56 protein-coding genes and 1 pseudogene are annotated in these 56643 nt (G+C 56.0%); 27 read left to right on the plus strand and 30 right to left on the minus strand.

The genetic code is table 11. The features are described 5' to 3' along the window. A partial coding sequence (locus ACR0DX_RS19155) for an ATP-binding protein (RefSeq protein ID WP_480847104.1) occupies positions 1 to 218 on the plus strand: 218 nt, incomplete at its 5' end. 73 nt (positions 219 to 291) lie between these two features. Here ACR0DX_RS19155 and ACR0DX_RS19160 read toward each other — a convergent pair. From ACR0DX_RS19160 to ACR0DX_RS19175, 4 genes are all read right to left on the minus strand, one after another. After that, positions 292 to 912, minus strand: coding sequence for a class I SAM-dependent methyltransferase (locus tag ACR0DX_RS19160; RefSeq protein ID WP_170417923.1), 621 nt, complete (start codon positions 910 to 912; stop codon positions 292 to 294). A 565-nt stretch (positions 913 to 1477) separates the two neighbouring features. After that, positions 1478 to 1819: a copper-binding protein gene (locus ACR0DX_RS19165; RefSeq protein WP_170417920.1), complete on the minus strand. Its 342-nt coding sequence runs from the start codon at positions 1817 to 1819 to the stop codon at positions 1478 to 1480. A gap of 29 nt (positions 1820 to 1848) precedes the next feature. Then, a complete protein-coding gene (locus ACR0DX_RS19170) occupies positions 1849 to 5028 on the minus strand; it encodes an efflux RND transporter permease subunit (protein WP_170417917.1) in 3180 nt (1059 codons plus the stop codon). Beyond that, on the minus strand, positions 5025 to 7247 hold the full coding sequence (locus ACR0DX_RS19175; protein WP_480666902.1) for an efflux RND transporter periplasmic adaptor subunit: 2223 nt from the start codon (positions 7245 to 7247) through the stop codon (positions 5025 to 5027). The genes ACR0DX_RS19170 and ACR0DX_RS19175 overlap by 4 nt, the downstream gene beginning before the upstream one ends. A 96-nt stretch (positions 7248 to 7343) precedes the next feature. On the opposite strand from ACR0DX_RS19175, the gene ACR0DX_RS19180 reads away from it, so the two are divergent. Then, on the plus strand, positions 7344 to 7535 hold the full coding sequence (locus ACR0DX_RS19180) for a hypothetical protein (protein ID WP_170608328.1): 192 nt from the start codon (positions 7344 to 7346) through the stop codon (positions 7533 to 7535). A gap of 302 nt (positions 7536 to 7837) precedes the next feature. Here the strand turns inward: ACR0DX_RS19180 and cueR are convergent, their stop codons facing one another. Further along, a complete protein-coding gene (cueR, locus tag ACR0DX_RS19185) occupies positions 7838 to 8224 on the minus strand; it encodes a Cu(I)-responsive transcriptional regulator (protein WP_152460772.1) in 387 nt (128 codons plus the stop codon). 15 nt (positions 8225 to 8239) lie between these two features. Further along, positions 8240 to 10750, minus strand: coding sequence for a heavy metal translocating P-type ATPase (locus tag ACR0DX_RS19190; protein ID WP_170417908.1), 2511 nt, complete (start codon positions 10748 to 10750; stop codon positions 8240 to 8242). A 173-nt stretch (positions 10751 to 10923) separates the two neighbouring features. Here ACR0DX_RS19190 and ACR0DX_RS19195 point away from each other — a divergent pair, with 173 nt between their 5' ends. Beyond that, on the plus strand, positions 10924 to 11121 hold the full coding sequence (locus ACR0DX_RS19195; protein ID WP_170417905.1) for a heavy-metal-associated domain-containing protein: 198 nt from the start codon (positions 10924 to 10926) through the stop codon (positions 11119 to 11121). Between the two features lie 37 nt (positions 11122 to 11158). Here the strand turns inward: ACR0DX_RS19195 and ACR0DX_RS19200 are convergent, their stop codons facing one another. The 9 genes from ACR0DX_RS19200 to ACR0DX_RS19240 all read right to left on the minus strand — a co-directional run bounded on the left by ACR0DX_RS19200 (position 11159) and on the right by ACR0DX_RS19240 (position 18042). Continuing rightward, complete coding sequence (locus ACR0DX_RS19200; RefSeq protein WP_414478956.1) at positions 11159 to 11887, minus strand: DsbA family protein; 729 nt, start codon at positions 11885 to 11887, stop codon at positions 11159 to 11161. 1 nt (position 11888) lies between these two features. Next, positions 11889 to 12362 carry a c-type cytochrome gene (locus ACR0DX_RS19205; protein ID WP_170418019.1) on the minus strand — a complete coding sequence of 158 codons (474 nt, stop codon included), beginning with the start codon at positions 12360 to 12362 and terminating at the stop codon, positions 11889 to 11891. Further along, complete coding sequence (locus tag ACR0DX_RS19210) at positions 12362 to 13732, minus strand: multicopper oxidase family protein (protein WP_170417903.1); 1371 nt, start codon at positions 13730 to 13732, stop codon at positions 12362 to 12364. The genes ACR0DX_RS19205 and ACR0DX_RS19210 overlap by 1 nt, the downstream gene beginning before the upstream one ends. A gap of 39 nt (positions 13733 to 13771) precedes the next feature. Further along, positions 13772 to 14671, minus strand: a complete 900-nt coding sequence (locus ACR0DX_RS19215) for a c-type cytochrome (RefSeq protein ID WP_170417899.1) — start codon at positions 14669 to 14671, stop codon at positions 13772 to 13774. Between the two features lie 9 nt (positions 14672 to 14680). After that, a complete protein-coding gene (locus ACR0DX_RS19220; protein ID WP_170417895.1) occupies positions 14681 to 15250 on the minus strand; it encodes a c-type cytochrome in 570 nt (189 codons plus the stop codon). A 60-nt stretch (positions 15251 to 15310) separates the two neighbouring features. Further along, a complete protein-coding gene (locus tag ACR0DX_RS19225) occupies positions 15311 to 15463 on the minus strand; it encodes a hypothetical protein (RefSeq protein WP_170746572.1) in 153 nt (50 codons plus the stop codon). A 183-nt stretch (positions 15464 to 15646) separates the two neighbouring features. After that, complete coding sequence (locus ACR0DX_RS19230; protein WP_170417891.1) at positions 15647 to 16096, minus strand: c-type cytochrome; 450 nt, start codon at positions 16094 to 16096, stop codon at positions 15647 to 15649. Between the two features lie 67 nt (positions 16097 to 16163). Continuing rightward, a complete protein-coding gene (locus ACR0DX_RS19235; protein WP_170417888.1) occupies positions 16164 to 16754 on the minus strand; it encodes a L,D-transpeptidase in 591 nt (196 codons plus the stop codon). Positions 16755 to 17388: 634 nt separating this feature from the next. Further along, entirely contained in the window at positions 17389 to 18042 is a 654-nt protein-coding gene (locus tag ACR0DX_RS19240; protein WP_050605720.1) for a L,D-transpeptidase, read from the minus strand. Positions 18043 to 18416: 374 nt separating this feature from the next. Between ACR0DX_RS19240 and ACR0DX_RS19245 the strand changes: the two genes are divergently transcribed. From ACR0DX_RS19245 to ACR0DX_RS19255, 3 genes are all read left to right on the plus strand, one after another. Next, entirely contained in the window at positions 18417 to 18728 is a 312-nt protein-coding gene (locus ACR0DX_RS19245; RefSeq protein WP_255612174.1) for a DUF2933 domain-containing protein, read from the plus strand. Between the two features lie 39 nt (positions 18729 to 18767). Then, the gene (locus ACR0DX_RS19250; protein ID WP_170417885.1) at positions 18768 to 18941 is read left to right on the plus strand and encodes a hypothetical protein; all 174 of its coding nucleotides are present in this window, start codon (positions 18768 to 18770) and stop codon (positions 18939 to 18941) included. A 117-nt stretch (positions 18942 to 19058) separates the two neighbouring features. After that, the gene (locus ACR0DX_RS19255; protein WP_170418009.1) at positions 19059 to 21155 is read left to right on the plus strand and encodes a protein-disulfide reductase DsbD family protein; all 2097 of its coding nucleotides are present in this window, start codon (positions 19059 to 19061) and stop codon (positions 21153 to 21155) included. A 9-nt stretch (positions 21156 to 21164) separates the two neighbouring features. Here the strand turns inward: ACR0DX_RS19255 and ACR0DX_RS19260 are convergent, their stop codons facing one another. From ACR0DX_RS19260 to ACR0DX_RS19280, 5 genes are all read right to left on the minus strand, one after another. Beyond that, positions 21165 to 21623, minus strand: a complete 459-nt coding sequence (locus ACR0DX_RS19260; RefSeq protein WP_170417881.1) for an ATPase — start codon at positions 21621 to 21623, stop codon at positions 21165 to 21167. Between the two features lie 114 nt (positions 21624 to 21737). Further along, positions 21738 to 22886, minus strand: a complete 1149-nt coding sequence (gene ccmI / locus ACR0DX_RS19265) for a c-type cytochrome biogenesis protein CcmI (protein ID WP_170417878.1) — start codon at positions 22884 to 22886, stop codon at positions 21738 to 21740. Further along, a complete protein-coding gene (locus ACR0DX_RS19270; RefSeq protein ID WP_170417876.1) occupies positions 22883 to 23371 on the minus strand; it encodes a cytochrome c-type biogenesis protein in 489 nt (162 codons plus the stop codon). Before ACR0DX_RS19270 ends, ccmI begins: the two co-directional genes overlap by 4 nt. After that, a complete protein-coding gene (locus ACR0DX_RS19275; RefSeq protein ID WP_170417873.1) occupies positions 23368 to 23937 on the minus strand; it encodes a DsbE family thiol:disulfide interchange protein in 570 nt (189 codons plus the stop codon). The genes ACR0DX_RS19270 and ACR0DX_RS19275 overlap by 4 nt, the downstream gene beginning before the upstream one ends. 4 nt (positions 23938 to 23941) lie before the next feature. Next, a complete protein-coding gene (locus ACR0DX_RS19280; protein WP_170417870.1) occupies positions 23942 to 25936 on the minus strand; it encodes a heme lyase CcmF/NrfE family subunit in 1995 nt (664 codons plus the stop codon). 236 nt (positions 25937 to 26172) lie between these two features. On the opposite strand from ACR0DX_RS19280, the gene ACR0DX_RS19285 reads away from it, so the two are divergent. Continuing rightward, complete coding sequence (locus ACR0DX_RS19285) at positions 26173 to 27282, plus strand: transporter (RefSeq protein WP_170417865.1); 1110 nt, start codon at positions 26173 to 26175, stop codon at positions 27280 to 27282. 4 nt (positions 27283 to 27286) lie between these two features. Here ACR0DX_RS19285 and ACR0DX_RS19290 read toward each other — a convergent pair whose 3' ends face one another. Continuing rightward, positions 27287 to 27952: a hypothetical protein gene (locus ACR0DX_RS19290; RefSeq protein ID WP_050605729.1), complete on the minus strand. Its 666-nt coding sequence runs from the start codon at positions 27950 to 27952 to the stop codon at positions 27287 to 27289. A 356-nt stretch (positions 27953 to 28308) separates the two neighbouring features. On the opposite strand from ACR0DX_RS19290, the gene ACR0DX_RS19295 reads away from it, so the two are divergent. Then, positions 28309 to 29238 carry a tyrosine-type recombinase/integrase gene (locus ACR0DX_RS19295; protein ID WP_480847108.1) on the plus strand — a complete coding sequence of 310 codons (930 nt, stop codon included), beginning with the start codon at positions 28309 to 28311 and terminating at the stop codon, positions 29236 to 29238. Positions 29239 to 29292: 54 nt separating this feature from the next. Here the strand turns inward: ACR0DX_RS19295 and ACR0DX_RS19300 are convergent, their stop codons facing one another. Together ACR0DX_RS19300 and ACR0DX_RS19305 are read right to left on the minus strand one after the other, a co-directional pair. Then, positions 29293 to 29637: a type II toxin-antitoxin system RelE/ParE family toxin gene (locus tag ACR0DX_RS19300; protein WP_170417859.1), complete on the minus strand. Its 345-nt coding sequence runs from the start codon at positions 29635 to 29637 to the stop codon at positions 29293 to 29295. Then, the gene (locus tag ACR0DX_RS19305) at positions 29634 to 29891 is read right to left on the minus strand and encodes a type II toxin-antitoxin system ParD family antitoxin (protein WP_170417856.1); all 258 of its coding nucleotides are present in this window, start codon (positions 29889 to 29891) and stop codon (positions 29634 to 29636) included. The genes ACR0DX_RS19300 and ACR0DX_RS19305 overlap by 4 nt, the downstream gene beginning before the upstream one ends. Before the next feature lie 836 nt (positions 29892 to 30727). Between ACR0DX_RS19305 and repA the strand changes: the two genes are divergently transcribed. The 5 genes from repA (at position 30728) to ACR0DX_RS19330 (ending at position 37368) form a co-directional block, all read left to right on the plus strand. Next, complete coding sequence (repA, locus tag ACR0DX_RS19310; RefSeq protein WP_170417853.1) at positions 30728 to 31912, plus strand: plasmid partitioning protein RepA; 1185 nt, start codon at positions 30728 to 30730, stop codon at positions 31910 to 31912. Beyond that, positions 31912 to 32880 (plus strand): plasmid partitioning protein RepB, encoded by a 969-nt coding sequence (repB, locus tag ACR0DX_RS19315; protein WP_170417850.1) that lies wholly within the window; start codon positions 31912 to 31914, stop codon positions 32878 to 32880. The genes repA and repB overlap by 1 nt, the downstream gene beginning before the upstream one ends. A gap of 177 nt (positions 32881 to 33057) precedes the next feature. Next, entirely contained in the window at positions 33058 to 34113 is a 1056-nt protein-coding gene (locus ACR0DX_RS19320) for a helix-turn-helix domain-containing protein (RefSeq protein ID WP_170417847.1), read from the plus strand. A gap of 154 nt (positions 34114 to 34267) precedes the next feature. Continuing rightward, positions 34268 to 35377 (plus strand): Fic family protein, encoded by a 1110-nt coding sequence (locus ACR0DX_RS19325; RefSeq protein ID WP_170417844.1) that lies wholly within the window; start codon positions 34268 to 34270, stop codon positions 35375 to 35377. 329 nt (positions 35378 to 35706) lie between these two features. Further along, positions 35707 to 37368, plus strand: a complete 1662-nt coding sequence (locus ACR0DX_RS19330) for a caspase family protein (protein ID WP_170417841.1) — start codon at positions 35707 to 35709, stop codon at positions 37366 to 37368. A 122-nt stretch (positions 37369 to 37490) separates the two neighbouring features. Here the strand turns inward: ACR0DX_RS19330 and ACR0DX_RS19335 are convergent, their stop codons facing one another. Next, positions 37491 to 38123 carry a tyrosine-type recombinase/integrase gene (locus ACR0DX_RS19335; protein ID WP_093037018.1) on the minus strand — a complete coding sequence of 211 codons (633 nt, stop codon included), beginning with the start codon at positions 38121 to 38123 and terminating at the stop codon, positions 37491 to 37493. Between the two features lie 520 nt (positions 38124 to 38643). Here ACR0DX_RS19335 and ACR0DX_RS19340 point away from each other — a divergent pair. From ACR0DX_RS19340 to ACR0DX_RS19355, 4 genes are read left to right on the plus strand one after another with little or no spacing between them, the layout of a single operon-like run. Then, positions 38644 to 39702 carry an ABC transporter substrate-binding protein gene (locus tag ACR0DX_RS19340; protein ID WP_170417838.1) on the plus strand — a complete coding sequence of 353 codons (1059 nt, stop codon included), beginning with the start codon at positions 38644 to 38646 and terminating at the stop codon, positions 39700 to 39702. 60 nt (positions 39703 to 39762) lie between these two features. Continuing rightward, positions 39763 to 40851: an ABC transporter ATP-binding protein gene (locus ACR0DX_RS19345; protein ID WP_170417835.1), complete on the plus strand. Its 1089-nt coding sequence runs from the start codon at positions 39763 to 39765 to the stop codon at positions 40849 to 40851. Continuing rightward, the gene (locus tag ACR0DX_RS19350; protein ID WP_170417832.1) at positions 40848 to 41750 is read left to right on the plus strand and encodes an ABC transporter permease; all 903 of its coding nucleotides are present in this window, start codon (positions 40848 to 40850) and stop codon (positions 41748 to 41750) included. The genes ACR0DX_RS19345 and ACR0DX_RS19350 overlap by 4 nt, the downstream gene beginning before the upstream one ends. A gap of 10 nt (positions 41751 to 41760) precedes the next feature. Further along, positions 41761 to 42564, plus strand: coding sequence for an ABC transporter permease (locus ACR0DX_RS19355; protein WP_170417829.1), 804 nt, complete (start codon positions 41761 to 41763; stop codon positions 42562 to 42564). Positions 42565 to 42572: 8 nt separating this feature from the next. Here ACR0DX_RS19355 and ACR0DX_RS19360 read toward each other — a convergent pair whose 3' ends face one another. Then, positions 42573 to 43280 carry an IclR family transcriptional regulator gene (locus ACR0DX_RS19360; protein WP_170417827.1) on the minus strand — a complete coding sequence of 236 codons (708 nt, stop codon included), beginning with the start codon at positions 43278 to 43280 and terminating at the stop codon, positions 42573 to 42575. A gap of 178 nt (positions 43281 to 43458) precedes the next feature. Between ACR0DX_RS19360 and ACR0DX_RS19365 the strand changes: the two genes are divergently transcribed. Genes ACR0DX_RS19365 through ACR0DX_RS19400 form a run of 8 tightly spaced genes read left to right on the plus strand, consistent with a single transcriptional unit; the run spans position 43459 to position 50839 of the window. After that, the gene (locus ACR0DX_RS19365; protein WP_170474326.1) at positions 43459 to 44136 is read left to right on the plus strand and encodes an arginase family protein; all 678 of its coding nucleotides are present in this window, start codon (positions 43459 to 43461) and stop codon (positions 44134 to 44136) included. Further along, complete coding sequence (locus ACR0DX_RS19370) at positions 44129 to 44803, plus strand: hypothetical protein (protein WP_170417821.1); 675 nt, start codon at positions 44129 to 44131, stop codon at positions 44801 to 44803. Before ACR0DX_RS19365 ends, ACR0DX_RS19370 begins: the two co-directional genes overlap by 8 nt. Beyond that, entirely contained in the window at positions 44803 to 45678 is an 876-nt protein-coding gene (locus ACR0DX_RS19375) for an arginase family protein (protein ID WP_170417818.1), read from the plus strand. The genes ACR0DX_RS19370 and ACR0DX_RS19375 overlap by 1 nt, the downstream gene beginning before the upstream one ends. Further along, a complete protein-coding gene (locus ACR0DX_RS19380) occupies positions 45675 to 46685 on the plus strand; it encodes an agmatinase family protein (RefSeq protein ID WP_170417815.1) in 1011 nt (336 codons plus the stop codon). Before ACR0DX_RS19375 ends, ACR0DX_RS19380 begins: the two co-directional genes overlap by 4 nt. Continuing rightward, positions 46682 to 47377 carry a hypothetical protein gene (locus ACR0DX_RS19385; RefSeq protein WP_170417812.1) on the plus strand — a complete coding sequence of 232 codons (696 nt, stop codon included), beginning with the start codon at positions 46682 to 46684 and terminating at the stop codon, positions 47375 to 47377. The genes ACR0DX_RS19380 and ACR0DX_RS19385 overlap by 4 nt, the downstream gene beginning before the upstream one ends. Further along, on the plus strand, positions 47374 to 48819 hold the full coding sequence (locus tag ACR0DX_RS19390; protein ID WP_170417809.1) for an aldehyde dehydrogenase family protein: 1446 nt from the start codon (positions 47374 to 47376) through the stop codon (positions 48817 to 48819). Before ACR0DX_RS19385 ends, ACR0DX_RS19390 begins: the two co-directional genes overlap by 4 nt. Then, positions 48819 to 50015, plus strand: coding sequence for a CaiB/BaiF CoA transferase family protein (locus tag ACR0DX_RS19395; RefSeq protein WP_170417806.1), 1197 nt, complete (start codon positions 48819 to 48821; stop codon positions 50013 to 50015). The genes ACR0DX_RS19390 and ACR0DX_RS19395 overlap by 1 nt, the downstream gene beginning before the upstream one ends. After that, entirely contained in the window at positions 50012 to 50839 is an 828-nt protein-coding gene (locus tag ACR0DX_RS19400) for a citryl-CoA lyase (RefSeq protein ID WP_170417803.1), read from the plus strand. Before ACR0DX_RS19395 ends, ACR0DX_RS19400 begins: the two co-directional genes overlap by 4 nt. A gap of 464 nt (positions 50840 to 51303) precedes the next feature. On the opposite strand, the gene ACR0DX_RS19405 is transcribed toward ACR0DX_RS19400, so the two are convergent. Further along, positions 51304 to 52215: a homocysteine S-methyltransferase family protein gene (locus ACR0DX_RS19405; protein ID WP_170417800.1), complete on the minus strand. Its 912-nt coding sequence runs from the start codon at positions 52213 to 52215 to the stop codon at positions 51304 to 51306. Positions 52216 to 52299: 84 nt separating this feature from the next. Between ACR0DX_RS19405 and ACR0DX_RS19410 the strand changes: the two genes are divergently transcribed. Beyond that, on the plus strand, positions 52300 to 52599 hold the full coding sequence (locus ACR0DX_RS19410; protein ID WP_170417797.1) for an MBL fold metallo-hydrolase: 300 nt from the start codon (positions 52300 to 52302) through the stop codon (positions 52597 to 52599). Positions 52600 to 53081: 482 nt separating this feature from the next. On the opposite strand, the gene ACR0DX_RS19415 is transcribed toward ACR0DX_RS19410, so the two are convergent. The 4 genes and pseudogenes from ACR0DX_RS19415 to ACR0DX_RS19430 form a co-directional block, all read right to left on the minus strand. After that, entirely contained in the window at positions 53082 to 54488 is a 1407-nt protein-coding gene (locus ACR0DX_RS19415) for a DUF7986 domain-containing protein (protein WP_174819503.1), read from the minus strand. Positions 54489 to 54603: 115 nt separating this feature from the next. After that, positions 54604 to 54744, minus strand: a pseudogene (locus tag ACR0DX_RS19420) (DUF6429 family protein); the annotation flags it as partial. A gap of 155 nt (positions 54745 to 54899) precedes the next feature. Beyond that, entirely contained in the window at positions 54900 to 55175 is a 276-nt protein-coding gene (locus tag ACR0DX_RS19425) for an SH3 domain-containing protein (protein ID WP_480595487.1), read from the minus strand. 129 nt (positions 55176 to 55304) lie between these two features. Continuing rightward, complete coding sequence (locus tag ACR0DX_RS19430; protein ID WP_152460663.1) at positions 55305 to 55697, minus strand: GFA family protein; 393 nt, start codon at positions 55695 to 55697, stop codon at positions 55305 to 55307. A 251-nt stretch (positions 55698 to 55948) separates the two neighbouring features. On the opposite strand from ACR0DX_RS19430, the gene ACR0DX_RS19435 reads away from it, so the two are divergent. Further along, entirely contained in the window at positions 55949 to 56200 is a 252-nt protein-coding gene (locus tag ACR0DX_RS19435) for a WGR domain-containing protein (RefSeq protein ID WP_170418006.1), read from the plus strand. Positions 56201 to 56643 lie beyond the last annotated feature (443 nt).

The following is a 56643-nucleotide window of genomic DNA, read 5'->3' on the forward strand; positions in this document are numbered from 1 at the left end:
AGGGGCCCGGCATCCCCGAGCATATGCTCGATGCGGTATTCGACCCATTCGTGCGGCTTGAAACATCCCGCTCGCGAGAGACTGGCGGAACCGGCTTGGGGCTGTCGATCGCACGTACGATCATCCAGTCGCACGGTGGCACGATAGAATTGCTAAACGGGGAAACTGGCGGCTTGTGCGCTAAGGTGGTTCTGCCAGTTTTTGAGGGCCAAACGTAACTTGTGAACACAATCGGCATGCCCCGAAAGCTTATTGGAAGCGTACCGCTTTGGGCCAGTTTCAGGTGTGGGCTCAAACGCAGCGGCGGAGAACACTGAACTGGAAAGACTGACTTTCCCCCCAAGAGGTTTGGTGCAGGTGATGGCGATGCGCGACGAGTTCAAAGTGTTCCTCAAAAAGCACGGCGATATCGCTCGGACTATAGCGGGCGACAGGGAGACCACTGCAAGTCTCCGGCCCATCAAGTGCAAACGTAGCAATGATCACATGGCCGCCAATTTTTACCCCTTTCTTCACGCTTTCCAGATAGGCCGCGCGTTGCGATGTATCCACGAGAAAGTGAAAAACCGCCCTATCATGCCAGACGTCATATCTGCGATCGGGGACCCAAGAAGTTATATCTGCAGAAATCCAAGTGACTGTTTCAGCGGCGCGCCCCAACCTTTCCCGGGCCGTGTCCAACGCGACCTGCGATAGATCGAGAACTGTCACGTCATGGAGCCCCTTCGCAAGCAACGCTCCAGCAAGACGAGATGTACCTCCACCAATGTCGATGACGGATGAAGGCTTAGACACTCTGATCAACTCGATGAGTTCAAGCGATATCTCTGGATCATCCTCGTGCCAACTCAATTGGGTGTCAAACTTCTCGCCATAGACATCGTCCCAGTGCTCTCTTGTGTTAGCTGTCATGTCGTATCGTTTTCCCAAGTCGTCGCCCTGGAGATATCCTCATTTTGACCGCTCCGCGCTGCGTTTTCGACTGAAGCAAAAACCAACAAGGCAACGCCCCAGACAATTCGACGCTGGTCCGTTGAATGGCCGCGTGAAGTCATCTCGGCGACAATGTAGTACACACATTCCAATTGTGAAATGTTTTAGGTGGGATTTGCTTGTCGGTCAGATTTCCACTGGGCTGCGCAAGTAGCTCCAGAATTTTGCGCAGTTTAACTGCAGTGGCGCGGGCCGGAGATACCGAAGCGTTGGCAGTTTGTGTACTGCTTGCCTGGATTGCTCTGTTCAATCAGTATAGCCGGAAGATTTTCTGAGCTTTGGAGCTTCAATCAGTCAACGAATTGCTTAAAGCGCCTTTAACCGACAATGGACTGATAACTTATGAGCAGAGCCACAGATCGTTGAAATACGATTTGGTTCTTGAGTGGCTCCTACTCCATTTCTCTTAGTTCATAGAATTTCCTACAGTCGTTGAAACGGCGAACAATCACATCATTGGTGAATAGCTGCCGCATCAACAGACTCAGTTTTTCATGATCGCGCCGATCGCATACATACCATCATCGCTTTTGACCAACATCAGTGTGACTTCGTCACCTGCGCTGATCTCACCCATCATCTGGGCATTCTCAAGAAGCTGCAAATCCATCGTCATCGCGGGCCACCCGATCTCGGGGATCGGATCATGGCTGACGTTAGCGGTTTCGTCGCCAATTGAGTTCACCAAAGCCTTTGCGTGGACCGCACCTTCCATCTGTTCGGAAGACATGGGCATGTTGGAATGGTCCATGCCGTGGTTCGTTTGCGCGATGCCGGATGTTGTAGACACGGCCAATAGGGCCAAAATTGCAGTCAAAGTTTTCATCAGATGCTCCTGTTTCAAGGTTGTGGGTATTATTCTGCCGGAAGCGCAGGGGGCACTTCCTGGATCGTGTGGGAGATCTCTCGGTTCACGCGATTGAGCGCGAGCCGTTTCCAAATCACGAATATTGCGGGAATGACAAAAAGCGTAAGAAGGGTCGCTGTCACCATGCCCCCAATCATCGGCGCAGCGATCCGCTGCATGATTTCAGAGCCTGTACCGGTGCCGTACATGATGGGTATCAGTGCTGCAAAGATCGTGGCTACAGTCATTACCTTCGGCCGAACCCGAAGAACGGCTCCTTCGAACACCGCGTCTTCGATATCGTCACGTGTCAGCTTTCGCTGTTCCGATTGCGCCAGCCCTCGACGTTTCTCCCAAGCAAGATTGAGGTACAACAACATGACAATCGCTGTTTCCACGGCAACTCCCGCCAGCGCGATGAAGCCCACGAGCACAGCAATTGAGATATCGAAGTTAAGATACCATAAGAACCAAACCCCACCTGCCAATGCGACCGGGAGCGCCGCAAGAATTATCCCGACCTCAATCACCCGATTGAACGCCAAGAAAAGCATGAGCGTGATAATTAGCAGGGTTGCAGGAGCAACGATCGTCAACCTGTCCTGCATTCTCTCTATGTACTCATACTGCCCTGACCAAGTCAGCGAGTAACCTGGAGGCAGGTCGACCTTTTCTGTAACCACCTCTTGTGCTTCGGCCACATAGCCGCCCAGGTCGCGCCCCGCGATGTCGATGAACACGAACCCAGTTCGTCGAGCGTTCTCTGATCGTATCATTCCCGGCCCGTCAACTATTCGAATATCGGCGAGAGCGGACAGTGGCACATGAGCACCCGACGGCGTGACGACAGGAAGATTTTCGAGCCGTTCCGGGCTGTCTCGCCATGCCTGAGGGTACCGAAGGTTTATAGGAAACCTCTCCAGCCCCTCCACAGATTCCGACACTTGCATACCGCCAATTGCGGTCTGCACTACGTCCTGAACTTCTCGAACACTCATCATGTATCGGGAGGCGGCATCTCGTTTGACGTCGATTTCGATGAAACGCCCGCCAACAGGTCGCTCTGCGTAGGCGGAAGCCGTTCCATCAATATCAGCGACCGCACGCTCTACTTCGATCCCTATATCTGTAATGACCTCCAAGTCGGTGCCGGATATTTTGACACCGACAGGAGTACGGATACCTGTCGCAAGCATATCGATGCGGTTCTTGATAGGTTGGATCCAAACATTTGTAACGCCCGGAACCTGAACGATACGATCGAGCTCATTCCGGATTTTCTCCATTGTCATGCCGGGGCGCCATTCTTCTTCCGGCTTGAGTTGGATTGTGGTCTCCACCATCGTTAGAGGTGCTGGATCGGTTGCAGTCTCCGCACGCCCAACTTTACCGTGAACAGTTTCGACTTCAGGCACGGTCGCGATCAGGCGGTTGGTCTGCTGCAGTACCTCACGGGCTTTTCCCGTCGAGATCCCGGGGTAGAAGCTCGGCATGTAGAGAAAATCACCTTCGTTCAACTCGGGCATGAATTCAGAGCCAATTCTCTGGTACGGGTACCACATGGACGTCACCAGAACGCCGGCCAACAGTGTTGTTGCCCATGGCCAGGCAATTGCCGCGTCCAGAAATGGGCGGTACACGAACACAACCAAGCGATTTAGCGGATTTTTTCGCTCCGGTAGAATACGCCCCCTTACAAAGTAACCCATCAAGACCGGAACCAGCGTTATCGAAAGGATGGCGGCTGCAGCCATGGCGTAGGTTTTGGTATAAGCGAGTGGCGAGAAGAGCCTACCTTCCTGATTTTCCAGAACGAAAACAGGCAAAAAACTAACCGTGATAATCGCCAGAGAATAAAAAAGGGCTGGTCCCACCTCAGAAGCGCACTCTTGCACAATCCGCCATCGGTTCTCTGCTGTGAGCTTTTCTTTTTCCAACCGCCTGTGCATCGCCTCGATCATCACAATCGATGCGTCGACCATCGCACCAATAGCGATGGCTATGCCGCCGAGCGACATGATGTTTGCGTTTACTCCTTGCGCCTTCATCAGAATAAATGCGGCAAAGATTCCCAGAGGGAGCGACAGAAGAATTACGAGGGATGACCGCAGATGAAGTAGAAAAGCCGCGCACACAAGAACAACGACAATGAATTCCTGCGTCAGTTTCTTCTGGAGGTTATCGATAGCACGCTCGATCACACCAGATCGGTCGTAGGTCGTTATGATTTCGACCCCCTCCGGCAGGTTTGAGCGCAACTCTTCGATGCGCGCCTCCACCGCTTTGATCGTTGCCAACGCATTCCCACCCCATCGCAGAATGACTACTCCACCAACCGCGTCTCCTTGCCCGTCGAGTTCTCCGACACCGCGCCGCATTTCCGGCCCCAGACGGATTTCAGCGACGTCTCCAAGCGTCAGAGCGGCGCCACGGTCGTTGACCATCAACGGCGCGCTTGCAAGGTCTGACAATTCGTCAATGTAGCCCGAGGACCTGACCATGAATTCGGCTTCCCCCATCTCAATGACGCTGCCGCCCGTCTCGCGGTTGGCCGCCTGAATAGCCGTCCTCAATTGTGCAAGTGTTATGTCATAGGCACGTAGTTTGTTTGGGTCGACGACGACCTGGTACTGTTTGACCATTCCGCCGATGGTGGCGACTTCTGAGACGCCTTCCACGGCTTGTAATTCGTATTTCAGAAACCAATCCTGCAGAGTCCTGAGCTGAGCCAGATCATGATTTCCGGTTCTGTCAACCAGCGCATACTGATAAATCCACCCGACCCCAGTCGCATCAGGGCCAAGTTGTGGTGACACGCCCTCAGGTAAGCTGCCGGTAATCTGGCCCAAGTATTCGAGCACACGCGACCGAGCCCAGTAGAGGTCCGTCCCGTCCTCAAAGACAACATATACAAAGCTGTCTCCAAAGAACGAGAACCCGCGAACGTCTTTTGCACCGGGTACGGCCAATAGGGCTGTCGCAAGTGGATATGTGATTTGGTTTTCGACAACTTGAGGCGCTTGCCCGGGATATGGCGTGCGAACAATTACCTGGACATCCGACAGATCCGGGATTGCATCAACCGGCGTCTCACGAATGGCCCAAATACCCGCAACTCCTATCATGAATGCGAGGGCCAAGATGACGAACCTGTTGGCGAGCGAAGAACGAATGATGGCCGTGATCACTGCGTAACACTCCCATCAAGCGCGACCTCTAACAGCGTCATCGAAAAGTCGGGATTGCGGCGAAGGATCAAAGAAACATCAATCCCTACAGGCAAGTTAGAAACCTCAATCCCCTCCGCAACCGGGAAATCCATGGTCATGCCCGGCATGCCGATCTCAGTCATCGGACCGTGTGTTACGTTCGCGGTACGCGCGTTCGGGTCGATACTGTTAATCCGGCCAGAAACCTGAAGTGGCGGTGCAATAGGCGTTGCCGCAGCCAACACCATTGTCATGCCATCTGCACGCGCGAAAGTCAGAGTCATTTCAGAACCGACTTCGAGCATGCTTGTGTCCAATGTAGGTTCTAATGGGAAATCCATGGTCATTCCGGGCATGCCAATCTCAGTCATCGGCCCGTGAGTGATGGTTGCCGTTCCCGCCTCAGCATTAACGAGGTTGATCGTGCCGGTGACTACAATCGGTGGAGCAGAAGGCGTGTCGGTTTCTTCGGGTTCAACGGAATCCGTCGGCGGCGAGCCCTCTTCGCGAATTGCCACAATCGAGAACATCCCCCCTTCTCCCTCAGCCAGATCAAACTCAATTGGCATGTCGATTGGCACGGTAGTGAGATCTACTCCTACAACAGGCAAATCCATTGTCATGGCGGCCCAACCGAGCTCGGGGATCGGTCCGTGCTCAAGCGTCAATTTGCCGTCTGAAGTGACGGCGCGCGCGATTCCGGCACCAGTTCCGGCAATACCATCGTCTGGTGCAAGCTCCATCAGGCTCAGAAGCCCATCCGCACCCCGTGCGATCACGAAAGCGACTGCGTCGCCTGCACTCAAGCTGTCGAGCGAAACACCAGACCTCACCGGAAACTGCGAAGTCATTGCGGGCCAATCGAGGCTTTCGAGAACATCGTGACGAACAGTTGCCATACGATTTTGGGCATCGAGTGAAACCAGGGTGCCTGCCCCGCGTGCTGGTTCGGTATCCGTTGGTGCCATTCGGGTGAAACCGGCGCTCAAAGCACTTTCACTGTCGATTAGAAACTGTGCGGATGCGACAACTTCCTCACCAGGTTCAAGCCCTTGCAGAACTTCTGTTCGACCCCCCTCGCCGAAACTGTCTCGAAGACCTGTAGTCACCAGTCTCGGGCGAAAAGTACCATCGCCTGTTTTTAAGATGACGCGTTCCGCCGAACCGGTACGAATTAACGCCTCTGATGGAACAGTGAGAACATTTCGGCTTTCATCCGGTATAAGGCTAACACTGCCAAACATGCCCGGCCGCAGCACGCCGTCGGTGTTATCGAAACTAAGCCTTACGGGAAGAGTTCGGGTTTGCGGATCAAGCTCAGGGTAAACATAGTCGATGTCGCCTTCGAAGGTGCGACCGGGTAGGTGCTCGAACCTTGCTATCGCGCGCATATCTTCCGACAAACGTGCAATATCTCGTTCAAATACATCAACGATCAGCCATACTTCAGAAAGATCGGTTACCGAAAAAGCAAGCGTGCCTGGCTGCAGGTACATGCCATCGGCGGCATTCAGAGCTATGACGACACCGTTTTGAGGTGCCTCAATTTCCACATTTCGAACCAACTCACCGCCCGCCTCAATCTCAGCAACCTGACGAGCGGACATACCGTGGCTGATCAACTTATTGCGCGCCGCGTCCAAAATCCGCGGGTCACCAGCTTCGACTGCGCGTACAAGATCGCCGGTCGCAGCTGCGATCAGTGGTGAAAAGAGTTCAAATAAAACTTGCCCCTTCTCAACGCGATCACCGACCGCTCGAACTTTCAGTTGCTCAATCCAACCTTCAACACGCGTATGAACGTGATTGGTCAGGTGTTCGTCAAAGCCGACGAAACCCACCGTTTCGATGCGAGGTTCGATATCAGTCATGCGTGCAACCGCAGTTCGCACACCAATTGCGTTGATTTCCGCAGCGCTCAGGGTGACTTCTTCAGGGTCGCCGGTAGGTTCCTGCCCAGAATAAACCGGGATCAAGTCCATACCCATCGGCGATTTTCCAGGTCCAGGCTGCCGAAAATTCGGATCCATCGGTGCTACCCAATAAAGGACCTCTGGTTCGTTCGACTGGCCCTGATCAATTGGATTCAGGTACAGTCTTTCAAGAAAGACACCTCCACCCAGGCCAATCGCCAAGGCAAGTACTGATAGTGCCGCATATCTTCCACGCATAATAATCTCCTGACGGTCGCAGTGCATGCTCGAACCGAAACAACATGAAAACCCGCGCTGACGGGCCTGTGGATGTTAGGAGATTTGTGGAGGACGATCGGGCGTCAGAGGCGCTTGAGAGTTGTGGATGTCGGAATCCATGTTACGGTTTTTCTGGCCAAAAGCTTCAGCCAAAACCGCAAGTCCTACGTGGGTCGGATATTCGCCAACACAACAGATACCGGAATGACATTCTCCGCTGTGATTTACGTGGCTATCCGTGTGGATTTGGCCAGTCGTCGGATGCAAACCGCTATGGTCGTGTTTGAAGTCTGATGACTTTGCAGCCATTGAAACGCCGTGAGGCTCAGAGGTGCTACTGTTTTTGACGTCACTGCTCGCGACCACAACAGTGCCGACGAAGGTCATCGCCAAGCAGACGCATGTCAGAAACGTCATTCGCAACACTGAGAAAAACTTCCACTTCATCCCGTGCAGTTAGGACGAACGTAACGAGTGTTCAAGCCAGTCGGAGGAAAAAACAGGTGAGTTGGTGCGCTGTATCGAAATGAAGCGGATTCCCGCGAATACACGTAACAAACTGCCAAAATAGGAGGCAGTTCATACGATGAGCGCATCTAAGTTTGGCCGAGGTTCTTCAGGATCGGGCAGTCGGGACGGTGGTCTCCGGCACATTCATCGATTAAATGAGACAGTGTAGCATGCATGGCCTTCAGGTCCGCGATCTTGGCATCTATTTCTTTTAGGTTCTGTTTGGCGATATCCTTCACGTCCGCGCTTGCGCGTTCTTTGTCCTCGTACAACGCCAGTAGTGAACGGCAATCCTCAATGGTAAAGCCCAATGAGCGGGCCCGCCCGATGAAGGCCAGTTTGTGCAGTTCCTTTTCGTCGAAATGTCGATACCCGTTCAGACTGCGCCTGGGTTTGATGAATCCGATATCCTCGTAATAACGGATGGTTTTGGCAGGCAGACCCGAACGTTCTGCTACATCTCCGATATTCACAGCGGTTCTCCTATTCTATTCAGCAGGCGCTGATCGCAGCGCCTGCTCTTCATTCTGCGAGATCTGTTCTCGCCCAACTTTGATCGGCTTAACCCAGCGCAACCGCAGCGCGTTGGTCAGGACAAATACACTGGACAGCGCCATGGCACCTGCAGCCAAAACCGGCGACAGCAACGGGCCGCCAAACGGATAGAGCACCCCCGCTGCAACCGGTATGAGCAGCGTGTTGTAGCTGAAAGCCCAGAACAGGTTTTGGCGGATGTTACGCATGGTGCGCTGACTAATATCGAAGGCGTTGACCACGCCTGTCAGGTCGCCTGACATCAGAACGACGTCAGCCGCCTCGATGGCGATGTCAGTGCCTGTCCCGATCGCAATTCCTACGTCAGCCGCCGCCAGAGCGGGGGCATCATTGATGCCATCACCCACAAAGGCCAGTTTTCCGCCATTTGAGCGCAGATCTTGCAACGCGGATACTTTACCCTCTGGCAGAACCTCGGCCACGACATGATCGATGCCAAGCTGCGCCGCGATGGATTTGGCTGTAGCGGTATTGTCGCCGGTAATCATCGCTACTTTCAGCCCCAGTCCGTGCAAAGCTTCAATTGCGTCTGGCGTGGTGGTCTTGATTGGGTCCGCCACGGCGATGACGGCTGCGATAACTCCGTCTACGGAGGCATAAAGTGGAGTCTTTCCGTTGATTGCGAGTTCAGCGCCCCGATCAGACAACGCGCCCATTTCAACCCCTTCGCGACTCATCAGGCGGTCGGCCCCGATCAGGATTGTATGGCCTTCGACTGAGGCGCTTACCCCGTAACCGGTGATCGACGTGAAGTCTTCTGGCTTCGAAAGCTCCAGACCACGGGTTTCAGCCGCGCGCACGATGGCCGTGGCGATCGGATGTTCGGATGTGACCTCAACGGCAGCAACAAGGCGCAGAACCTCATCCTCGGCCAATCCTTCGGCCACAATCAGGTCGGTCAGCTCCGGACGCCCTTCGGTCAAGGTCCCCGTCTTGTCCACCGCAACAACGGTGGTTTCCTGCAGCATTTGCAAGGCGTCGCCCTTTCGAAACAGGACACCCATCTCGGCCGCGCGGCCGGTGCCGACCATGATTGAGGTGGGTGTGGCCAACCCCATGGCGCAGGGGCAAGCAATGATCAGTACCGCAACCCCGGCTACCAACGCCAAGCTGAGCGCAGGATCGGGTCCGAACAACATCCAAACCAGCACAGTCATTACGGCCACAGCGATCACTACCGGCACGAACCACAGCGTGATGCGGTCAACCAAGCCTTGAATCGGAAGCTTGGCACCCTGTGCTTGTTCGACCATTTGAATGATCTGGGCCAACATAGTGTCTGCGCCGATCTTTTCAGCCCGGTACGTCAATGCGCCCGCGCCATTAACTGTTCCGCCGACCACAGTTGCGCCCTCGGTCTTTTCGGCAGGAACCGGCTCGCCGGTGATCATGCTTTCATCGACATATGACGCGCCGGTCACTACGGCACCATCCACCGCGATTTTTTCGCCCGGTCGAACGTGCACAATATCCCCTACAACGATCTGCTCGATCGGTAGCTCGACAACCGATCCGTCGCGCTCAACGCGCGCTGTTTTTGCCTGCAGACCGACCAGTTTTCGGATCGCTTCACCAGTTCGCCCCTTGGCGCGCGCCTCGAGGAACCTCCCCAGCAATATGAGAACCACGATCACCGCTGCGGCCTCGTAGTAGACGTTTGCGGTTCCGGCGGGAAGAACACCCGGCGCAAAGGTGGAAACAAGCGAGAACCCATAAGCCGCCGAAGTGCCCAGAGCCACCAGAGAATTCATGTCCGGCGCGCCTTTGAACAAGGAAGGGAATCCCTTAGTATAGAACTGCAAACCTGGCCCAAAAAGAACGATCGTGGTTAGAAGGAATTGCAGGTAATAGCTGTTCTGGATGCCGATCGTGCTCGCTATCAGGTGGTGCATGCCCGGAATAACATGCGAGCCCATTTCAAGGATAAAGACCGGCAAAGCGAGCAAGGCGGCAAAGCTTGTTCGCCGGGCCAATTGGCGAATCTCTTTGGCTTTGCGGTCTTGTGGTTCGGTCTGCGTCGCGGATCGCAGGCTCGCCGGATAGCCAGCAGATGCCGCAAGCGCCGCGATGGCTTCGGGTGTTGTGACTCCCTCAGCATAACGTACAGTTGCACTTTCGGTGGCCAGATTGACCGACGCGGACAAGACGCCATCATCTGCTTGCAATGCCCGTTCAACGCGCCCCACGCACGATGCGCAGGACATGTTCTGAATATCCAGCGTTACCTCTTCCGTCCGTGCCAGATATCCGGCGCTGTTTAACGCATCAGCAATGGCCGCTTTATCGGCTGGATCGCGGAAATCGACCTGAACGCTTTCGCTGGCGAGATTAACCGAAGCGGCATCTACCCCTGGCACATCTTTCAACGCGCGCTCAACCCGCCCTACGCAGGACGCACAGCTCATACCCTGAACTTGAAACCTTGCATGTGAAATTTCAGTCATATTGTCACCACCAATGTTCTGCTGACGGGAAACATAAGGGTTCCAGCAAGTGGAAGGTCAAGGGATGGGGCTGACTTTCTTTGCCACTAATTTTGACGATCCAATAATCACGACTTGACCTTCCTGTGCTGGAATACTTTAGCCGGGACGACGGAACACAGGAGCAAACATCCATGACGACCCTAAATATCCCGGATATGAGCTGCGGGCACTGCAAGTCAGCTATCGAAAAAGCCGTTGCCACGGTGGATTCCTCCGCACAGTTGGACTTTGACATGGAAAACCGCAGGGTACGTGTCTTAAGCACCAATTCACTTGATCATATCCTTGCAGCGCTGAAGTCCGAGGGATACGAAGCCACGATCGCATGATAAACTTAGGAGCGCACATGCTGTCGCCCCCTTGGTTCTATCTTGCGTCTCTGACTGCCACGATTAACCGGGTCATTTCATCTTCGGTGATCAGACCCGGGGCAAGCGCATCTCCAATCACAAACGAAGGAGTGCCACTGAAGCCAAGCTGTCGGGCCAATTCCATGGAAATCTGAATATGCGCGTCGACTTCCGGCGCTTCCATATCTGCGCGCAATTGATCCTCGTCCAGGCCAAGTTCCCGAACAACTTTCAGTACACTGGCCTCAGTGGCACGACCGTTCAGAGCCATAAGCGCCCAATGAAATTCTTCGTATTTTCCCTGGTTTCGTGAGGCCAGCGCAGCGCGTGCCGCGAAGTCGGAACCTTCTCCAAGTATGGGCCATTCTCGATAAACAATTCGCACATCGGAATCGCCCGCGATTACGTTCTTCACGACCGGGGCAGCGCGTTTGCAATATGGGCAGTTATAGTCGAAAAACTCGACCACGGTTACATCGCCTTCCGGGTTTCCGATTACAGGCGCATTCGGATCCTGTTCCAGCAATTCACGCTGATTTTCCAAGACGCTTCCAATTGCTTCGGCTTTTGCCTGATCCTCGCGCTGTTGAAGCAATTGAATCGCCTGCATGATGATCTCAGGGTTTTCCAAAATGGCTTCGAGAGCCAGCCGTTTTACATCGGAGTCAGACAGCTCGTCGGCGCGTGCCATAGGAATGCCAATCGACATGGCGATAGCGACTAAGCCTGCAAGTATTCGTTTCACATCAGTTTCCTTCCGTTTGTTCTGCTTCGGTGCGTTGCTCTTGCAGCTTGCGTTCCCGATCCGGCCAACTCTCCTTGATGAAGGCGAGGATGTCCCAGATATCCTGATCCGACAGAGTGTCCCCGAAGCCTGGCATGCCGCTTTTGACGTCAGCGACACCCATCTGTTTCAAAGTTTGGTCCCCGCCAAACTTTGTATAGTCGAACAACAGCTTGTCGCCGTGATGCCAGGTATGCCCGGTTCGGTCATGCGGGGGCGCCCGCAAGACGCCATCCGGATCAGGTGTTTGCCAATCCTGCTGACCCTCCAAATTTGCCCCGTGGCATGACGCGCAGTTTTCGGCGTACAAAACTGCACCACGTGCCGAATCCGCTGATGCACTGTTCTGCGCACGCCCACTCAGGCCCCAGCCAGCGACCGCGACAATGATCACTACAGCAGCCAGTGACACCCATTTCGCCGAACTCTTGTTCATCATGCCACGCTCAGCCAGGTCTTCATACCAGCGGCCTGATGCGACAGCATATGGCAATGAAACAGCCAATCCCCCGGGTTATCCGCAACGAACGCAATCTCCCGCTTTTCTATCCGGTCAACCAGGATTGTGTCCCGCAGCGGCCCTAGGTTGCCGTTTGGCAGAACTTCCTGAAAGTGCGTCCCGTGCAAGTGCATAGCGTGCGGAAAGACGGTGTCGTTCTGCATCTGAATCCGGACTATGTCGCCACGCGAAACGGCAGCAAGGGGGTTTTCAGGTAACCCGGCGACACCGTTGAATGTCCAGATCTGCCCTTCCTGAACCAATTCATTGGTGCTCATGACCTGGCCGTTAAAAGTGCCTTGACGCAGTCCGCCCATCGCCCCGCCTTCCATCACTAATGGGATTGTCAAAGCGTCAGAAACATCTTCGAGAAAGGAAACAGGGTTGGGTGGCAGGGCTTCTATTGCACCGCGGTTTGCGGATGCACCGCTTCCCGAAACCGGGATTTCAGCAATGACAAACGATTCATCGCGTTCGTGAAGAGTTATTTGAACGGCTTCGTTCGATTCCGCTGTGACATCAACAATTAAGTCTGCTCGCTGTGCAGGCCCAAAAACAAGGGTTTCAAAATCCTCTGGCTGCCTTACAGGCATGCCATCATAAGCGACCAGTTTCCCGTTTGCGCCACCTACTGAGACATACATGATCCGATCAGTTGCCACGTTGACCATTCGAAGTCGCAAACGCTGGTTTGTCAGAACTTCTGTCATGGGCGATATGTGTGCGTGAACGTAGTTTCCCATTCGGCCTGCATGCGTCCAGTCATGCATCGCGCCGAAATCATCGACGATTTGGGCGTCCTGACCCAACCTCCAGTCATCCAGCAGGATCGTAATGTCATGATCCGTGTCCGGCGGGTCCATTTCGTCGACGATGAACGCGCCGTAAAGGCCCCTGGCCACTTGTTCCGTTGACTGGTTATGAGAGTGGTACCAGAAGGTTCCTGCATCCTTCAGAGGCAAGTCATACTGAAACTCGCCGCTTGTTGGTACAGCCTCCTGTGTAAGACCCGGCACCCCATCCATGTTGTTTGGAACCCGCAGTCCATGCCAATGGATTGCCGTAGGCTGAGGCAGTGAGTTCAGGAGTGTCCGGCGAACCGTTTCGCCCTGCCGGGCACGAATTTCGGGGCCCGGAACACCGCCATCATATCCCCATATCTCGGTTTCAGGATAGCTGTCGGGGGCAACACGTGCCAATCCTGAACGCGCCTCGATTATTCGGGGGGCGGTAGCCGCCCTCCCGATAGTCGGCACTGCGATTAGTGCCGACGTGCCTGCAACGAATTGCCTGCGATTGAGCTTCATGAGGACTTCCCTCCAAAGAAAATTTGATCTCTCACTCGATTACCCCCCGTCGTGCACATCCAGCAGATAGGTCGCCATTGCCTTCCGGTCTTCGTCTGTCAGAAAGCTGGTGCCATAGTTTACGACCTCTCCCATGGCGCCGCCGAAGACATCGCCATCAGGCATGACGCCGGTGCGCAACGCGTAGGCCAAATCATCTACCGTCCAACCACGCTTTTGCAGGGTCTCAAAGTCGATGGCCGGTGCCTTGTCACCGCCCGGCAGAGAGTCACTTCCCTTGAAGTGTTCCGTGTCCGAATTTCTTGCGCCAGCCAGGTTCCTCCCGGTGTGGCAGGCCGCACAATGTGTGGCACCTTCGACCAGTAGCCGGCCCCGGTTCCACACTTCGTCATTGCCCGGCACGGGATCAGTGCGGGGTGGTTCCAGAAAAGCCGCGCGCCACAGCTTCAGGCCCCATCTCTGATTGAAGGGGAACGCCATTTCCTGTTCTTTTGACGGTTCCGCTACCGGTGGAACTGTTTGCCATGCGGCCCAGAGATCGGCGATGTCCTGATCCGTGAAATTGGCATAGAATGGATAAGGAAAGGCCGGGTAATAGGGTTGTCCGCCGGGTGATACGCCTTGACGCACCGCGCGGGCGAACTCCTCGATTGTCCAATCACCGATCCCGTGATCGGGATCTGTGGTCAGGTTCGGCGAAAAGAGCGTGCCGAACGGGGTATCCAACTCCACCCCACCGGCCAAGGCCGCGCCCCCTTTGGCAAAATCTGTGTGGCAAGCGATACAACCACTTGCCCTTGCCAGATACGCCCCGCGGTTAACGTCACCCTGAATGTCGAGAGCTTGTAAGGGCTGGCCAATCGGCCAAGCCATCACAGCAACAAGTCCCGCTGACGCCGCTACGGCGGCAGCAAGGCCCAATCGGAATATCGGTCTCATGACGCATTCCTATTCCGACCGAAATTGCGTGTGACACGCCGAGCATGTCTGGCTCAGCATCATGAACACACCATCTGCCGGCATTTCAGAAAGTTGTGCCTGGTTTGGACTGCCGCCCATCATTCCGGCACCCATCATAGAACCGCCACCCATCATGGATGCGCCGCCCATCATGCCCGAACCATGGCCCGACCCGGACATCATCAACCCGTTGTCCGCCGCAAGCACAAGGCCTTCAGAGTAGGATTCCAACTGCCTGGCTAACTCTGCAAATGAACCCCAATCCTGCCAGATCTCCGATTTGGCCTCCGAGGGTTTGCCATCAGATCCCTCTGGAAACAGCTTTGTCATGCTCTCGCCAGCGTGACGCCCGATTTTCTTGGCCTCGCTTCGTACCGTTTGCGCATTGTAGGGCGTTTTCCCCTGCATCATCGGCGTAAGGATCTTCATGCTGTCCTTCATCGCGGACATACCATCCATGCGTTCTTTGACGATGCCGGTTGCGCCACCATGCGCCAGGGCGGCGGCTGCAAACAGAGAAACCAGGGCAACGCCTGTGGTCATTTTCAGAATGTTCATTGTTTTGTCCTTGTCGTCTGCTTCGACGCGCCCAGGTTGAGCGCAATTCGACTGGTCAGATCAGGACACGCGGCGGTGGTGGGTCAAACGCCGCGATACCGAGAACCCGGTATTGGGCTCGAGGGATCGAGTATCTTTGTTCAGTATCTTGGGGGCCAGGCGGTGGTGGACCCATCGAAAATAGACCAACAGCGTTGCAAATCGTTCCGCCATGACAATGTCCGGGATGACCCTGCTTGACATGCTCAACGTCCGCGGAGTCCGTTTGGTCAATCACGTGCTGAGAACCACTGCCATGTGCATGAGCAGAATCGGCCGTCACAAGCAGCCCGCCAATGGTCAGCACCATTGACAGTATGATGTAACGAATTGCACTGCCCATTCGGCTCGTCACCTTCAGAAAATCCCGTTTTCCTGCTGCAGCTCTCTGATATACGCCACGATGCCCTTCACATCCGCACGGGTCAAGCCATCGACCGGCGGCATATTGCCGAACTTCCAATGGTGTGCCCGAACTCCATTCTGGACTGCCACATAAAATGACTCGTCCGAATGGTGGCTTGGTTCATAGATTTTATGCACCAAAGGTGGTGCAAGGCCTTCCAGACCTGTTGCATTCGCGCCATGGCACGCCGAGCATTTGGCGTCGAATGCCACTTTGCCGACGGCCGCAAATTCGCTTAGCTGGTCCGGCAGAGTGACGTTTTCGATTGGGTCTCCTTGCTCCAGTGCTGACGTATCGGGCGGCGTCATCGAGTGACCTGTTGGTTGCTGATTTAAGTTGTAGACGAACGCGGCGGCGCCTGCGATCACTACTCCGCCGATCAAGAGTGTAAGTTTATCCATCTCTGTTCTTCACATGATTGTCAGTTCTTAGGTTCAACGCGCGCAAAAAAAATCGGCCTGACCAAGGTCAGATCAGTTTTACCTGAGTGCCCACAGTGGCCAGTTCGAACAATTCCGCAATCTGCTCGTTGTACAAGCCAATGCAGCCGTTGGAGGATCTTCTCCCGATCTTGCGCGTGTCGTTGGTGCCGTGGATCCGGTAGTATTGCCAGCTCAAATAAAGTGCATGTGTCCCCAGAGGATTCTCCGGACCCGGGCCCACATAATCGGGCCAAGCGGGGTTGCGCTTTTTCATTGCTGGTGTCGGTCGCCAAGACGGCCCTTCGACCTTGCGAGTAACTGTGGTGTAGCCCAGCCTTGTAAGGTCTTCCGTCAGCGGTACGCTGGTTGGATACATTCGGTAGACGCTTTCGTCTTCCGACCAATATTGCAGGACCTTGGACTGTGTATCGGACAGGATCACACCATTCTTAAGCGTATCAAAGTGGTCCTGCCATTTAGCAACGCGGAATGAGGAAACATTGCGGCGCGTCCCCTCAGTTGCCGTTGATTGGGCCCAAACGGCCGGTGCTGGAAAAAGCGTCGTCGCAGCAAACGCGGCAATCACTCCACGTCGCGTAACAACCTTTCCTTCTTTGCTCCGTTTCATGCCTGCCATCCCAAAGTTTATTCTTTTTTTCCGACTCAAATAACTCGTATGCCCGGTTCCTGCGCTGGAAGGTCAACACGCAAATGACATTTCATATGGGATGTCTCGTCTGAATTGTCGTTGCCGTTGGCGCAGGGATATTTCCTTAGAAGGCGGACCCAAATCATCAAGTCATTGTGGAAAAGCAATTTTTCTTGGACGTAACTCCAGGCTGCTTTAAGCAAAACCTGACTTTCTTGAATCAACCGAACACAAAAAAGCAACGCTAACAATTGCTTAGTTCTTGGTGAATTGATGTGATCACCCGTCGATGCGAGGGTAGCAGGCACTACAAATGACAATCACAGTGGACTAAACACCATGTCCTTCAGGAAAGCTTTCCAAGCACTGGCCGCACTTTTGTTCATCGGCGCTTGTACCGAAACAACGTCAATATCTGCAGATAGCGAGCCCGGAACGCTTTCCCAAGTTCCTGACGCCGTAGCCCAGATTGCTGCTCCGGGCCAGGACCTGAACGCAGTGAAAATCATGCCTGAGGACGGTTGCTATTGGTATCGCTATGTTGGGCCAGTTGAAACAACCTACCTACCACTTAGGACTATTGAAGGGCGCCCAATCTGTACGCGCGCCTGACAAGCGCCTGTCAGCTGGTCGCGGTCAGAAGCCGCTCGGGAGGGTAGAGATGAGCCGTGGACCCTGGCCTGACACGATCATAAAGCCCGATGATATGTGGCATCGCCATCCTTACGCAGCCAGAACTTGCGCGACCTCCGATAGATCTTGGATAAGGCGTTCCGTGAATTCGCAGGTATGTGTCGCGACCACCTTCGAACAGATAAAACGCCCTTGATCCCAATGGGTTTGTCGGCCCACCGGGCACACCATCTGCGAATTGCGCATATTCATCAGGGTCGCGCTCAATCATTTCGGCTGTAGGAGTCCAACGCGGCCATTTGGCCTTTCGCTTGATCGTGTAGACTCCGGGCTCGTAAAGATTGCCTCGGGCAATGGCTACGCCGTAACGCATTGCTGTGCCACCGTCTTCGATGAAATACAGATATCGTGCCACCGCGTCGACATGAATGTCACCCGGAGTAAGTGGTCGATTGGTTTGCACACGCTGAGGCAGGAAACGTGGGTGTAAACCCCAGGGATTGGATGTTGCGGGATCAAAATTGGCTGGAGTTACTTGCGCATCCCACTCCGACCATTGCGAGGCCGCCGCCGACGTCACTCCAAAAACCGGCTGAGAGAAAATGGCGAGCGAGGCTGCAACAAAATGTCGTCTGGTCAGCATTGATAGCGCTCCTATTGGCTGGTTGGTGTCTGGAGTTAGTACCCAGGGGATTAGACAATCCGCGACGGGGGAAGATTTGTCCATTCAATTATTCGTTCGATATCGCTTCGACCCACCCGCGAGTTTTCAAGGCTTAAAGTGACCTAGGCAGCTTCGTGTTTAACCTGAAACTTCACCAGGCGTCGGGACGACAATGCCTGCTGTTCATACCCCTAAAAACTTCCCTGTTCCGGCCGTGTCTATGCACCAAGTAAGGCCCAAGCAAATGCTGGACTGGTTTGACAGCGTCAAATTCGCTTCGCGCCAAAACAGCTTGACCTTCCATCGTGGGAAGGCGTTAGCAGAGGTCTCCAATCCAAATTTTGGAGTTGAATGTGAAAGAAAAACAGACTGCAAACGCGCCGCAGGCGTCAGTACCGGTTAGCGGCGGCAAGATAATGAAATGGGGCATGATGGTATGTTGCATTGCCATGATAACGCCGATCGCTCTCTACTTGATCGCCGGCGGGACGGTTGGTGGGCTTTCTGACTCCTTGGGTCTTTTCGCACCGTTGATCCTGTGCCTCGGAGCCCATTTCTTTATGCACAAGGCGATGGAAAAATCCTGTCATTCGAACAAATCTGAATCGGAAAGACCAAAGGCAACAGACGCCGCGGTCGGACCGAACCCAGTACACCGGCAATAATCTTCAATCATGAAGCTTTGGTGCTCAAGGTTGGCCGCCATGTCGCTGGCCGCTCTTTCGCTGGCGGCTTGCGCACCACGCCCTAAACTATGCCCGCTGCAACCGCCGCAGCCTGAATACGCCCTGCCCCAAGGTTGCCGGGTTCAATGGGAGGGCGCGGATGGCGGGGCCTATTTCATCTGCGAAGACGGGCGCGAAGGTTTCGTGAGCTGATCGTGGGGATGTGACATTCCGGCTCGTTGACCCTCCAGCGCTGGAATCTGGCAGAGACGGGTGCAAAACAACCGATGGCAACGCGCAATGGCAAGAACACTCCTAAATTTATGTATTATGATCTTGGGGTTAATCTTTGGCCAGACTTCCGCCGGGACAAGCCTTGCAGCTACATCCCAAGCGTATGAATCAGAGCCCCTGGTCGCACACATAATTACCGCGCAGGACGGGATCGCGCCTGACGTCAAGACGATCACTGCAGGACTGCATCTGAAACTGGGCGAAGATTGGAAAACCTACTGGAAGTCGCCTGGTGAGGTGGGAATTCCGCCCAAGATCACTTGGAACGGCTCGCAAAACGTCAGCGACGTACAGTTTCACTGGCCCGCGCCGATCCGTTTTCGCGCCTTCGGGATCGAGAATTTCGGGTACAAGGACGAAGTGGTCTTTCCGCTGACCGTCACACTCGAGAACCCCGGAGCGCCAGTTGACTTGAAGGCCGCTGTGACAACGCTGATCTGTTCCGATATCTGTGTGCCGGTCGAGTTTTCGCTGGACTTGTCGCTGACTCAGGGAACGGGTCGGGATCAGGACTCGGCCCGGCTTATAAATGCCTTTCTGTCGCGGGTGCCAACCACGGGAAACACAAGCGGAATGAAGTCCGACGCCGCGACCCTGGATACCGAGTCCGAGATGCTGACGCTGAATTTCACCAGCGACCTGCCCTTTGATGCGCCTGATGTCTTTCCCGACATGGGACGTGACACCGCGTTTGGTGCACCCGACATCCGGCTCGCTGGCGACAGGCGTCAGCTATGGGTGCAGTTCCCGGTCCTCGCTCTGGCACAGGACCCCCCCGCCTTGTCCGTCACGGTTACCGACACCAACCGCGTGGCCGAGTTTTCGCCCCGTACCGACGCTCCCCCTACCCCGCCACCATATGAGATCGCGGCCGCCGAAACTTCAGCCAGCGCGCTGGTCTGGATCATTTTGCTGGCGGTGGGCGGCGGGTTGATTCTGAATGTCATGCCCTGCGTACTGCCAGTGCTTTCGATCAAGCTTTCCTCGGCGGTAAAGGCTCGCGACCGCTCTGCGGCTCAGATTCGCGCCGGGTTCCTGGCTTCGGCAGCCGGAATCCTGACATTCATGTGGCTGTTGGCGGCTATCACCATTGCGGCGCGGTCGCTGGGCTATTCCGTCGGCTGGGGCATCCAGTTCCAGAATCCGCTTTTCCTTGCGGTGATGATCGTGGTGCTGGCGGTTTTTGCAACCAGCCTCGCGGGCTTGTTCGAGATCACGCTGCCGCAGTCGCTGAACACCCGGCTTGCCCATGTCGAAAAGGGCCGCGTGTCGCTGGTCGGGGATTTCCTGACCGGAGCCTTCTCAGCAGTTCTGGCGACGCCCTGCTCGGCCCCCTTCCTCGGCACGGCGGTGGCCTTTGCCCTGACCGGCCGACCGGTGGATATCGTGGCGATCTTCACCGCAATGGGGGTCGGGCTGGCCATTCCTTACCTGCTGGTTGCAGTGCACCCGAAACTTACCGCCGCTCTGCCTAAACCGGGGCGTTGGATGGTGGGATTAAAATGGGCCCTGTCGGCGGCACTGCTGACCACGATCGGCTGGTTGGTCTGGGTGATGGTCGGGGTGGCCGGAGACACTGCTGCAACTGCTACCGTGCTGGCTGCAACTGTTCTGGTCCTGTTGATCTGGAAAAGTACGATGATGCCACCCGTTTTGCGCTGGACAGCCCTGTTGCTGACGCTGACCGCAGCGTTTGCCGCACCGGTTGCGATTGCCGGCAAAGACCGGTCCAGGCTGCTTGAACCAGCCGGAGAGATCCCTTGGATTACCTTCAGCCGCCCCGAAATCGCCCGCCTTGTGTCGCGCGGCGAGGTGGTTTTCGTCGATGTCACAGCCGACTGGTGTCTGACCTGCAAGGCCAACAAAGCGCTGGTGCTGGAACGCGGCGAGGTTCTGGCAACACTGCAATCGGACAAAGCAATTCCGATGCAGGCCGACTGGACCCGCCCCGACGATGTGATCGCCCGTTTCCTTGAGGACAATGGACGGTTCGGGATCCCCTTCAACATCGTCTACGGCCCGTCGGCCCCCGAAGGCATCGCCCTGCCAGAGATCTTGACCACGAACGCCATTCTCGACGCGATGGAACAGGCCGCGCCGATTGCGGGCGGAGCCGTGGAAAGCGGATCCTGACCCCGGAGTTCACATATCCCGGACGCGGTTGCTCTGCTGCGCTAAACGCATGGTCTCGTGCTCTTCCATATCCAGTATCGCCTGAAAGAGTTCGCGTGCCTCGGGTATCTCGGCACGCCCGTGCAAATACCGATATAAGTCGATCACCTGATTGTGAAGATCGAAGACCGCTTCGCAGATCTCATCGACGCTCATCTGTGCGAACGGCCTGTCGCAGGCGCGATGTGGGTCGATCGGCTCATTGCCCAAATAGTCATATACCCAGGTGTTGAGCGCTTTGGGATCGGCTCGTTTCACGAAACCATCGACGATTTTCTCCAGAGCAGCCTCATGATCGGCGAGGTAGGTAAGCAACATCCTGGCCAGCTCCTGCTCTGACTGTGTCGAACAGTGGGCCAAACATTCGGCGAGCCAATGATGCATTTCCCGCGTCCAGACAATTAGATCAGAAAACGTTTCAACTTTCATGGTCTCAACCTCCTAAAGATCGGCATGCGATAGCCTAAACCGGAATTTTCCAGATGGCTCACTGGGCATCAGCGCGAAGTCGGCGCCGGCCCGATCCACGCCGGGCTGCGGGAATCAACCCCCCAGTTCCAGCAATGCCCGGTCGATTGCCACCTTGCGCGGATCCCCCTGCGGCAGGTCATCCGCCAGATCCCTTGCCCTGCCATAGGCGTTCCGGGCGCCGTCGGTCTCGCCCAGCACCGAATAGGCGTTGCCCAGCCGCATCCAGCCGTCCAGATCGCCTGGGTTTTCCTGCATCCGGCTCGCAAGCCGTTCGACCATCGAGCGGATGAAGGCCTGCCGGTCTTCGTCTGACATCTCCTCGGCCGCCGCCACCTGATCGGCAGTTGGGCCGGGCATGGAAGGGGCAAAAGCCGCCAGATTCACCGGAGCCCGTCCGATCGACGGGGCGATGCGGTTAAGCTGGGCCACAAAACTCTCCATCCATGGCCGGAACTCCTCTTCGGCGTCCATCCGCGTCTTCAGTAGGTCATAGGCCTTATCAGGCGATCCAGCCTGCTCCAGACCAATGGCTTTGTAGAATGTCGCTGCTGGGTTCGATGGGTCCAGTTCCAAGGCTCGTTCAAACGCCCGATCGGCCTTGGGCGTAACGACACCGTCATCGGCATAGACCAACGCCTCGCCATATTGCGACACCAGCGCTGAATTCGCATTGGGTCGGTCCAGCAACCCCTCGAACGCGTCTGCGGCATCTCCAAAGCGTCCCATACGCATATAGGTCTGAGCCAACAACACCCATCCCTCGGTTGGCCCGCCGGTTTCATCCGCCTCAAGCCGCGACTTCAGGCGCACGGCAAGGTCGGCGATTTCACGGGCTTCGGCCTGCTCCCCCTCGCGTTGGGCAAATGGCTGGCTGGGGATGTAGGGACTACCCAGTTGCCAATAAAGACCGGCTCCGAGCGCTGGAACTACCAGCGCGGCAAGTAAAATCAGCGCACGCCCGGAATGGCCCATTATCGCTTTGTCGTCCGATTGCCGGTCAATCGCCTTCAGGCGACGTTCTATCTCGGCTCTGGCGGCCTTGGCCTCTTCGGCTGAGATAATTCCTCGTTCCAGGTCCTTCTCCACTTCGCCGATCTGGTCGGAAAAGATGGCAGAGGCGCTTTCGCGTCTCGACAAGTCCGAGGTCTTGCGCCCCAGGCCGGAGAGGGCGAGCGTCAGAAACACCGCCACGGCCATGAATGAAAAGATAATCCAGATCATGCGTGCGGCTCCGTGAGTGAATGGTTTTCGGGATTCCGTTCTTCGCTCGCGCCGCGTTCCGTCTCTTGTTTTCGCGACTTCCGATATCGGCGCGCATTTTGGGTCAATACCGCTGCAGTCGCGATACCACCCAGCCCCAGGATGACGATAGGCGCAACCCACAGAATGTAAGTTGATGGCTTCCATGGCGGGTTGAACAGAACATAGTCGCCATAACGCGCAACCAGAAAGTCCATAACCTGCTGGTCCGTGTCGCCTGCCACCAGCCGTTCGCGCACAAGCAGACGAAGGTCGCGCGCCACGCCAGCGTTAGAACTGTCGATGTCTTGGTTCTGGCACACCACGCATCGCACCTGTTTCGAAATCGCCCGGGCCCGCTCTTCCAATACCGGATCTGCAAGTATCTCGTCGGGCTCAACCGCGAATGCCGGCTGCGACACCAGCATCGCCAGAGTGACCGCGGTAATTACAATGCGACGTATCATGACGCCTCTCCTCCGGCCGCCCGCGCCTGATCCAGCGCGGTGCGCATCTTTGAAATTGCCTCGTCGCCCAGCACCGGGCCGACAAAACGGAATACGACCTTGCCCGCGCCATCAATCACAAAGGTCTCCGGCACGCCGGAAATCCCCCATTCGATCCCGGCTCGGCCGTCCAGGTCGGAACCGATGCGCTCATAAGGGTTGCCCAGATCGTCGAGCCATTTCCGCGCGTCCTGCGGCTTGTCTTTGTAGTTAATGCCCATCAGGCGAATGCCCTCATCGCGTACCATACGCGTCAGCACCGCATGTTCGGCCCGGCAGGGCACGCACCAGGACGCAAACACGTTGACCACGATCGGAGCTGACCCGTCATTTTCCACCAGATCGGTACTGGACAGCCCGTGGGTATCCAGCCCTTCGACCGGCGGCAAGTCGAACTCAGGCACCGGCTGCGAGATCAAAACAGACGGGATTTCGTTTGGATCGCGATCGGGATTCAGTCCCCATAGCAGGAAGGCACCCAGGATGCCGGCAATCGTAATTGGGAACAGTGCAAATAGACGTTTCATTGCCCTACTCCGCCGCCACCGCAACGGAGCTCTGCCCAGTCCGTTTTCGTGGTGCACCGACGCGTAGACGCCGATCGGAGAGTGACAAGACACCACCAAATGCTAACAATCCTGAACCTATCCAGATCCAGACCACCAATGGCTCATACAAGATACGCAGGGTCCATTTGCTCTGTTCTGATTCCGCCGCCGGTTCCGATATTGAGGCGTAAAGGTCCCCTGCCAACGTCGTTCGAATTGCTGACTCGGTCGTACTGGTACCCGCCACGAGATAGGCCCTGCGCTCGGGTTGAAGCGTGGTGACATAAGCGCCATCGCGAAATACCGTCAGTGTGGCCGCGCGAGACAGATAGTTCGGACCGCGAAGCTGTTCCACACCGTCAAAACGCACGTCGAACCCTGCTATCTCAATCTGTGTTCCGGGCTCGGCAAAAGTCACGACCTCGGATTTCCAAGCGCTGGACCCGATAAAGCCGATCATACAGACAGCCAACCCCGCATGGGCCACGACCATGCCGTAATGAGAACGCGGTAGGCTGCGGGCCCGACGCAGGGACTCGGCCAACGGTGCCTCACCCAGCTTAATTCGGCTGGCCCACTCTGTCAGCACAGCGCCCAGCAACCAAACCGCAAGGCCGATCGACACTACCGCCAAGGCTGGGCCGCCGGTATCCAGATACCACACAAGCAACGCTACGAGCAGGCTAACCCCGGCCACCCATTTGAGCCGGGACAGAACACCGCGCAAATCCGCCCGCTTCCATGACAACAGCGGCCCAATCCCCATTACAACGACTAGAACCAGCATGATCGGCACGAAACTGGCGTTGTAATAAGGTGGTCCAACCGAAATCTTTTCACCTGTCACAGCCTCAAGCAAAAGCGGATAAAGCGTACCGAATAGAACCGTCGCCGTTGCGGTGGCCAGCAGCAGGTTGTTAATAAGCAAACCGGCCTCGCGGCTGATCGGGGCAAAAAGACCGCCGCCCTCCATCTCCGGTGCGCGTATGGCAAACAGCGTCAATGAACCACCGATCGCGACAGCCAACAGCGCCAAGATGTAAATGCCGCGTTCGGGATCGACCGAAAACGCATGGACCGATGTAAGCAAGCCTGAGCGGACAATGAATGTCCCCAACAAGGACAACGAGAAGGTCAAAACGGCCAGTAGGATCGTCCAACTTTTGAAGCTGCCGCGCTTTTCGGTCACAATGGCCGAATGGAACAGCGCTGTGCCAGCAAGCCAGGGCATAAACGAGACATTCTCGACCGGATCCCAGAACCACCAGCCGCCCCAACCCAGTTCGTAATAGGCCCACCAGCTGCCCAGAACGATACCAAGTGTCAGAAACACCCAGGCCGCCAATGTCCAGGGTCGGACCCACCGCGCCCATGCCGGATCGACCCGCCCCTCAATCAGGGCAGCCACGGCGAAAGAAAATACGATAGAGAAGCCGACGTAACCCAGGTATAGGAACGGCGGGTGCATAGCCAGGCCGACATCCTGCAACAGCGGATTTAAATCCTGACCATCCAGCGGTGCCGGAAACACCCGGTCAAACGGGTTCGAGGTGAACAGCATGAATGACAGGAACCCCGCGCTGATCCAGGCCTGCACTGCCAGAGTGCGCGCCTTGAGTTTCAGTGGGATGTTCCGAGCCAACAGAGACACACCCAGCCCGAAAATCACCAATATCAGAATCCACAACAGCAGCGACCCTTCGTGGCTACCCCAGGTCGCAGCCACCTTGAAAAGCATCGGTTTCAGCGAATGAGAATTGCTGGCCACATTTAGCACAGTGAAATCGCTGACCACGAAGGACCACATCAGAGCGGCGAAGGCGATAGCAACCAGCGCTGTCAGTAGGACCGAGGTCGCAGATGCCGATCGCATCCACATGACATTGTTCCGTGCTGCTCCAATCAAGGGAAATACGCTTTGCACCAAGGACACGGCCAGGGCAAGCGCCAGGGCGAACTGCCCGATTTCCGGTATCATTCCAATCCCTCCGGATTTCCGGTTTTGCGGCCTTGTCCGACAATCCAGCGCTGGAGGGTCAAGCGCATTATTGCCGCACCCCCTTCGGCTGATGCATGCTTGACGAGCGCAAATCTGGCCGGCGGCCTTGACCTTCCAGCGCTGGAGACCCCCACCATTTCGACTTCACCGATGGACGTACCGAACACTTTGTTTTCAGGGCAGGGACTCAGGAAACAAACGAACACGAGGGCATCATGACACGGAGCAACAGCAAGATTACGTGCGTCTGGCAACGCCTCCAGGCTGTAATACTGGCTGGGGGGCTGAGCCTTGGGTCAACTGCCATGGCCCAACCGGAAACCCGTCCGGCTGACAACGTGGCGATGAACCCGCAAGCCTCCAGCAACATGTCAGGTATGGGAAGCATGTCCAGGATGATGCGCCCCGACGCGGTGCCGCCAACGGGTGTCGTTGGCGGTATGCATCCACCCGAGGGTGTTTTGATGCCTGTGTTCTCTTACATGAACATGGAGATGGACGGAAATCGTACCGGAACGCAGTCGCTGTCTACCTCGAACGTTCTGTCGCAGTATCCGATCGCGCCGCTCAGCATGAGCATGAACATGGCGATGGTCGGCCTGATGTACGGTGTGACCGACGAGATCTCGGTGATGGCGATGCTGCCCTATACCCGCAAGACGATGAAGCACCAGACCCGCATGGGCCAGACCTTTAAGACCAGGGCACAGGGGTTTGGCGATCTGAAGATCATCGGCGGATATGATATCTACAAATCCGACGGGCAGGTGCTGGAACTATCTCTTGGCCTCAGTCTGCCGACTGGCTCGATAGACGAGACCGACACCACGCCAGCTGGGCCGGACCAGCTGCTGCCCTACCCCATGCAACTGGGTTCAGGCACCTACGACCTGCTGCCGGGCGTCACCTATACGGGCCAGAACGCGGATTGGTCTTGGGGCGCCCAGCTGGCCGCCGTGATCCGGATGGGTGAGAATGATGCCGGTTACACCTTGGGTGACGTCTATTCAGCAACAGTTTGGGGTGCACGGCGCTGGAATGACCAGTTCAGCTCCTCGTTGCGGGTGGTCGGCGACATCGTGGAAAACATTGACGGGTCGGATGCGCGCCTGAACCCAGGCATGGTGCCCACCGCTGATCCGACCCTGCGCGGCGGCCAGTTTCTGAGTATCGGAATCGGAGTGAATTACCTTGTGCCGGGGTCGGGCGTTTTGGCGGGCACGCGCCTGGGTATCGAGGGCGTGATCCCTGTGTATCAAGATCTGGATGGGCCCCAGCTTGAACGCGATTACGCAGTCTCCTTCGCGATACGCAGGGCGTTCTGACCCTTCAGCCCCAAACCGACTGTAAACGGACAATCAGCGCCGCCGCGGTGGTCAGAACGACCACTGACACCGCCATCAGTAGCAGGGCCAATGTCACAGGTCCGCCGCGCCCAGGTACGCGACGTGCCAGTTGGGCTGCAAATCCAGTACCGTGGGCGATCTGGCTCTGAACGACGGATAGGTATAGCGGCAGCGCTCCGACCAGCGTGGCGTACAGGTAAACGCCTGAGATGTTCTCGAAGTAGGCGGAGCGTACCAGCGTCGGACCGACTACCCGCAACGCCACTACGGGATCACCGCCGAAAGACCCGAACCAGTCTGCCGAAAGCGCGTAGATCAGCGCGTGCAGCGCGATGAACAGGACGGCCCGTAGCAGCAGGTCAATTAGCAGATACCGGGCCGGGATGGCCCCCCTGCCCCGCGCCCTTACCCCAACGGCGAAAAGAAAAAAGCTGAGATAATTTAAAAGGAAAACGACCGGCAACCCATTCGTCACCACCTGACGCAAAAACCGAACAAACGCGGGACCACTGTTCAGGAGGTGCGTCGCAAAGCCCGGCGTGCGCAAAACGAAGATGGCCAACAGCGGAAACAACGCAAGGCAACTGACGATCAGCGTGTTTCTGGCAAACTTCCAGAAAGGCAATTCAGTGGCAAAATATCTGTTCATTTCATTTAGTTTGCCAACGGTTCCAGCGCAATGTCGATGCCAATTGGTTTACAGACCTGCGACAGAACCTCCGATTTTATTATTCCGCAAGCCCTCTACCTACTTTACGCGCAAAATCTGTTACTTTTGCTCGTTACTTTTGTTGCGCTATCAGTTTCAAGTTACACTCGATAAGTATCGCTTATCAAGTATAATTGATTTTGCGGGAAAATGGGCGCAGAGTGGGCCGTATGAGCACCCCTGAGCCCTATCTCCCCGCCCCCTCCCCTGCCCTGTCGCAGTCTGACCAGGACGCCCTGACCGATCTCTATGTCCGCGGCACACCCGCCAACACGCTCAGGGCCTATGAGCGCGATTTGCTCTATGTAACGGCCTGGAAGGCAGCACGGTTCGGAGTGCCGTTGGACTGGCCCGAGAGCGAGGCCACAGCGCTGGCCTTCATTCTCGATCACGCCCGCGATCTGGGAGATGCCGCGCCCGAGGATGTCGCGCGTCAGAGTGCCGAGATGTTGATCGCGCAAGGGCTACGCAAGTCCCTCGCCTGCCCGGCCCCTTCTACGCTGGACCGGCGCATCGCCTCCTGGCTGGCCTTTCATCGAATGAAGAACCTGACCAGCCCTTTTGATGCGCCGCAGGTGAAGCAGGCCCGTGCCAAGGCGCGCCGCGCCGCCGCCCGGCCCCCTGCCCCAAAATCGCAGCAACCGATTACCCGCGATGTGCTCGAGCAGTTGCTGTCCACTTGTCGGGGGTCCCGGCGGGATTGCCGCGACCGCGCCATCTTGATGCTGGGTTGGGCTTCGGGTGGTAGACGGCGCTCGGAGATCACCGGGTTGATGTTTGAAGACGTCTCGCTGAAGGAGTTCGACGAGAAAAGCCTGGTTTGGATTTCACTGCTGGAGACCAAGACGACAACCAAAGGTGAAACGCCGCGGCTGGTGTTGAAAGGCCGCGCAGCCCAAGCGCTGGCCCATTGGATCGAGGTGGGTGAGATTCAGGACGGCCCCTTGTTCCGGCCTGTTTCAAAAGCCGATCGGGTGTTAACCCGCCGCCTCAGCCCGGATGCCATCGCGCAGATCGTCAAGCGTCGGGCGAAACTGGCGGGCCTGCCGGACGGGTTCGCTTCCCCCCATGGGCTGCGCTCGGGCTTCCTGACCCAGGCCGCGCTGGACGGCGCCCCGATCCAGGCCGCGATGCGCCTCTCCCTGCATCGCTCCATGGCCCAGGCGCAGAAATACTACGACGATGTGGACATCGCGGATAACCCGGCGACTGATCTACTGGGGTGAGTAGTTACTGACTATTTAATAATCCCCGCTTGAGGGAAACTCCGGCTGCTGTGCCTATGTCTTGTTTCCTGTCGCATCTGTTAACGTGGCCAGCGCGGAAACATGTCGCGGCAGATCGCAACGGGAATGCAGGATATCAACAATGATCACCGCGTCCGGCTGATCCAGATAAACCAGGAAATGCTCTCCTGCGCGCACATATCTGAGATCCGCCGCCTCTTCGACCAATATAGAACAACTTCGGCTGGCCACCCTGCCCTCTGTGATGGCCTGACAGCGCGCTATTAGTTCTTGTTCATAAAGATCGGCTTGATGCGATCCAAACTTGTCGATGGTCCATCGGGCAATTTCCACCAGGCTGGATTCAGCGCGGCGTGTCAGTCGAAAGGGTCTGGTCACGCCTTGGCTCGTGCCCTTGCAAAGGCACGACGGATCGCATCCGAACCCCTGCCTTCTGCCAAATCTCCGGCCTGAGCCTGCGCTACACCCTCCTGCAAGCCTTGTTTGAGAGACTCCAGCCCCGCTTCTTCCCGCTCCAAAAGCCGAAGGCCGGCGCGCAACGCTTCACTGGCGTTCTGATATCGACCGGACGCAACCAGATTCTGCACCAGTTGATCCTGCGATTCTGTAAGTACAACATTGCGGGTTACCATGGCGTAAGCCTCCTTTTTGGCAATATATGCCAACGAGACCGTCTGTTCAACGATTGAGGAGCCCAAAATCACTAATTCGAGCAAGCTGGTTTTATGGACGCTAATGGGACGTGAACACACGGATCATGTCTGTGATCCCATATGAATCCAATGACGGTAGAGACTTGCGTCAAAAGCCGCGCCGCGCAAGCACAGCTGCACTGGATCGAGGACAGTTCCGTGTTCCGTCGCAACTTACAGGCGCACAATTCCCGAAACCCCGCCCTCACGGTATGCCATTTCTTGGGCAATTGGCGAGCGGCTGACTCTAGCCGGAATGTTCGCGTGTTTTCCTCTGCGCACGGGCTGAGCTCGGTGTATCTGACCCAGATCGCCATGCCATTCTCACCGCATCGTACTCCCGTACTGGCGCAGAAGTATTGTTACGAAGTTGGTATCGCAGAAAACTCGATAACGAAATTGTTGGTGAGAGAATTTGACCAATCAGCTCAACTAGCTCCCTGCCCTTCCCAATTGCGCAATTTGCGCCAAAAGCCGTTCGGCCTTCACTCCAACTCCATGCTAGAGGCGTTCTACTCAAAGCGGAGCATAGGGAGGAGTTTTACAGGAATGCCTTCGCATGCCTACGTTAGAACTTCATCGACTGAAAGAACCCATGATCCCGCTCAACCGAGTTTACAACTGTAAACCACCCTGCTCTGATGCAAAGCGTATGTAGTCCTCCGCGTTGGAAAACCTACAATATAGGCGAAAATCCTTGACTTAGTGCTATGAATCACGGCTGTTTATCTCAAGTGGCGCAAAAATGACCACATTCTTTAATTTGAGGCAACTACATGATTCCCGTGACACCACTTGCGGCAGAAAGACCATCGGCACTCGCCACGGAAATATCTGAGAGATTAAACTCGGCTATCCGGGAACATCTACTTGCTGCATTTGCCCCCGACAACACCAAATCACTGCGAAATTTTGCAGCGCCAGAAGCTGCTGAACTCTTAGGAGTCTCAGGTCAATTCATGCGCAAAGTCCACGCAGAGGGAACGATTCCTGAACCGAATGACGTACGCAGCGGTAGGCGTTACTATACTGCCCAAGAACTTTGGGAGGCTCGCGAAACGCTTGAGAAAACCTCACGCAAAAAAGGGCGCTATGTCCCTCGCCGGACTGAAGGAGAAAAGCTCCAAGTCTGGCAGTTGATGAACTTCAAAGGCGGCAGCAGTAAGAGCACCACAACAATTCACTTGGCTCACTATTTTGCGCTTCGCGGTTACCGTGTGCTGGCTGTTGATCTGGATCCTCAAGGCTCTCTTACATCCATGTGCGGCATAAGCCCCGAAATAGAGTTTGACGGGCTGACGATTTACGATGCTATTCGATATGAAGATCCGGTAGATATGGCGGACGTCGTGCTTCCGACGTACTTCCCCGGTCTCTCTGTGGCTCCGTCACGGCTTGTTCTTTCCGAATTTGAGACAGAATCTGCCGTTCACTCCAACCCAGACCATCCGTTCTTTACAAGAATACGGAATGCCCTGGCCCAGGTGGAAGGAGATTTTGACCTTGTTCTGATTGATAGCCCACCTCAGCTAGGATTCTTGACAATTGCTGGGATGGCGGCCGCCAGTTCATTGCTTGTGCCACTTACACCTTCGATGCTGGACGTGTCTTCGACGGCTCAATTTCTCGAACTCGCTGGTGCTTACATGGCAGTCATTGAAGATGCCGGCGCTACGCTCGAATACGACAACTTCAAATTCCTGATAACGCGTGACGAGCCAACAGACGTACCGTCTCAACAACTGGCTTCGTTCATGCGGGCACTGTTTCAGGATCGCGTTATGTCAGCCACAGCCCTCAAAAGCACCGCGGTCAGTGACGCCACAATGCTCAAACAATCAATTTACGAAGTCGTGCGGTCAGAAATGACACGCGCAACTTATGATCGGGCAAAGAACTCAATGGATGCGATCGGCTCTGAGGTAGAGCAAATGATCCATCAAGCATGGGGACGCAGCTAATGGCTAGAAAGTCGCTTCAGGAGATGTCGGGGATCGCAAACACCATCGCGCGCTCTGGCCCCAAGGCCATCGATAAAACTCCAAAACCCAATGCCCCTGCTCTTGGTGCGCTTCAGGGCTCTCTTGCCGCAATCAGGGAAATTGACCCTGCTCTGATCGACGACTGGGGGCCTGCCGATAGGCTCGGTGAGTTTACAGCTGTAAACATTGACGAAGAAGACGATAGTTTTGAAAGCTTGATGTCGAGTATACAAGACGGTGGCCAACAAGTTCCCATTCTTGTCAGAAGATCGAAATCCGACGGTCGATACGAGGCAATTTATGGACGGAGGAGGCTCAAAGCCTGTCGTGAACTTGGTATTAAAGTCCGCGCCAATGTTCAGGATATCGACGATGCTTCAGCGCTTCTCGCCAAAGGGCTTGAGAATGCTGCGAGGCGCAATCTTTCCTTCTACGAGAAAGCACGTTTCGCCGAGGCGATCCTGACTTCCGGGCATGACACGGCAACGGTGCGGCAAGTATTGAACGTTTCGAAATCAGGGCTGTCTCACCTGACAAAAATTACGCAACATGTTCCTGCAAAGATTGGTGACATGATCGGCGCAGCCCCAAAATCAGGCCGCCCAAAATGGACCGTGCTTGCAGAGCACTTCGTTGCAGGCAAGCTAGCGGAAGATGAAGCTGCAAATCTTCTTGCAACCATTGAGCCATCGATGTCGTCAGATGATCGGCTGGAAATGCTCCTAAAAGCAGCTGCCAAACGCGGTGCAAGACAAAGAGAAGGTGCAGCCGAACTCAACCCAATCGAAGGCGTTACAATCAAATCTACCAACGGATCACTAACTGTTTCGGTCAAAAGGACCGGAGCTAACGCTGGCTTCGCTAGCTGGTTGGACGAAAACATGGCTGAAATCATTAAGCGCTCACACGCTGAGTTTACAGCTGTAAACGCCAAGAAAAAGAACTGAGGACGAGCAGAAAGGAGGAAGGCAAACAAACAAAACCCCCGAAACCGGAGCTTCGAGGGCTGCTGCGCAAAGCGCAATTCTTAGATTAGACACCTAGAATCTAGCAGCACCCGAATCGCCACACAAGAAAAAACGCTCTTGAGCGAACGGGTAATTTTTGTCTGCCGATAGATAATCATGAAAACACTAACAGCATTGGCTCCAATTGGAGCGACCTTGTCGGGAACGGCAGGGCAGGGGAACAGTACGCCCAAAAAATGGATACTTCTTCGCGCCGTTGAAGAGGCCAGAGAACCTCTTGGGTTAAAATCCACAACTCTCAATGTCCTGAGAGCGATGGTTTCCTTTATGGGCGGTGATCAGATTGCTGCGGACCAGGATGATCATCACATCTGTTTCGCGTCCAACGCGGCGATAGCCAAACGAACTCATGTCAGCGTGCAGACAGTTGAGCGTCATATCTCGACGCTGGTGGACCTTGGACTTATCCGCCGCGTCATGAGCGCAAACGGTAAGCGATGGGCGCGCCGGGATCGCCAGGGCAGGGTGGTCACCGCAACTGGGCTCTCCTTGATGCCTTTGTCTGAACGGCACGCTGAGTTCATTCAGGAAGCCCAGAGGCATGCTGATCGCGTTCTCGAGTTCACTGTACTCCGTGACAAAGTTTCCGCCGCTCTGGCGCGCCTTAAGGAACTCGTAGCAAATGACACCGCGATCTCTGATTTGGTGACCACCGTACGCAATGCTCTGCGTCGCAAACCAGATGCGAATGTACTCAGCGAGCTGTTGGCAGAAATCTCTGTGGAAATCTCCGAGATAACACAGACTGATACAGAAAATTTGAGGGCCAGTGACAGTGAAATTGAGGGGCACAAAGAGGACTCTTTGAATCCGGAAGTTAAGAAAGAAAAGCTTTCTCAGATTCAGGTTTCTCCAGACCAAATGGAGCGCAGTTTTCCACGGCTATGCTCAGAACTACGCTTTGCAAAAGATCAGCACCACTGTGATCGGCTTATGGATGATATCGCCGAGTATCTACGGCTTGGCCAAACCTGGTATGCAATGAAATCAACTTTTGGCCCAGCTATTCGCTTCATTGTTCTCGGATACATCTTTCAACGTGCTGAGAACATACAATCTCCAGGGGCTTACCTGATTTCGTTGCTGGCCAAGATCGAAAAGGGCGAATTGTCTCCAAAGGCAATGCTCTCGCGGACATCCAATGCTACGTAAATTTGGGGAAACAGGATGAAATTTACCGTTTTCAGATTACACCTCCAAGTGATGACTGGATCGAAGGGTCTGAAAAAGGTGAGCTATAGGATTGACCTCTATAAATCACGCAACCATAAATAGTGAGTTATAGAAAGGAAGCTTATACCTCACGATGTGGAACTGGCAGAACCCTGACTGGCCTACCTTTCGTTACGACGCCGCAAGACTCGAACCATACGAGCAACAGTTCCTGTTGTCCTCAGGGGAAGTTCTTGGAGCGGTTCATCATGTGAACACATCGGATCGAGATCAATTGCGTATCGACCTGCTAAGCGAAGAAGCAATGAAGACCAGCGCGATCGAAGGTGAGATGCTGGATCGTCTCAGCGTGCAATCTTCCTTGCGCCGACATCTTGGACTGGCTCCCGACAGCTATCCATCCAAACCGCGCGAGCAGGGCGTTTCTGAAATGATGGTGGATGTTTATTCCAACTATTCGGAACCACTGTCACACGACACCCTGTTTCGGTGGCATGACATGCTTCTGTCCCATGACAGGCATCTGGAAACGATTGGATCATACCGGAGCCATGAGGATGCGATGCAAATCGTCTCAGGCAGGCTCGACCGCCCAACGGTGCATTTCGAAGCTCCACCTTCACATCAGGTTCCGGCTGAAATGGACCAGTTCGTAGCCTGGTTCAACCGGACCGCACCGGATGGTCCCGAACCATTGCGCGCACTGATCCGGGCCGGTTTGAGCCATCTGTATTTCGAGAGCATTCATCCCTTTGAGGACGGCAATGGCCGGTTGGGTAGGGCGCTGGCTGAAAAGTCCTTGGCCCAGAATATCGGTCAGCCAAGTCTGATTGCCCTTGCTTTCACGATCGAGCGAGAGCGGAAGGCTTACTACGACCAACTCGAACGCCATCAAAAGACGCTGGAAGTCACACCGTGGCTCGTCTGGTTTGCCGAAACTGTCCTTACAGCACAGCAGGTGACGCTTGAGCGGGTTGGTTTCTTTATTTCCAAGACGCACTTCTATGATCGGTACCGTGATCAGTTCAACACTCGCCAAAGCAAGGTAATCGCCCGTTTGTTCAAGGCTGGGCCGGATGGGTTCACAGGGGGATTGAGCGCTGAGAACTATATCTCGATCACGGGAACATCGCGCGCCACAGCAACGCGGGATCTCCAGAACCTGGTAGAGAAGGGCGCTTTGATCCGAACGGGTGAACTCCGGTACACGCGATATTGGTTAAAGCTAGATCGGGACGGGTAGGGGGCTGAAGTACGGCACGAAGCGCGGGAAGTGGAAGTTCGCTGCAGTCGCTACGCATGCTCGCAGGAAATGCGGAAGCTGACGTTTAGATAGCTTCCCAAGCGAGCATCTTTCTGTCCCGCCGCAAGGCGGCTCCGAGTTCGTACTTCATATGAATGGTCCATGCCGAAACTGGCGCAATGGGCGGGAAACGAACCTTCGTCGTGTCAATCCCGAACTCCGCTATGCGGCCTAAGCCGAGCTAGAGCTTGTCCACGCCGGTCATATTGATTGAATTCCGAAAGTGTGGAAACGTTCATATGGTAGACGCGTTAACGGCGATATTTCACATGAAGCGTATCCTGTTCTCAGTTGTGTTTTGTTTTCTGCCTGCGATGGTGCTGGCGGACAAAGTTGCCTTGGTAATTGGCAATGCGAACTACCAACATGTCAGCAATCTCAAAAACCCGTCGAATGATGCGATCGACATTGCAGAGGCATTGCGCAGGATCGGGTTTGAGGTCACAACAGGTCTTGATCTGGATTACCGCGACATGCGCCTTGCCATACGTGACTTTGGAGAAAAGGCAAAAAACGCCGAGTCGGTCATCGTATACTTCGCCGGCCACGGCATCGAGTTGGACAACACGAACTTCCTGATCCCTGTCAGTGCGGAACTGCGGAGCGACCGTGACATCGAACTCGAGGCAATCCGCCTCAACACATTGATTAGCTCCATCGCGGGCGCACCCGGCTTGAAGATCGTGTTGGTTGACGCCTGCCGCAACAATCCATTCCTCGCGACTATGGAGCGCACAAACAGCACCCGCTCAATTGGACGCGGACTTGCACGTATCGATCCGGGAGGTGTGTTGGTTGGATATGCTGCAAGGAGCGGAACGCTGGCGCTTGACGGCGATGGCCGCAACAGCCCCTATGCTCAGGCTCTGCTCAACCACATCGAGGAACCCGGACTTGAGATTGGCAAGTTGTTTCGGCGAGTCCGCGACAGGGTTTACACTCTGACAGAAGGCTATCAGGAGCCATTTACTTATGGCTCGCTTCCCGCCAGAGACATTTTTCTTGTTCCAGATGCGGCTGCAGGCTCGACGCCAGAGGAAGAAATTGAGCGTGTCGAAGACCAGATTTATGCGGACTTTGAACTTGCGCGTTCGCTCGGAAGGCTTGATGCGATCGAGATGTTTCTGGAGCGATACGAAGGCGAAAGGGATCATTTTGCAGTCGCGCTCGCCCTTTCGTTGCGGGACGACTTGCTTGCTGAGCACCAGAAGGACGAAGTGCCGGGCAACAGTAGTACTGCGCGAGACAAAGTAGCAGCTCTTGTGCCGACATCGCCTCAAAGCGCGAAGGATGATACAGAGACGCGCAGCCTGATCCGTGATATACAAACTGAGCTAAATCGCGTTGGCTGCAGCGCTGGCACAGCGGACGGTGTTGCGGGCCCACGCACGAGATCTGCTTTCTCTCGGTATATCAGCGCTAGAGAGAATCTTGGACTGACGCCTGAGAGCCTCGAGACCAGTGAAACTCTTGCCGCACTTCGAGGAGAGCAAGGAAGAGTCTGTAATCAGTTGGTCGCGCCGTCTTTCGCGACTTTTGATGGTGACTACATTGTCTTAATCAGACGCAGATGGGACGATGATTATTGGCAAACAACCAGTCGGCCCGACAAGGCCTATTTCCCCGGAAAAATCGAGCCACTTGCAGCCTTGCGCATCAATCGCAATGGAGACAAGCTGACCTTGCTATCTGCCCAAGGCTTTGCGGCCGAAGGGCCTTGGTTTAGGGACTTCACTGGCAAATTCGATGACTCCGGTCAGTTGAAATTGCGCTTCACATTGAGTTCGCATTTCGGGCAGGCGACACCCTATAAGGTCAATATAAGCGTCAAACTGCCCGAAGGACTTTCGCCAGGAAGAAGGCTTGTCTACGAGCCGCGCAGGATTGACGGGCAGTTTTTTCTGAATTTTCTAATACGCCGTGTCAGTTGAAACTTTAAAGCGATGTCCTTGCCTGCTCCGCAAGAAGACCGTCGCTCTGGGCTCCTCGTCGCTGTTCGCCGCAGATTTCGCCAAGGTCTTGTTTGGGCCGTCCGCGAAGACGGCCCAAGTTGTTAGATTTCAATGGCCTCTGCGATCGCAAGCGCATCTTCCAGCTCAACACCGAGATACCGGACGGTGCTGTCCATCTTGGTGTGCCCAAGTAGCAGCTGGACCGCCCGCAGGTTGCCGGTCTTCTTGTAGATCTGTGTGACTTTTGTCCTCCGCATCGAATGCGTTCCGTATGCACTGGCCTCCAGACCGATCGACGTGACCCAATCCCGGACGATCCGGGCGTACTGGCGTGTCGAGATGTGCAAGCGTTCATGGAAACGACCCGGCCATAGGTACTCCGAGCCGACCATGAGCTCATCTTCCATCCACTTTTCAACCGAGGCGCGTGTGCCTTCGGAGATTTCAAAACGAACCGGCTTCTGCGTTTTGCTTTGCAACACCGAAGCTCGTTCCTTGATCTGGCCGGACGCCATCACGTCGACGACTTTCATCTTCACGAGATCGCAGCCACGCAGTTTGCTGTCGATTGCCATATTGAACAGCGCCAGGTCCCGATGGTTCTCGGCGAGTTCAAGTCGAACACGGATTGCCCAGACGTGTTTTGGTTTCAGTGGCCGTTTTTGCCCAACGATGCGCCCTTTGTTCCAAGCCGGGCGAAGCGCACGAATGGCCGGTAAGTTTGGTGTTTCCATGACTGATCCTCCGATCCGCCATGCCCTCCCACAACGACAACCTGACGTTGACGATGCCTCCATATCACGGGATGCTGCGTCGCATCCGAGGTCGGGGCTGAGCCCAAATTGACCAATTCTGTCGTCAGGATCAATTGGCGCATACTGTCAAGAAGCTGCCACTCAAATTCGCGGATCAACGCAAAGCGAGTGAGAGTTTGCGGTCCGCACGTTCCACCAAATGCTTCAATCGGTGGCAGTTAACTTCGGGTCAGACGAAGATCGCTTCAGACGCCATATGTGCAAGATCGAACCCAGATGAATGCTGCACCAATGCGCGAATTGCGAGATTTTCCAGGCTCTGATGCTCAGGAAACGGGAGTGTGAATCCTACGGGGCAAAAGAATCCTTGACCAATTCCAACATCAGCTCTAGTAAAACTGAAATGACGTTTTGCTAGATGAAACGATTGCGAATGATTATGTGGAGCCGCGCATGTCGCGAAGCCACAAACCAACCAACAGTTCGGGAGGAGCCTGACATGATGAAAGATAACCAAAAACTGAAGCTCACCACGGCGCTAGTGGCAGGTGGCCTGGCCATTGCTTCGCCTGCCTTTGCCGAGGGAGAGGTCGTGTTTGCGTCCTGGGGAGGCTCGTTTCAGGATGCCTTGCGCTCAGCCATGCTGGAACCTGCCGCTGGTGCGCTGAATATCACTGTCAAGGAAGATACGACAAACGGCATTCAGGACGTGCGCGCGCAGATCACGGCGGGTGCCGTTGCATGGGACGTTACAGAACAGGATTTGCCTTCGTGTGAAACCCTGAGCCGGGAAGGCAGCCTTGAGCCGATCGACTATTCGATTGTTGACACCACAGGCATTCCGAAAGAGCTGATCCATGACAATTACATCGGCTTCATCAACTTCACCAAGGTGATTGCCTATCGCAAGGATGCATTTGGCGACAATGGCCCGTCCAATTGGGCAGAGTTCTGGGATCTGGAAAACTTCCCCGGCAAGCGCGGTATGCACGGCAAGGTGAACTATAACCTCGAAGCCGCGCTCATGGCGGATGGTGTGCCGATGGCCGAGATCTATGACACGTTGGCCACGAATGAGGGCAAGGCGCGCGCATGGGACAAGCTGGGTGAGATTGCCCCCGAAGTTACCGTTTGGTATCGCGGCGGGTCGCAATCGGCGCAGTTGCTGCGTGACGGCGAAGTGGACGTGATCCATATGGGCCATAACCGCGTAGAAAGCGTGATCGCGTCGGGCATTGATGTGGCCTATGCCTTTGATGGCGGCACGATGGACGTGGACTGCTTGTTGGTTCCCAAGGGGGCTCCGAATAAAGACAACGCGATGCGCCTTATCAACGAATTGCTGAGCGCCGAAGCACAGGCGAGGCTGGCGGTGACCATGCCGTTGGGTCCGGTGAATTCGGGTGCCTTCGGCACCGGGATAATCTCGGATGAGATGGCAGTGAAGGTCAACACACATCCCGACAACTATGGCAAGCAGCTTCTGGTCGATCCGAACTTTTACATCGGCCAGCTGGGCGAGTTGACCGAAGAGTTTGACACGCTGATCCAACAGTAAAAAATATCTGGGCGCGGCACATCTTGTGCTGCGCCCATTTTTGTCAGGTTAGGAGCCCCCATGTCACCTGCAGCCCACTCCCTTCCCATCGATATATCCAACCTGTGCAAGGCCTACGGATCGGTCAAAGCGCTGAATGACGTGTCTTTGAACATCGCCGCGGGCGAGTTCCTGACATTGCTGGGGCCATCAGGCTCCGGCAAGACGACGCTTTTGATGGCGCTGGCCGGATTTGTGCGTCCTGATGGCGGGTCGATCCGGTTTGGCGAACAGGAAATGATTGCAACGCCGCCCCACAAGCGCGGCCTTGGCATGGTGTTCCAAAGCTATGCGTTGTTTCCGTTCATGACGGTCGCAGAAAACGTGGCTTATCCGTTGAAAATTCGCGGGGTGTCCAAAAGCGATCAGAAGGCCCGCGCCGAGCGCGCGCTGGAGACCGTGCAGCTGGGCGGTTATGGCGACCGGCGCATCACGCAATTATCCGGGGGACAAAGACAGCGCGTGGCCCTTGCCCGCGCCATGGTTTTTGAGCCGCAGATCATTCTGATGGATGAGCCGTTGTCAGCGCTCGACAAGAAGTTGCGCGAACATATGCAAATCGAATTGAAGGCGCTGCATGAAAAGCTGGATGCAACTGTCGTTTACGTGACCCATGACCAGCGCGAAGCCCTGACGATGTCGGACCGGATTGCAGTGGTCAATCATGGGCGGATCGAACAGATCGCGACGCCTGAGCGGCTCTATCGCCAGCCGCATAGTTTCTTTGTGGCGGATTTTATCGGGGAATCCATTTCCCTGCCGGTTAGTGTAGCGAATGACACGGCGCAGCTTGGCGAGCGCGTTCTGAAATCCAATACGCCTATTGCGCTGGGCAGCGGAGGCCATCGTCTGATCATCCGGCCCGAGTTGCTGGAAGTCACAGCAGGCGCGGTGCCAGACGCCGCCAATGACCTGTCCGGCCAAGTGCATGACATCATTTATCAGGGCGACAGCGTTCTAGTGATCGTTCAGCACGACAGCGCTGGTCAGATCAATGTGCGTGTGCCTGCCAATCGCGCGGGCCAAACCGGGTTGCCGTCGAAGGGAGAGCAAATCGGCCTTGCCCTGCATCCCGAAGATACGATCATCGTACCGGAACATGTGGCATGAGTATCGCCGAGACGTATGAAGGTGCTGGGACTCTTCAGAATGCCAGCACGCTCAAATCCGAAGAACGCCGCGAAAAACTGACGTTTCTTGGGCTTTCGATGCCTGCGGTTTTGACGATCTTGATCGTCGTCTTCCTGCCGATTTTCTGGCTGTCTTCGCTGTCGTTTTTCAATGCGGCAGGCGAACTGAGCACGGAAAATTACACGCGCATCTTTAGTAGTGCTCTCTATCGGCGAACCTTTGTCGTCACGTTTCAGATCAGCATTGCCGTGACGGTGATTTGCGTCCTTCTCGGCTACCCGCTGTGCTACTGGCTGACAAAGATGCCGAACAAAACAGCGGCCATTCTGATGGTGTTTGTGCTGGTCCCCTTCTGGACCTCGGTTCTGGTGCGGACCTATGCGTGGCTGGTGCTTTTGCAGCGCAATGGGATCATCAATTCGTCGCTGATGTCACTTGGCATTATCGAAGAACCGCTGCAACTGGCGCACAATCTGACCGGCTCCATCATTGGCATGGTGCATATCATGCTGCCTTTTTTGGTTCTGCCGCTCTACGCCACTATGCGCAATATTGACGGCGACCTGGTCCGAGCCGCCGTGGGCCTTGGTTCCAGCCCGCGCGGGGCCTTTTGGCGGGTATTTTTCCCAATGTCCCTGCCGGGCCTTTTTGCCGGCATCGTGCTGGTTTTCATCCTGTCGCTTGGGTTCTTTGTCACACCGGCTTTGCTGGGCGGTGGCCGGGTTCAGATGCTGGCGCAGCGTATCGAAAGCACCATCACAGTCTATTCGAACTGGGGGGCCGCATCAGCCCTGGGCGTGGTCCTGCTGTTGCTGGCGCTGGCGATGATCTGGCTGATGAACCGTGTCTTCGGGCTCGACAAACTGTTTATGCGCTGAGGATCTGAAAATGGAACAAGTCGGACAACGTAAAATCGACGGCCTGTGGCTGACAGTGGTCGGCATTGCTGTGCTGTTCTTTCTCATCCTGCCCACGCTGATCGTTATCCCGATGTCGTTTTCGGGGGCATCCTATCTGGAATTCCCGCCGACATCGCTCTCGTTTCGCTGGTACGTGGCCTATGTCACGTCGCCGGAATGGATGAGCGCAACAAAGACCTCGCTGATCGCGGCGGCGCTGACCACGGCAATCGCGACGCCCCTGGGCTCACTTTGTGCCTATGGTCTGCATTGCTCTGCGCCTCGTATCAGGAGCGCGGCTCAAATCCTTGTGATCATGCCGATTGTCGTGCCAGTGATCCTGATCGCTGTTGGAGTGTTCAGCCTCTATGCCAAGCTGGGGCTCAATTACACACTGACCGGGATCGTGATCGCCCATACTGCGCTGGCGCTGCCATTCGTGATCGTGACGGTGATGTCGGGATTGCAGAATTATGATTTCGATCAGGAGCTTGCAGCGCGCAGCTTAGGGGCGTCCCGTGCATACGCATTGTGGACAATCACCGTACCGCAGGTGAAATTCTCGATCCAGACAGGGGCTTTTCTGGCATTTATCACGTCGCTGGACGAGGTTGTGATCTCGATGCTGGTCTCGGGCGGGGAAAACGCCACAATCACCCGGCGCATGTTCAATTCACTGCGTGATCAGCTTGATCCGACAATCGCGGCGATCTCGACCTGTCTGATTGTCGTGTCCATCACGGCGCTTATCGGTGTGCAGATGATCGGGCGTCGGAAAGACAAGGCACAATGATGCGGGTCTTATTTTTCGCCAAACTCCACCCGAATCTGGCGGGCGGCATCAAGGACCGCCGCGCGATACTTTTCGACGGCTGTGTCATTGAAGCGGACGCGCAGGCCGGACAAGCTGATCGCGCCCAGCAATTCATCTTCGAACCCAAGAACAGGAACCGACAGTCCGGCGACGTCAGGATCGCGTTCACCAAGGCTGAGATAATACCCGGCCTTTCGGATGCTGGCCGCCTGTTTTCCCTGCCGGATGGAATAAGCATCCAGCACCTGACCCGAAGAGCCCATGCTCAGCGGAATGATCTCGCCCTCCTGAACGTGATCCCGCGCAAGCCTTGGCGAATTGACCCGGTAGAGGCACACGCCAGAGTTGCCGCGTTGCACATAAAACGACGCACTTTCGCCGGTCGCATTCACCAAATTCGCAAGCACCGGTCGCACAATTGGCCCCATCCGCAGGTTTTGGCGAAACACGGATCCAAGACGCCACAAAGACGGCCCGAGGTGAAACAGACCCTCGGCGTCTCGCGTAATATGACCAAACTTTTCAAGCGACACGCTCAGACGCAGAATTGTCGCCTTGTTGACCCCGCTGCGGTCCGCAACCTCCTTCAAAGAGAGGCCTGCATCGCCCGGCTCAAAGATGTCCAGCACACGCAATGCGCGCTCTACCGCTTCGACACCACCATTGGCGTCAGGGGATCGGGGCTTGTCGGGCATAGGCAGACCTTTCGACGCAAATCCGTCGCTTTTTATAGCCGGTTTGAGCGCAATTGGAAATCGCAAATAACGAAGGCGTCTGGCAATGAATAGCGCGCGGAAACAAATGATAACAGCTGGTTATGCGGACCTTCCTTTTGGCATTCATTCGCAATGTAAGGCTGATTGTGTTGGGGTTATGGGCGTTCCGAGCGAAGTTAACACCGGGCCCCGATCCGGCACCTCTCTGGCACCCGATGCGCTGCGCAAAATGACTGCCCAACTTGGGATCGGACTGCCTGTAGATGGTCGGGATCTTGGCAATCTGGACCTGTCAGGGGATTGGCCTGCCGCGTTGGAACAACTTGTGACGCAAATGGTGGATCACGGTGTTGTACCCGTTGTCTTGGGTGGCGCGTCTGATGTCGCCTCGGGTGTGCTGGGGGCCTTGCCTGATCTGCCAGTTGTCGCGGCCATGCCGTTGGCCCGGCGTGATATCGCGACGCGAACAGCCAACACGATCTGGGTGGGATTGAACGGCGATCAACCTGCTGGTGTCTGGGATCTGATCAGCCAGCGCAAGATGGATTGGCGCACCGCGCGGCAGTTGGATGAAGGGCACGGCGACTATTCTGACACGCCCGAGCGCGCTGTCTTGTGGATCGACATATCGGTCATTGATCTGGGGCATGCAGCTGGCAGCGTCGGCCTAAATCCCGGCGGGATGAAACCTGAAACGCTGGTTTCCGTCATTGGTGCCATGTCCTGTAAATGGCAGGCGATTGTGATCACCGGCCTTGCGCCTGCGCGCGACACCAGGGGAATGTCGGAACTGGCGGCGATCGAAACCCTGAACGCGGCGTTGCACAATGAGTGAAGCGGCGCAAATACAGTTTGACGCGATCCCCAGTTTTCTGGGCGCATCCATTGGCGATCTGGAAGATCTCGTGCCCGGTCAGGTCGCGATTGCAGGCTATTTTTGTGACAATCTCGCCCGGCCATCGGCAGGGCAACGCTATCTCGCGCGCCAGCTTCGGTATGCGTCCTGCCCCACAGTAACACCCGCGAATGCAATTGACCTTGGGGACGTGAACGTCTTTCCGCTAGAACCTGACAAGCATTTTCTCGCAGTTGCCTCGCAATGTGAATCGGTTCTTGAAACCGGTGCCCGCATGGTGTTGGTAGGCGGCGATTCCAGCGGTTTGGAAGCGCTTGACGTCGCCGCAAGACAGGTCACAGGTGCGGATGTTCCCATCATTGGGGTCAATGGCGGCGCAGTGAGCCATTTGCCCCGCACCCAACCGGTCATCCTGTCTGTGGATTTACAAGAGCTTGCGGGCAAATGGGTATCGCACCCGCATCGCCTGACGGGAATGTCACCAGCACAAATGATCGCGCAAATTGACGCCACCCCGGGCGATACCATCGCGGCTGCGGTTTTTGGGCTTGCCCCGGAACTGGACAACCGTGGCAAGGCTGAAACCCGCGCTGCACTGGCGATCCTGCAAGCGGTCACAGCTCGTCTTGAGAAAGGAGCAGGCTGATGCCTCTACGTTCGGCCCCGTTGCCGCGCATGGCAGGGCATCTGTCGTTCATGCGCTCTCAGACCAAAGCAATCGGCGACGTCCGGTCTGGAGATCTGGCCGTACTGGGCATCCCGTTTGAAGATACAAACGCACCTCATGCAGGGCAATCTCTGGCGCCGCGTGCATTACGCGAAACCTCGGTCTATTTCGGTTGGCACGCAAATCCACAATTCAGTCACCCCGTAGATATCGATGCGCGTCAGGATATCAGTACCGATGGCCTGCACGAGCGGCTTTGTGATCTCGGAGATATTGCACCGGGGTCCGAAGATGCGATCCACGCGGCCTTGAAGGCGGCCATGCGTCAGATCAGCGACAATGGCGCCTGTGCAATCTTTTTGGGCGGATCAGATCGCATGTCCGAGACGGCGCGGAGCGCGCTCCCTCATTGTCAGACAGTGCAGCTTGGCGGTACACCAGCCGATGCGCGCGATTTTCATATTGCGCCCTTGCCGAACGGAACGACCACGCCGGTAAATAGAGATACTGCCGCGCAGCGTGCCGCGTTTTCAGAGTGGCGGGATCCATCAAAGCCGTTGTTTGTTCGGTTTGATCTCTCGGTGTTTGAAACATCGCTCAGTGCGCTTTGTGATCGGCCCCGTTTGGGGGGCTGCGATCTTGCGACGGTGGTGCAATGGCTTGAGCTTTTGGGACGGCACGAGGTCAGCGCCATTATGTTGACCGGTCTGAATCCGAACCGTCCCGGAATGGGTGTCGTGAAGGTTGGCCAACGCCTGATGGTCACGGCTCTTCTGGCGTTTATCTATGCGCGCCTCGGCTTTGGGATTGATTTTCCGCGCCGCCAAACTTCCAAGGAAAAAGTACTGACATGACTGCAGCGATAACGACATTTCTCCCGCCTCTGGCACAACCGGGGTATCGGCTGTTTGATGGGCCTCTGCTCGATGCCGCCGACGTCCGTCCGGGCCAAATCGGTGTGGTGGGTATGCCCAGCGATTGGACACATTCAAGCCGGCTCGGAACCAGGTTTGGTCCCGAGGCGCTGCGTAAGGCAACGACGGTATTGCAATCCATGCGACCGCAGGGGGTCAGTTTTGATCCAGATACGGGCCAAAGAAGCGCAACGGCCAGCGACTGGCTCGTGGATTGCGGGGATGCAGTGATCACCCCTGAGGATGTAGACGCAACCACCGAGGCCATTGCCGCAATGACCGAGGCGCTGAGCGTTGGAGGGGCGATCCCTCTGGCACTGGGCGGTGATCACTATAATAGCTTCCCGGCCTGCCTTGGCTATTCCCGTGGGTTGGCCAAACGCGCACCAAATGCACGTTTTGGGTATATCCAGATCGACGGTCATCTGGATTTCTCTGACCGGCTTGGCGCGTGGGGCAGCCATAACCACGCAACCAATGCCCGTCGGATTTCCGAACTGCCCAATGTCGACGTGTCCAATATGGTTTGGGTCGGGATCACCGGTTGGGTCGACAGCGGTGAACTCGCCTTGATCGAAGAGCAGGGCGGTCGGGTGTTTTCGGCTGGCGACGTACATAAATTGGGGACGGCAGAGGCAATTCGTCAGGCGTTGGAGCATGCCATGAAGGGATGTGACGAACTGTATCTGTCAATCGACATCGATGCGATGGACGCTGGCTACCTCCCCGGCACCGGCTCAATCGTTCATAGCGGTATTACACCGCGTCAGTATTACGATCTGCTGGATGGGCTGGCCGAGGCCCCGTTGGGTGGACTGGATATTGTTGAGGTGTCCCCTCCTCTTGATCCGTCGGAGCGTACCGAATTTCTGGCTGCAGAAATGTTGTTCCGGATCCTGCGTCGCTTCCGCACACAACCTGTGACCGGGGCGGTGACAGAGCAATGATGGACTACAAAGGAACAGAGCAGCTGGGTGGGTTTTCCCATGCAGGAAAAACACTTGCGCCCGCGACACGGCCCTGGATCACAGACCTGTCAGCGCTTTGCCCTTACGAGGGCCTGCAACCCGGGAACCTACCGGAATTTGAACGCGACCCGAATTGGGACAACTGGGCGCTCACCGACAGTCCCAAAGACCCGAACCTGCGCCTGAACTGGCATCTATTTGAGGACGGTGGAAGAAGATTGATGGTCGCCGACCGGATGCTTATGAGCCGCGTCAGCTGGCAGGATCTGGATGATGCGGGGTATGTCCATGGCACAGAGCTGTCGATTGATGGACGCCTGTTTCGCTGCCGGTTGCTTACGGGGGGGGATACGCCCTGTAGTGACCCTTTTCAGGGGGCGACGCGCCCCAATGAATGGGATGCGCTGGTGGGGGGCAGCGGGGCGTTGAACGCTCCGCAACCGGACCCGGCCAATAGTACAGCACCGCTTTGCCCGGATCATCTGACCTCGCCTCATAACCGTTTGTGGAACTGGTTCGGCGCGGTCAGCTGGACCGCCGAACCGGTTGCCAGACGGGCCGATGGGCGGGTGTGCAGGGGCTATCATGGCCCGACCTATTTTTACGTGAATACTGTGGACCACCGGCATGAAGATATCGGGTGGCGACCAGTTCTTGAGGAAGCGCTATGACTGCAAACCCCTTTGCCAACTTTATCGCCGGATCATGGGTTGCTAGCAGCGACGCGGCCCCCAATGTCAACCCGTCCGACCTGAACGACACGATCGGCGAGTATGCCCGGGCAAGCGCCGATCAAACGGTTGACGCAATCGAGGCCGCGGCCGCGGCCCTGCCGAATTGGCGCAAGACATCGCCTCTGGTCCGGTTCGAAGCGCTCGACCGGATCGGGTCGGAAATCCTCGCCCGTGTAGACGAGCTGGGCGATATGCTGGCCCGCGAAGAGGGCAAAACCTTGCCCGAAGCCAAGGCCGAAGCGCATCGCGCCGGGCATTTGTTCAAATATTTCGCGGCTGAGGCGTATCGTGCGACCGGCGACACCTACCAATCTCTGCGCGAAGGTGTGTCGCTAAATGTTGTACGCGAGCCAATCGGCGTTGTGGGCGTAATCACGCCCTGGAATTTCCCACTGGCGATCCCCGCATGGAAAATCGCACCCGCTCTGGCCTATGGCAATACGGTTGTGTTCAAACCTGCCGAACTGGTGCCCGGATCGGCATGGATGTTGTCCGATATTATTGCCCGTGCGGGCGTGCCTGAGGGGGTGTTCAACCTTGTGATGGGAAAAGGCCGTGAGGTTGGGGAGGCAATCGTTACGCACCCCAAGGTGTCCGGGGTCACATTCACCGGTTCCACACCCGTCGGTCGCCATATGGGGGCGGCGCTGTTTGCGCGAGGAGCGAAAATGCAGCTGGAGATGGGGGGGAAGAACCCCTTGATCGTGCTGGATGACGCCGATCTGGATCTGGCGGTGCACTGCGCCGTTCAGGGCAGCTTTTTCTCAACCGGACAACGCTGCACAGCGTCTTCCCGCCTGATTGTGACCGAGGGCATTCACGACGCATTTGTTGACCGTCTTTGCGCGGCAATGAAAGACCTTCGGATCGGTGATGCGCGCGCTCCGGAAACCCAGATTGGTCCGGTCGCCAGTGAAGCGCAGCTCGCCATCGACAAACGATACGTGTCTCAGGCTGTGGATGACGGTGCAACGCTTGCCGCAGGTGGTGGCGAGGTCAAATCCAAAACAACCGGCCATTACTTTGCGCCTGCGTTGTTTACGGATGTGTCACCCGACGCAGCCGTGGCACGAGACGAAATCTTTGGGCCCATCGCCGCCGTGTTACGCGTGCCGGATTACGACGCCGCCCTGGCCACGTCCAACGACTGCGAATTTGGATTGTCCGCAGGAATTGTCACGCGGGATCCCGCCAAAATCGATCACTTCTCGCAGAACGCCGAAGCAGGCATGATACAAGTCAATCTGCCCACCGCCGGCATGGATTTCCACGCACCCTTTACGGGCCGAAAGGGATCCTCTTATGGTGCACCGGAAAAAGGCAGCTATTGCCGCGAGTTTTTCACGGCGGCCAAGGTTGTACACGCGGGGCGCGGATAATGTCGCAGACACCTTTGAAGGGCATTCGTGTTCTTGATCTGACCAATGTCCTTGCCGGTCCGTTCTGTTGTCATCATCTGGCGCATCTGGGCGGCGAGGTTATCAAGGTCGAAGCCGTCGGTCGGGGCGATCTCGCCCGCCAACTGGGGGCCGACCCAGAGCTGAACAAAGTCAACATGGGCGTGTCCTTTCTCGCCCAGAACGCGGGCAAGAAATCGGTCACGGTCAACCTCAAGAACCCACGGGGTCGAGAGATTTTTCTGAAACTGGTCGAAACTGCAGATGTCGTGGTTGAAAACTTCCGGCCCGGCGTCATGACGCGCCTCGGCGTGGGCTACCAGACCCTGAAAGAGGCCAATCCGACCCTCATCTATTGTGCTATCTCCGGCTTTGGCCAAGAGGGCCCGTGGATACGCCGCCCGGCTTATGACCAGATCATACAGGGAACCTCGGGTGTGATGTCGATCACCGGGGATAGCGACAGCGCGCCGCTGCGCGTTGGATATCCGGTGGCAGACACTGTGGGGGGCATCACCGCAGCCTTTGCGATTTCATCTGCTCTGAACGCCAATCCGCGCGGCACCTTTATTGATGTGTCGATGCTGGAATCGGTGCTGGCGACAATGGGCTGGGTGGTGTCGAACTATCTGATCGCCGGCGTCAATCCGACTGCCAATGGCAATGAAAACCCCACTTCGGCGCCTTCCGGTGCGTTTGAAGCGAAGGGCGGGTTGATCAACATTGCCGCAAACAAAGACCAGCAATGGGAGCTACTGACGGACCACCTGGGATTGGCCGCGCTGCGCGAGCGGCCTGAATATGCCACGCGCGAGGATCGCAAACGCAATAGGCTGGCTCTGAAAACTGAGCTGGAGACCGTGTTGAAGACCCGGTCACCGCGCGACTGGGCCAAGGAACTCAATAGCATTGGTGTGCCATCAGGAGCGGTTTTGACAGTGCCGGAAGTATTGGAAATGCCGCAGGTTGCAGACCGCGGTTTCCTCGACCAGTTTGAAAACGTCCCCGGCGTCGGACGCGACATTCAGGTTGCCACGACCGGGATCAAATTGGACGGCAGCGCGCCCACCGTCGATGCACCACCGCCCACATTGGGGCAGCACAACTCTCAAATCTGGAGCGAGTTAGGTCTTTCACCGGAAGACATTGAAAAACTGGCAAAGGATGGCGCGATATGACGGACCCCGCAGGACGCAATGACGCCGATGCCATTTGCCACTGGTGGCGCACCGAAATTATCGACATGGCTCCGGGGCGGATCGCCTTTCGCGGCCACCCGATCCAGGACCTGATCGGAAACGTCAGCTTTGCTCAGATGATCTGGCTCATGGTGCGCGGCAATTTGCCCACGCCAGAACAGGCGGCGCTTTTTGAATGCGCGCTGGTGGCGGGCGTGGATCATGGTCCGCAGGCGCCATCGATAGCCGCAGCGCGTATGGCCGCGACCTGTGGGCTGGGGCTCAACAACGTCATGGCCACCGGGGTCAACATGTTGGGTGACGTGCATGGCGGCGCCGGTGAACAATGCGCCGAGCTTTATTTCGACGTCGCCAAACGGATGGATGACGGCGCTGAACAGGAAGTTGCCGTCCGCGACGGTATCGCCGCCTGGTGTGAGGAAAATGGCAAGATCGTCTCGGGTTTTGGCCACCGTTTCCACAAGCCCGTCGATCCCCGCGCACCGCGATTGATGGCGTTGGTACGCGAGGCCGCGATGTCAGGCACTGTAGAAGGGCGATTTGCCGATATCGGTGAAGCTATACAGACGGAAATCGGACGTAAGCGCGGTGCCGATATCGCGATGAATATCGATGGGGCCACGGCTGTTATCTTTTGCGAATTGGGGTTCCCGGCACCGCTTTCCCGGGGATTGTTCTGTCTTTCCCGCTCGGTTGGCGTCTTGTCTCATGGCTGGGAACAGATTCAACAGGGCGGGCGGAACAAGGGGCCAATGCCGCCGCGTTATCTGCCGGAATATATTGGTGTCAAATCGGAGCGCTAACCCGATGACCATTGATGGTGCGAACGCCTAAATTCACACCGAACTTGGCATTGAAGCGCCACTGGCGTGTGGACTGTTTTGCCGGTCTCGGTCATTGGGCATCCCCCCCTAGAAGCAGACCCAACATGTTAGTCTGAACAAAGATTCACTTCTTTGGTGTTGTCTTTGAAGGTATTTCAATCCAGGCGAGAATCGATACATTTTCACGCTTGTTCTGACGTCAGCGAAGCGCACCGAGCTGCCATCGCGACAAGCGCGGCGAATTCACACTTGGTCCGCGATGCGTGAGTTTGTCGATCGCTGGATTTCGCAGTCGCAGCTAAAGTCCGGTCTGGTGGGCCGCACCGCAGCGATGCGCGCCCTCGGTCAACGGCAGCAAAGGGCCGATCTCCTAACAAGTTGTGGAAAGAAATTACGGGATCACCTTAGATCTCAGCGTTATCGCTCAGATTGAACCAAGTTGGCTATGCTAGTTCGCTGATCATCGATTTCAGATGGCGCATGTCGGTACCGCAGCATCCTCCAAATACTTGGATCGACGGATTCTGCCTCGCAATCGCGGCAATCTGTTTACCAAGTTCAGCTGGATCGCCTTCGTCCAGCTCATCTGCTTCGTCAAGTTCCGCATGCGAGCAACTCGAAGCGTTCGCCACAAGGCCTCTCAGCCGGGGGTGGTTGCCAAGCGCTCCGGCGAAATGGGTAGGGTGAGCGCAGTTGACCATAAAAAACAGCGCCGCCGAGTCGGTTGCTGCGTCGATCTGGTCAATTCCGTCCACAAGTTTGGTCCCGTCTGCCAGGCACCCGTCTGTCTCAACAACCAGAGACATGATGATCGGCAGTTCAGCGTCCCGGGCGGCGAGGATGCATCCCGCTGCCTCGCTTGGGCGGTTGAATGTATAAGCGGTGACCAGATCGAGGCTTGTGTCTTTCAGGCTGTGCATTTGAGCGGCGTGGTATTGACGTGCATCTTCGACGGGTACCGGCGGGATGTCGGCGTAAGGATCATGGCGCGGGCCGATGCAGGCCGACACCAGTACATCATCGCGAGCGGCAGCTTGGCGCACGTCTTCCATTAGACTGACCGCATCTTTGTTTACTTCGGCGAGCCGCTCTGCATCGTACCCCAAGGGCGCTGCCCGGTCGGCGTTCGCCATCCATGTGGGCGCATCAAGGATGCATCCGACATTCATTTCACGGGCCAGATCGACAAGAGCCTGCATTTGACCGGCCAGTATCACCCTGGTGCCAGGTTCTTCCAGCAATGGAAACGACGCGAAACCGGGAAGCTCAATTCCATGATTGAAAATCAGGTCGGTGCCAGTGCCGGCGTAAACCAGAAAGGGCTTGTTACCTTCGAGTGGGAGCTGTCGCGCCATTCTGATCCACGCCTATTGCCGTTACCTCTGCACAAGAAACCTACTTTGTCTCGGGCCTCCTGTGAACCTTAGGACTGCGACAGGGTGTATTCCGTCACTCTGATCCCCACGCCAGGCCAAACACCAGGTCATGTCTCGGTCGAAATCACCAGTGGCGACCGGCGCGCTCTGATTACAGGTGATGCAATCCATACAACCGCCCAGTGCTGGCATCCCGAGTGGCATTTTATGTTTGATTCCGATGCTGAGATGGCCGTGACATCCCGTCGGAAACTGTTGGAAAGCGCCTCGGAAACGGGATGTATTGTGCTGGGAAACCACTTCGCTTTGCCGTCTATTGGTCGGGTGAAGGCGGACAACGACGCGTTTCGCTGGGAGGACTAGCCCAGGTTGTATTTTGATGTGCGCGGGTCTGTTGTGGGATGGCGGCTGACGTGAAAGTTCGACGCGCCGCGCAGCTTACAGGCAATGATCGGCGAAACTAAATCTCGAACCCATTGGGCTATGTCACATTCCCTTGAATTCTTGTTTCACAAGCTTTCTCTCTTCACCATTTTGTGAAAGCCTGAAGCAGTTATGAGTGACAGAGTGTGCAATTTTCAGAAAACAGTGGTTCTTTCTGAACTCCAATCAGCTCTCTTGGACGGAATTTGTGATCACTGCGAGGTGACAAGTTCGGAACTGGCCAAGAGTGGAGAGGTGCTGGAAATATGTGGACAAGAGTACTGTTTCGATTATGAAACCGGTGTGTCCACGGAGACTGAAATTTTGTTGTGCCCCAGCTGTCACGAGGCAAACCATCTGGACGCGCAGCGACAGCATAACCCTTGCCACATCTCTGCAAGACGCAGCCGGGAAAACATGGGTTAGTCGATGGGTTCAGGAGGCGAAGCTTTGGAACGGTTTTTGCAAGAACCATCGCTGGTCCAATTTCGGTAGTCTGACAGACCAAGCTCGTCCCACATCCAGCCGAAATCATACTCAGCCACCGGAGAGCCGGTCTGGCGCGCGCTGCGGTTTTCGATTGTCTTCAGCCAGTCTATGACTTTCTTCCTGCCCGCCGTGCTGCGAACGGCCTGGCGCGGGGTCTTGCCATCCAGGGCAGGAATCGGCTGGTCAAGCGTATCGCGGTAATGCTGTTCGAGATATTCGTGGGCCATCTGACGGGCAAGGGCACGGGGGATGTCCTCTTCTTCTGCCACTCCGTTACTCGTGCTGTCATCCGCCATCATCTGTTCGGCGGTCTGGATTGATGTCAGCGGAGATTTCACCAGGTCGCCCAGGAGGTCCCGGACCAGGGCTTCGCCGCGTTCAGCGCGCGCTGTAGAGCTCACAGAAAGTGTGAGTGTCCGACCTTTCAGATCTAGGGACCCAAGCACGGAGGCCCCTGACATTGATTTGTCCAACACGAGGCCGGTGCCGTGCTTGGTGCCGGACGGGGTGTCGAGGTCAAGCCAGGTCCAATCCTTCTGGCCTGAGATCACGAGTTCTGCGGACTGTGTTAGCTTTTCAGATACCTGGCTTTGCGTCACTTTGCTGGCGAGGGGGAAGCGCATGTCGTGAAAGAGCAGGTTGTCGCCATCGCTGTTGCTGATTTGTGGTGGTTCCGGATCCAGTAGGTTCGGCAGATGTGCGAAGAGCCAGGCATTGGTGAAGAGGGGTGCGGAACGGTGTAGCTGATCCTGTGTCAGCCTCAGTTCAACGTCGGGGTTCAATTTCAACACGGAGCGGAGCCCGTCTTCAAAAAACGCGACGGTGTCGGGGTCGAATGGGAGCAGCGCCCCCGAGATCACGTTATAATCCCCCTGTGCGACAACCCGAGCTGCGATGCGATCCCATCGCTGCAGCATCTGCGTCGCGCTGTGTTCCCGGACGGTAACCGGCTCTGCGTCCGAAAGCATGTTGCGCAAGACCATGGATCTGCCGGGGTCTACCTCGCTCACCTCATAAAGGCTGACCGACGCGTCCCGCAATCCTTTGATATAGGCGCGGGTCTGCGCACTCTCCTTGGAACCGCTCCCTTTCAGATAAGCATCCGCAGCGTTTTCGGCGTCCGCTCCGAATGTCCTGCCCAGCAAATCTTCCAGGCCACCACCCCACAGGACCATCGGCCAATCCTCGCCCAGCAAGTCGCCCAGATCCTCGAACTCAAGATCGAAGGCCTCGAGCGCTGGCAGAAAATGCTCGTCCAACACATCAGCGAGCCGCTCATGCCAAATCTCGTCACGGGTGATAAACCCGATGAGCCCACCAAGATCGTTCCCCGTTGTCATCTTCAGCTTCTCCCTGTTTGCCGGACAGGGGCGATTTAGCGCAGATTGCAACCGCCAGCCAGCCCACACGCGTATGCAGACCTGCGTTACATGGAGGGACTTGTCATGGCGAATGCTATGTCTTTGGCTCCCGCCCAAAAAGCTCTGTGAAAAGCTTTTCGGAGCGGCGCAGGCCTTCATCGGTCAGTACCACCGATTTTGCCTTTCCAACCGGGTCCAGGATCAATCCGTTACGGTGCAGGCGATCAAGCGCTCCCCAGTCAAAGCCTTAGGGCCGTCCTGAACCCAGCGAATTCGGGGATGTTGCGAGCCGCTTCGACGACGGGTGTGAGCCCAACTAGTGGATTCGTCAGGGCGTTTCCGCCGGTATTCTATGATTGCTAAAAGATGGTGGTGCTGATCGCTGTCGTATTAGATTTTCCGCAAATATGCCCAAGAGACGTATCCCTTAAGCTTGCGCGCGCGCTCCAAAGAGACGCGGCACCAACGGGTGCCACCGGTCTGCTCACAGCCGTGAACTCGTAGTGCGGTTCCATTTGGAAGACCAACGATCACATTGAACCCTGTTCCAGGCCCACTGCGCATTTTTAGCATGTCACCGTCTTCGACGCCAAAAACCTCATATGTTCCGAGTGACGCGGCCGCCGCCGGTTTAACGTCCATGACGACCCCCAGGAACAAAGCCATTAGGGGTAAAAAGATTGCATTGCGCATCGCGATGTCCTGCTTATTGCCTCAACGACAATCGTAGCAACTCGGGTCACCAAGAGGAACAACTCCAAGACAGAAATGTAGGTGATACCAAAGCTTCAAACGCTACATTTCTTCCAAATGGTGGGGAACCCTGGCCCAGTTGGGGGCATCTTTCACAAAAACCTTGCTCGTTGGCTTGAAGTTGTTTGGCTCATCCAATGTCCCAGCCGCAATGCTCGTCAATCCGAAGGCTGTCACGCCCCACAGGCCTGATCCGCAGGTGCCACAAAAATGCTTGATGACAGGTCGACCTTCCTTTGAGGTCTTCTCAAAGGTCCGTGGTTTGCCTTTCAGCAGCTGCAGGTCTTCCGACTTTATCATGTACCCGGCATAACCGTCCGTTCCGGTCATCGATAGGCAATCACTGCAAAAACACATGAGTTGCATTACTGCGCTGCCAGTGACCTGGTATCGAACCTCACCGCAAAAACATCCGCCTTCCAAGATTTCAGCCACGTTGCCTTCATCCTTCTATTTCGTTTTGCAAGATATGAGAAAACCGTACCTACTCTGGCCAGTGGTCACAACGGTTCCAGCAGCGGAATGTGGAATGGTGCCAATATGAGCTCCTGTACCTGGATGGGTACGAGGCAAGCATCAGACAGATTGAGTTGTCGAATGTTTTCATCACGGTTCTGAATCCTTGCCAATTGACTGTTCCAGCAAAGTCATTGGACAGACGAGCTTTATTGATCGACAATCGCGTCATGGAGCTGACAGACACCACACCTGTGCACCTGATCCATGTGGACCCTGAGATCAACATGGCGCGGTTCTATGGCATCGAGTTGCAGCCGACGTTGTTTGGGGAGGTTTCAGTGCTTCGTACCTGGGGGCGTATTGGCACGAACGGGCAAGCCATGATGGTGACGTATGATGACGAAGCCCTGGCTAGTGAAGCGCTCCACAATCTCGAAAAGCAAAAGCTCCGTCGAGGGTATGTTCCGGTCGGTGAGTGACTTCGGGCTGCAGTCTGTTTCTGTGGCAAATCCCGAGCCTTTCGGCTCGTGAGCAGGCTCTAGGTTTCAGCCGACGTATCGGCTTCCACCCAGAACACCCCAGAATGATCTCCCTGTCCCAGTAGCCCCTGACCCGTCTCTTGCGAGCCGGGGCAGGGGCTTTGGGTCATGGTCGGTCCATGCCGTGGTGATCTGCCCATTCGGGTGACGGTCCCTTTTGCGCTCACGCAGGATCAGAGATCCTTTGTCCTTTCCTTGTGGGTCAGGCGGGATTTGGACAAGCCAAACGCTACCTTCCGTAAGGGGGAAGGCGCGGCCTCCCCCCTCGGACAAGACAAATAGACAATACCGTGTCCTCGCGCGCCTGCGCTGCGGGCCGCACCACTCTTGTCGATTGGTCCTGTCTCGCCCCTCTCCGCGTTCGCCACGGGGCAGGTTTTAGA

This window comes from Ruegeria sp. D3, assembly GCF_056534465.1.

Coding starts and splice junctions, on each gene's coding strand:
- ACR0DX_RS19160 (WP_170417923.1), bottom strand. CDS start 912: ATGACAGCTAACACAAGAGAGCACTGGGACGATGTCTATGGCGAGAAG.
- ACR0DX_RS19165 (WP_170417920.1), bottom strand. CDS start 1,819: ATGAAAACTTTGACTGCAATTTTGGCCCTATTGGCCGTGTCTACAACA.
- ACR0DX_RS19175 (WP_480666902.1), bottom strand. CDS start 7,247: ATGCACTGCGACCGTCAGGAGATTATTATGCGTGGAAGATATGCGGCA.
- ACR0DX_RS19190 (WP_170417908.1), bottom strand. CDS start 10,750: ATGACTGAAATTTCACATGCAAGGTTTCAAGTTCAGGGTATGAGCTGT.
- ACR0DX_RS19195 (WP_170417905.1), top strand. CDS start 10,924: ATGACGACCCTAAATATCCCGGATATGAGCTGCGGGCACTGCAAGTCA.
- ACR0DX_RS19205 (WP_170418019.1), bottom strand. CDS start 12,362: ATGAACAAGAGTTCGGCGAAATGGGTGTCACTGGCTGCTGTAGTGATC.
- ACR0DX_RS19210 (WP_170417903.1), bottom strand. CDS start 13,732: ATGAAGCTCAATCGCAGGCAATTCGTTGCAGGCACGTCGGCACTAATC.
- ACR0DX_RS19215 (WP_170417899.1), bottom strand. CDS start 14,671: ATGAGACCGATATTCCGATTGGGCCTTGCTGCCGCCGTAGCGGCGTCA.
- ACR0DX_RS19220 (WP_170417895.1), bottom strand. CDS start 15,250: ATGAACATTCTGAAAATGACCACAGGCGTTGCCCTGGTTTCTCTGTTT.
- ACR0DX_RS19225 (WP_170746572.1), bottom strand. CDS start 15,463: ATGGCGGAACGATTTGCAACGCTGTTGGTCTATTTTCGATGGGTCCAC.
- ACR0DX_RS19230 (WP_170417891.1), bottom strand. CDS start 16,096: ATGGATAAACTTACACTCTTGATCGGCGGAGTAGTGATCGCAGGCGCC.
- ACR0DX_RS19235 (WP_170417888.1), bottom strand. CDS start 16,754: ATGGCAGGCATGAAACGGAGCAAAGAAGGAAAGGTTGTTACGCGACGT.
- ACR0DX_RS19240 (WP_050605720.1), bottom strand. CDS start 18,042: ATGCTGACCAGACGACATTTTGTTGCAGCCTCGCTCGCCATTTTCTCT.
- ACR0DX_RS19250 (WP_170417885.1), top strand. CDS start 18,768: ATGTCGCTGGCCGCTCTTTCGCTGGCGGCTTGCGCACCACGCCCTAAA.
- ACR0DX_RS19255 (WP_170418009.1), top strand. CDS start 19,059: ATGATCTTGGGGTTAATCTTTGGCCAGACTTCCGCCGGGACAAGCCTT.
- ACR0DX_RS19260 (WP_170417881.1), bottom strand. CDS start 21,623: ATGAAAGTTGAAACGTTTTCTGATCTAATTGTCTGGACGCGGGAAATG.
- ccmI (WP_170417878.1), bottom strand. CDS start 22,886: ATGATCTGGATTATCTTTTCATTCATGGCCGTGGCGGTGTTTCTGACG.
- ACR0DX_RS19270 (WP_170417876.1), bottom strand. CDS start 23,371: ATGATACGTCGCATTGTAATTACCGCGGTCACTCTGGCGATGCTGGTG.
- ACR0DX_RS19275 (WP_170417873.1), bottom strand. CDS start 23,937: ATGAAACGTCTATTTGCACTGTTCCCAATTACGATTGCCGGCATCCTG.
- ACR0DX_RS19280 (WP_170417870.1), bottom strand. CDS start 25,936: ATGATACCGGAAATCGGGCAGTTCGCCCTGGCGCTTGCCCTGGCCGTG.
- ACR0DX_RS19285 (WP_170417865.1), top strand. CDS start 26,173: ATGACACGGAGCAACAGCAAGATTACGTGCGTCTGGCAACGCCTCCAG.
- ACR0DX_RS19290 (WP_050605729.1), bottom strand. CDS start 27,952: ATGAACAGATATTTTGCCACTGAATTGCCTTTCTGGAAGTTTGCCAGA.
- ACR0DX_RS19305 (WP_170417856.1), bottom strand. CDS start 29,891: ATGGTAACCCGCAATGTTGTACTTACAGAATCGCAGGATCAACTGGTG.
- repA (WP_170417853.1), top strand. CDS start 30,728: ATGATTCCCGTGACACCACTTGCGGCAGAAAGACCATCGGCACTCGCC.
- repB (WP_170417850.1), top strand. CDS start 31,912: ATGGCTAGAAAGTCGCTTCAGGAGATGTCGGGGATCGCAAACACCATC.
- ACR0DX_RS19320 (WP_170417847.1), top strand. CDS start 33,058: ATGAAAACACTAACAGCATTGGCTCCAATTGGAGCGACCTTGTCGGGA.
- ACR0DX_RS19325 (WP_170417844.1), top strand. CDS start 34,268: ATGTGGAACTGGCAGAACCCTGACTGGCCTACCTTTCGTTACGACGCC.
- ACR0DX_RS19330 (WP_170417841.1), top strand. CDS start 35,707: ATGAAGCGTATCCTGTTCTCAGTTGTGTTTTGTTTTCTGCCTGCGATG.
- ACR0DX_RS19335 (WP_093037018.1), bottom strand. CDS start 38,123: ATGGAAACACCAAACTTACCGGCCATTCGTGCGCTTCGCCCGGCTTGG.
- ACR0DX_RS19340 (WP_170417838.1), top strand. CDS start 38,644: ATGATGAAAGATAACCAAAAACTGAAGCTCACCACGGCGCTAGTGGCA.
- ACR0DX_RS19345 (WP_170417835.1), top strand. CDS start 39,763: ATGTCACCTGCAGCCCACTCCCTTCCCATCGATATATCCAACCTGTGC.
- ACR0DX_RS19350 (WP_170417832.1), top strand. CDS start 40,848: ATGAGTATCGCCGAGACGTATGAAGGTGCTGGGACTCTTCAGAATGCC.
- ACR0DX_RS19355 (WP_170417829.1), top strand. CDS start 41,761: ATGGAACAAGTCGGACAACGTAAAATCGACGGCCTGTGGCTGACAGTG.
- ACR0DX_RS19360 (WP_170417827.1), bottom strand. CDS start 43,280: ATGCCCGACAAGCCCCGATCCCCTGACGCCAATGGTGGTGTCGAAGCG.
- ACR0DX_RS19365 (WP_170474326.1), top strand. CDS start 43,459: ATGGGCGTTCCGAGCGAAGTTAACACCGGGCCCCGATCCGGCACCTCT.
- ACR0DX_RS19370 (WP_170417821.1), top strand. CDS start 44,129: ATGAGTGAAGCGGCGCAAATACAGTTTGACGCGATCCCCAGTTTTCTG.
- ACR0DX_RS19375 (WP_170417818.1), top strand. CDS start 44,803: ATGCCTCTACGTTCGGCCCCGTTGCCGCGCATGGCAGGGCATCTGTCG.
- ACR0DX_RS19380 (WP_170417815.1), top strand. CDS start 45,675: ATGACTGCAGCGATAACGACATTTCTCCCGCCTCTGGCACAACCGGGG.
- ACR0DX_RS19385 (WP_170417812.1), top strand. CDS start 46,682: ATGATGGACTACAAAGGAACAGAGCAGCTGGGTGGGTTTTCCCATGCA.
- ACR0DX_RS19390 (WP_170417809.1), top strand. CDS start 47,374: ATGACTGCAAACCCCTTTGCCAACTTTATCGCCGGATCATGGGTTGCT.
- ACR0DX_RS19395 (WP_170417806.1), top strand. CDS start 48,819: ATGTCGCAGACACCTTTGAAGGGCATTCGTGTTCTTGATCTGACCAAT.
- ACR0DX_RS19400 (WP_170417803.1), top strand. CDS start 50,012: ATGACGGACCCCGCAGGACGCAATGACGCCGATGCCATTTGCCACTGG.
- ACR0DX_RS19405 (WP_170417800.1), bottom strand. CDS start 52,215: ATGGCGCGACAGCTCCCACTCGAAGGTAACAAGCCCTTTCTGGTTTAC.
- ACR0DX_RS19415 (WP_174819503.1), bottom strand. CDS start 54,488: ATGACAACGGGGAACGATCTTGGTGGGCTCATCGGGTTTATCACCCGT.
- ACR0DX_RS19425 (WP_480595487.1), bottom strand. CDS start 55,175: ATGGCTTTGTTCCTGGGGGTCGTCATGGACGTTAAACCGGCGGCGGCC.
- ACR0DX_RS19435 (WP_170418006.1), top strand. CDS start 55,949: ATGGAGCTGACAGACACCACACCTGTGCACCTGATCCATGTGGACCCT.